This is a genomic window from Pradoshia sp. Z6_59, assembly GCF_058267515.1.
In genome coordinates this window covers 1-57,671 of the sequence record NZ_JBZCPP010000004.1, presented here as the reverse complement: position 1 = coordinate 57,671, position 57,671 = coordinate 1, and the positions used below count along the sequence as shown (strand labels likewise).

Here is a 57,671-nt window from a genome sequence, read left to right as displayed (position 1 = left end):
CAGCTGTTACTGCCAGTGAACGTCTCGGTCTTCCCGAGGCTCGCATCCCACTTTCAGTAGCAGTTGTGGAAATGTGCCTATCCTCCAAATCAAATTCTGCTTATAAGGCATTAGATCAAGCCATTTCGGATATTCGAAGCGGCAAAGTCGGGGATATCCCTAAGCATTTACGAGATGGCCATTATTCAGGCGCAAAAGACCTCGGGCATGTTGGTTATAAATACCCGCATGACTACCCAATCGGCACATTTGGTGGATGGGTTAAACAAGATTATCTCCCAGGCAACTTAAAGGGAACAAAATACTATGATCCGATTGAATCCGGCGAGGAGAAACGATTAGCCGCTATATATGAAAGACTGGAACAGTTTAAAAATAAGCAGTAAAAAAAGATTGGCTTTTATTAGCCAATCTTTTTTCATACAGGTGACGATTCGCCGATAACGTTAATCATTCACTCGTTTGATTTTTATTTCCTTCAATGCTTCTCTAACAACCCAGCTCGCTGCAATTAATCCAGCCGTAGAAGGCACAAATGCATTGGATGAAGGCGGGAATTTAGCCTTGCGAATATCTGCATCCTGGTTGCCCACCACTTTTGTCACTTCATCAAAAGGCACAATCGGGCTCTCGTCGGAGAAAATGACTGGAATCCCTTTTCGAATGCCTTCTTTCTTTAATTTAGTACGAATCACTTTAGCTAATGGATCTGTATGTGTTTTGGATATATCCGCAATTTGAAAGCGGGTTGGATCCATCTTATTGGCAGCGCCCATGCTTGAGATGATAGGGATATTCCTTATCAGACATTCTTTCATCAAGTGAATTTTGTAAATAATCGTATCGGAGGCATCGATTACATAATCAGGTTTATAAGCGAAGAAATCCTGATATGTTTCCTCCGTATAGAACATTTTTAAAGCAATTACTTCGCAATCTGGATTGATGTCAAAAATACGCTTTTTCATAGCATCTACTTTTTGCTCTCCAACAGTGGATAATAACGCATGAATTTGTCTATTCACGTTTGTTATATCTATATCGTCCTTATCTACTAATATCAACGTGCCCACCCCGGAACGTGCCAAAGCTTCCACGGCAAAAGAACCTACTCCGCCAATACCGAGAATCGCCACAGTTGTATTTTTTAATATTTCCAAGCCATCTTTCCCGACAGCCAATTCATTACGTGAAAATTGATGCAACATGAATAGCTCCACTCCAATTTCATTTTTGTTATTAAATGTAATTACCTATTTTTATTTTCCTAAACATTTCTGTTTATCTACACGCACTTCACTCTTTGATTGTATATTATCCGAAAACATTTATCTCTGTAAAATACAGTTTCAGCTGATTAAGCAGCAGGCCACGATATTTCTCCCTATCCCTTTATTCACTTGTTTGAAGGATTGGAGTAACCATTAATCACCAATCGCTGAAGTAATGTATTGTTCTTTAATTATGTATCTTTTCTTCAGTAGGCGTCCGTCGTGTCGATTTATGATACCATACTTTCCTACTAGGAATGAAAGGATATATTTCTCATCGATAAAAATAAAAAACTCATTGCAGCAACTGCAACGAGTTTTAATAAGTTCATAAGTATAAACGCCCCAAATTGTGCCGTTTGATGCCTAGTGCTTTGGCCCGCCCTCGGCAGGTGGGTGTCCTGTTCCACTTTGTTGCAAGTCCTTCACGAAAAAGGCATTTGCGCAAGCGGTAAACTCCGGACTCCCGTTAAAAGAAATGTTCGGTCAAAACAAAAAGGATGCATAACGTACACTTCAGGACGTCTATTAATTGATTTAATCATATCAAAAGCAGGTTACTTTTTCAAGCCTGATTCCGTTTTTGAGACCTTTAGACTAAGCTCCTTAAGCTGACTGTCAGATACTTCACTCGGTGCATCTGTCAACAGGCAGCTCGCGCTCGCAGTCTTAGGAAATGCAATCGTATCACGCAGGTTAGAACGGCCGGAAAGCAGCATGACTAAACGATCCAATCCTAGCGCAATTCCGCCATGCGGAGGAGTACCATATTCAAATGCTTCCATCAAGAAACCAAATTGCTCATTAGCCTCTTCTGGTGTGAATCCAAGTACCTCAAACATTTTTTCCTGGATATCACGTTCGAAGATACGCAAGCTTCCTCCGCCCAATTCATAACCATTTAACACAAGGTCATAAGCAATGGCTTTTACTTCACCAGGGTTTTCATCAAGCAAAGGAATTTGTTCTCTAACAGGCATAGTGAATGGGTGATGAGCTGCATAATATCTGCCATCTTCTTCTTTATATTCAAGAAGCGGCCAGTCAGTTACCCATAAGAAATTAAATTTACTTTCATCAATTAGGTTTAATTCTTTTCCTAATTTATTTCGTAAATTACCCAATGCATCCGCGACAACAGATTTCTTATCAGCAACAAAGAGCAGCAAGTCTCCAGCTTCAGCACCAGTAACCTCGATTAAACCTTTTCCGTCTTCATCCTGGAAGAATTTTGCGATTGGTCCTTTTAGACCTTCTTCCTCCATCTTCATCCATGCCAGCCCTTTTGCACCGTAGCGGGCAGCAAATTCACCTAATGCATCAATATCTTTTCTGGAATAATTGGAAGCAGCACCTTTTACATTCAATGCTTTAACCTGTCCGCCGGATTCCACTGCACCTGCGAATACTTTAAAGCCTGAATCTTCAACGATGTTGCTAACGTCAATTAATTCCATCGCAAAACGAGTATCTGGTTTATCAATACCATAACGGCTCATCGCTTCATCATACGTCATTCTCGGTAATGGTAAAGAAAGCTCGATTCCTTTGACTTCCTTCATCACTTTAGCCATCATGCGTTCAGTCAAATCCTGAATATCCTCTTGGCTCATAAAGCTAGTTTCAATATCGATTTGTGTAAACTCAGGCTGACGGTCTGCACGTAAATCCTCATCACGGAAACAGCGTGCCACTTGATAATAGCGTTCAATTCCAGAAACCATTAATAATTGCTTAAAGATTTGCGGTGATTGCGGCAATGCATAGAATTCACCTTCATGCACACGGCTAGGTACTAAGTAATCACGTGCGCCTTCTGGAGTGCTCTTAGTTAAAATAGGTGTTTCGATATCAAGGAAGCCCTCTCCATCCAGGAAGTCACGGATTGCTTTAGTTGCTTTATGTCTCATTTTAAACGTTTCAAACATAACCGGACGGCGAAGATCTAAATATCGGTAAGATAAACGAAGGTCCTCAGATACTTCTTCGTTATCCGTAATCGCAAATGGAGGTGTTTTAGATTCATTGATAATGATTACCTCTTCTGCCTGAATTTCAATACTACCTGTTTTAAGGTTTTTGTTAATCGTTCCCTCTTCACGAGCTACCACTTTTCCCCGTACGCTTAATACATACTCACTTCTGATTTTTTCAGCTAGACCTAAGGCTTCAGGTGATAAATCTGGGTTGAATACAACTTGGACAATCCCTGTACGGTCTCTTAAATCGATAAAAATCAACCCGCCAAGGTCACGTCTTTTTTGGACCCACCCTTTGACAGTGATTTCTTCTCCGATTGCTGTTATCGGTACTTCTCCGCAAAAATATGTTCTTCCGTACACTGTAAATTCCTCCTATTATCTTCCCAGTTTAGTTTTTAATTCTGTTACTAACTCAGCGAGACCCACTTGCTGTTGCTCACCGGTTTGCATATCCTTTAAGGAAATTTTATTTTCTTTCAGCTCATCTTCTCCGAGGACCGCTACAAATTTAGCGTTCACACGGTCAGCCGCCTTAAATTGTCCTTTTGCTTTGCGATCTGAGTAATCTTTTTCAGCTGATACTCCATTTCTGCGTAGCTCATCTACCAGTTTCACAGAATAATCCTTTGCTTCCTCACCAAGTGATACGATAAAACAATCCACACTTTTTTCAATCGGAAGCTCAATATTCTCTACTTCAAGTGCAGAAAGCAATCTTTCAATACTTAACGCAAAGCCAATGCCCGGAGTTTCAGGACCGCCAACCTCCTGTACAAGGCCATTATAACGGCCGCCTCCACAAAGAGTTGTAATTGCCCCAAATCCTTCAGAATCAAGCATGATTTCAAAAGCTGTATGATTGTAATAATCAAGTCCGCGAACCAAGCCTGGATCAACAACATAAGCAATTCCAATCGCATCCAAGTACGCTTTTACCTTGTTGAAATACTGTGTAGACTCTTCATTTAAGTAATCGATAATGGACGGTGCGCCAGACATCAACTCATGATTACGGTCCTCTTTGCAATCCAGTATTCGTAATGGGTTACGCTCTAAACGATTCTTACAGTTCGGACAAAACTCCTCAATCCGGGGCTTAAAGTGCGCAATCAAAGCTTCTCTGTGTTTTGCACGGCTTTCTTTGTCTCCAAGACTGTTGATCACTAGCTTCAGATTCTTTAACCCTAGCTTTTTATATATATTCATGGCTAATGAAATTACTTCTGCATCAATCGCCGGATCGGAGCTCCCTAAAGCTTCCACACCAAACTGTACAAATTGTCTGAAGCGCCCTGCCTGTGGACGCTCATATCGGAACATTGGCCCGATATAAAATAACTTAACAGGCTGAATGGCATTCCCATACATTTTATTTCCCACAAAGGAACGAACTACGGCTGCGGTACCTTCCGGGCGCAGGGTTAAACTGCGGTTTCCCTTATCCGTAAATGTATACATTTCTTTTTGTACAATATCTGTTGTATCTCCCACACCTTTTTCAAATAACTCGGTACTTTCGAAAATTGGTGTGCGTATTTCTTGATACTGATACACTGAGCAAATTTCTTTTGCTATGTTTTCGATATACTGCCATTTTTCTGATTGACCAGGAAGGATATCCTGGGTTCCCCTTGGTATTTGAACGGCCATATCAAAATTCCTCCTTAAAATGCAATCTATAACCATTTCCAATTGGCATGGCTTGGTAATTTTAGGTAAAATAAAAACAACTCCCAGTCCCATGCATATGCAAGGGACGGGAGTTGTTACCCGCGGTGCCACCCTAGTTGGAGCATAAATAGCTCCCACTTTTACAGTTAACGCCTGTTCAACGTTCATCCCCTACTAGAAACTAACGTTTTTTCAGGGCGAAACCTACGGTGTGTTCGTTCATAAGGGCACATGCAGAAGTGTTTCCAGCCTAAGACACTTCTTCTCTGCTCATGTGTGATCTATATTACTCTTCACCATCATTGGAATATAATATGTATTTTTATTTAATTAATATTACGAAGTAACTTCCTAGTTGTCAACCCTTAAGAACGTCCAAGTTTCTTTTTTAGTTGTTTCACGTCTCTGACGGACAGGCCAAATTCCGATGCAAGCTCCACCATGGAATTATTCTGTTCTTTAACCAAAAAATCATGAAAATCCACTCCGAATATTTGTTTACCGGCATTTTGTGTGATTAATCCCTTTTCACTGTATCTCATATCATGAACACCCCTTATTTATTTAAACTACAGATTGTCTTAATCAGTATTCCCGACAGTTTAAAGTATCTTTCATAAAAAAAATTTTTTCTTTAACAAATGCCAGATCTGATTTTTAAAGAAGGAGCGATTCCCACCTTGCCAAAAAAAATTATGGTTTTTCTATGTGTAACCCTTCTAATTGCGCCGATAAAAAATTCTATATCAACCGTACATGCAACAATCGATAAAATTGTGGTTAATGAGCCATCTATTTATGTCCGGGAGGAGGCAAATATAAAGGCACCCATCATTGATGAAATCCAGGCGGGGAGTGTTTATGATGTCCTCGAAATAGATCAAGATTGGATTAAACTAAAGCTCAGTGACAAAAAAACAGGATGGGTAGCCAGTTGGCTCGTTACAGGCTATGAAAAGGCGAATCTCACCTCCGATTCCGGTATTATCACTGCAGATGGTCTGCGTGTTCGAAAAGGCCCAGGCACAAAGTTTAAGGTACTCGGCAATCTTCCCATCGGAACAGTAATCCACATAATAGAGAAACAGAATAGCTGGATTTCATTCACCTATGAGGACCAAATAGGCTGGATACACAGCAACTACATCCATCAACATCAATTACAAAAATCCTCAAAGAGAATCCGTATAACGGCTTCCGTTTTAAATGTACGAGCATCGGATAAACCAAATGCATCAGTCATTGGAACAGTAATAAAAGATGAGGAATATACCGTTCTCAAAGAAATTAGAAACATGCTTAAAATTGAACTTCCATCTAAAAAAGAAGGATGGATCCCGAGTTGGTATACAGAATCAGAGAGTGAACAAAATTCAAGTCCTCAAAGGAATGAGTCATTAATGGGGAAAACTATCATCCTGGATGCCGGTCACGGGGGCACGGACGGCGGAGCATCCGGACCAGCTGGGACTTTAGAAAAAAATCTAACGCTTCAGACCGTTAAACTTGCATATGAAAAGTTACGAACAGCCGGAGCGAACGTAATCATCACTCGTTCCAGCGATCGGTATGTAGCGTTACATGCAAGGGCCAATCTTGCAAATATGAATACAGCCGATGCCTTTATCAGTTTTCATTATGATAGTAATGAGAATGGGGATAAAAGCGGTATTAAAACATATTATTATCATTCCTATCAAAAGCAACTAGCCTTAACTATTCAAAAATATCTAATGCAAAACGAGACATCTCTAAATGACCAGGGAGTAAAACAGGACAACCTGCACGTTTTACGAGAAAATCTTCGGCCGGCTGTTTTATTGGAATTAGGCTATATTAATAATCCTGCTGAGGAAACTCTTATCCAAACAGAATACTATCAGGAGACCATCACAGATGGGCTTGTAAATGGACTGGCTGCCTACTTTTCCGATTTAGGAATTTAGCGTTTGAAAAGCTTTGATAAATGGGAACCGTTGTAAAAATCAGTAACTGTTCATAGGTCTGTACTAAATAACTTAGAGTCTCCCTTTATGCTTTTAATTGATAGCTTAAGGGGAGTATTTTTATACAGAATTCTTTTGACGGAGAATGCAAAATAGTTAGAGGGGTTCGCTGGTTGATCTAGATCACTAATTATTGATACACAAAAAAACACCACCATATGTCCGAAATAACTCAGACATATGGTGGTGCACGGTTCTAAAAGAACGCCACTGCGTTGTTGACTTTTAGCTTTTGCTTTCAAGAATAAGCGTCACAGGTCCGTCGTTAATGAGCTCGACATCCATCATCGCCCCAAATCTGCCTGTTTCCACTTTCAAACCTTTTTCTCTCAGCATATCGTTAAACAAATCATACAATTTTTCAGCTTCATCCGGCTTGGCTGCTGCCATAAAGTTTGGGCGCCTTCCCTTGCGGCAATCACCATATAAAGTAAATTGGGAAATCGATAAAATCTCGCCGCCCACATCAAGCAAGGAATGGTTCATTTTCATATTTTCGTCTTCAAATATGCGCAAATGAACGATTTTATCAGCAAGGTAACGGCAATCCTCTTCTGTATCCTCATGAGTGATTCCAACCAATAACACAAACCCGGAGGTAATGGCGCCGACTGTTTCACCATCCACACGCACTGAAGCTGCCTTTGAACGTTGCAATACCACTTTCATTTTTTTACCCCTAACTCATAATTCTTCTGACAGAATAAATATCTGAAATTTGCTTAATTCGTTCAACTACCTTATGCAAATGACTTACATTATAAATGGATATAGACATGGTAATTGTTGCACTTTTGTTCCTGTCTGTACGACCTGATACAGCCGTAATATTGGTCTTCGTTTCACTTACAGCTTGAAGCACTTCATTTAACAAGCCATTCCGGTCAAATCCATTTATTTCGATATCAACATTGTATTCTTTTCGTACGCTCTGACTGCTTTCCCATTCTACCGGGATAATCCGTTCTTTACTTTCTTCATCCAATACATTGACACAGTCTGCCCGATGGACCGAAACACCGCGTCCTTTTGTAATGTAACCAACTATTTCATCACCAGGAACAGGATTACAGCAGCGTGATAATCTGATTAACATATTGTCAATCCCTTTTACACGAACCCCGGAATCCTTCTTCTTCGTTTTCGGTATCATACGCAACTCAGAGACCGCATCAAGCAAGCTTACTTCCTGATCTTTTTCTCTCTTTTTACGAAGCTTATCCGTTAACCTTGTCGCAATTTGAGCAGCTGTTATTCCGTTGTAGCCCACTGCTGCATACATATCATCTTCATTGGCAAAATTGAATTTTTCAGCGACTTTCCGCAGGTTCTCTGTAGTACAAACTTCTTTCACATCGTATTCCATTGCCTTGACTTCTTTATCAACTAATTCTTTGCCTTTTTCAATATTTTCTTCTCTGCGTTGCTTTTTAAAGAATTGTCGTATTTTATTTCGTGCCTGTGAAGTTTTTGCCAGCTTCAGCCAATCCTGACTTGGGCCATAGGAATGTTTAGATGTTAATATTTCAATAATATCGCCAGTTTTCAGCACATAATCCAGCGTAACCATTTTCCCGTTCACTTTAGCGCCAATCGTTTTATTGCCGATTTCTGAGTGGACGCGGTAAGCAAAATCAATCGGTACGGATCCTTTTGGCAGCTCATACACATCACCTTTTGGTGAAAAAACAAATACCATATCCGCAAATAAATCCAGTTTGAGAGATTCCATAAATTCCTCTGCATTGGTAGAGGCATCCTGGAATTCAACAATCTCTCTGAACCAATCCAGCTTTTTATCCATTCGTTGTGTCGACGTTAAATCCTTGCCTTCTTTATAGGCCCAGTGTGCCGCAATCCCGAATTCAGCTGTTCGGTGCATTTCAGTCGTACGAATCTGCACTTCCAATGGTTCACCCTTTGGACCAATAATGGTCGTATGAAGGGATTGATACATATTTGCTTTCGGCATGGCTATATAATCCTTGAAACGACCAGGCATTGGCTTCCAGCATGTATGAATGATACCAAGAACTGCATAGCAATCTTTAATACTATTTACAATAATACGGACTGCCGTTAAATCATAAATCTCTTCAAACTGTTTATTTTGAAGAGCCATTTTCCGATAGATACTGTAAATATGCTTTGGTCGTCCAAATATATCAGCCTGAATAGAAACTTCCTTCAGCTTTTCCTTCATTCGGTCGGTGACATCTGATAGATACTCTTCTCGCTCTGCCCTCTTCTTTTTCATCAAATTCACAATTCGATAGTATTGCTGAGGATTTAAATAGCGGAGAGCGGTATCTTCAAGTTCCCATTTAATCGTTGAAATACCGAGTCTATGCGCAAGCGGAGCAAATATTTCGAGCGTTTCATTCGCAATCCTGCGCTGTTTTTCAACAGGTAAATGTTTCAGAGTACGCATATTATGCAGCCTATCAGCCAATTTAATCATGATGACACGAATATCCTTAGCCATTGCGATAAACATTTTGCGGTGATTCTCAGCTTGCTGCTCTTCCTTTGATTTATATTTAATTTTTCCAAGCTTTGTTACACCGTCAACCAAAAGGGCTACTTCTTCGTTAAAGGTTTCCTTAATGTCTTCCAGTGTTACGGAAGTATCTTCCACAACGTCATGTAAAAATCCGCCCGCTACTGTAAATGTATCCATCTCTAAGCTCGCCAGGATGGCAGCAACTTGAATTGGATGGATAATATACGGCTCACCGGATTTGCGATATTGCTCCTTGTGAGCTTCTTTGGCGAATTCATACGCTTTTTCTAAGAATGCCACATCTTTTTCATTCATATAGTTTCTTGCTTTATCAAAGACCTGCTCAGCGGTATAAATTTGCTCATTTGCCATGAAATCACCTTTTACTCCGTATTTCCACGTTTTTTGCATATCGTTATCTATGTTAAACCATATAGGTTAATCGTTAAAAAGAGGATTGTTTCTATTATCATCAAAAAAAGTTTTCTTGTAAAGTAACGAACAAGATTTAATCTGTTGTTTCGCTATTATTCGCAATTTGATAATATAAAAAGCGCTCTAATAATTAGAACGCCATTACTATATGCTTAATATTCCATTAATGTGAGTATATCATAGCCGGCAAGTTTTTTTCTGCCCTCAAGGTATGTTAACTCAACTAAAAATGCTAATCCTGCTACAACTCCGCCAAGCTCTTCAACCAATTTAATAGTTGCTTCCATTGTTCCGCCTGTAGCCAATAAATCATCAGTAATTAATACTCTCTGACCTGGTTTGATTGCATCTTTATGAATAGTTAACACATCTTTACCGTATTCCAAACCGTATTCAACTTTAAAGGTTTCTCTAGGCAGCTTGCCTTCTTTACGCACTGGCGCAAAACCAACTTCCATTGCATAAGCTACAGGGCAGCCGATAATGAATCCACGTGCTTCAGGTCCTACAATAATATCAATTTCTTTCTCTTTAGCAAACTTTACAATTTGATCTGTTGCATATTTATATGCCTTTCCGTTATCCATAAGTGGGGTAATATCTTTAAATTTAATCCCTGGCTTAGGCCAATCCTCTACGATCGCTATATATTGTTTTAAATCCATTGCTCAGTTTCCTCCTTGTTTTCCATGTGGGATCGAATCAACTTGCCAAGGTATTCATAAAGCTGATTGAATGAAGCGTAGAGAAGCTCTTGTTCCAACGCCATTCTTGCTTGTCTTTCTTGATAGGTTTTAGATTCTTGCAGATCCCGTTTCATACTGGTCCTTACCAAATCAATGAGTCCGTTATTTATTGTAACAAACTCGAGCTCAAAAAACACCTTTGTCATAAAATCAATATTTTCTTTTGACCAACCTTTATGAATATTCAGCATGGAACGCAGTTCTTTATAAGATATAGGTCCCTTTTTTGCCAACAAGGCATAATACCATTTAAATTGGTCTCTTGTTGGAAACGCTGAGAAATAATCATTTTGAGTGGTACGAAAATAAACATACACTCTTTTAGGCAATTTACCAATAAAAAGTGCTTCAAATATATCTTTTTGTGAAGGTAAATCTGCTAAAACTACATGGTAACCGTCTAAAGTTTCCTGTTGAGCGGCTTCTAAAGAGGAAATATGGATAATTTGATCATTCTCTTTAGTATATTCCGTCAGCCATACCTTACTCTCTTCCTGAAATAAGATAATTTTGCGTGGAGACGGCACTGTCTGAACATGTATTTTCCCCTTATCGCTGCGACAATCAAATAACTGCCACCCTGGTACAGATAGATCCTGTAAAAACAATTGCGGCTTTTTTATATTATTCCATTCATTTATCGCCAATTCTCCAATAACAGATACCTTGGCCTGTGGAGATAAATGATCAAGGAACTCTCCTAATCCAAACCCAATGGTGTCTAACCCAGCATCATTTTGTTCAAGCTGAAGTTTAAGGTGAGTTTTATCTGCTCCAATTTTCCTGGAAGTTGTTATTGAGGCATCCTCAATCAAAATCCGCGGTTTTGGGTTTTTCATCCCGTACGGTGCAAGCTGGGACATTTGCTGAATAAGCGTTAATGAAATTTCATCAATCGCAACTAAGCTATCTATCTCAGTAACAGGCTGGAAATCTTCTTCTGTTAGAATTTCATTAGCCTGATTGATCAATCGTTGTCTCAATTCCTCAACATCTTCTATTTTCAGTGTCATACCAGCAGCCATAGGATGGCCCCCAAAATGAGGAAGCAATTCTCTGTTTAAAGATAAGTTTTGAAATAGATCAAATCCCGGGATACTGCGTGCAGATCCCTTTGCTGTTCCTTTCTCACGATCAATACTTAATACGATTGTCGGACGATAATATTTTTCTACAAGCTTACTGGCTACAATCCCTACTACTCCAGTATTCCAACCTTCACGGGCAATAATTAGGACCGGATTAGTTTCAGGTGGATACTTATTCTCCACTTCTTCAATCGCTTCCTGGGTCATTTCTTTTACGATTGATTGCCGCTCTTTATTCAACAAATCTATTTCGTCGGCTATCGAATCAGCTTCTTCCTGACTTTCAGTAAGTAAAAGCTCTACAGCCGGATCTGCTGATTCCAATCTTCCTACAGCATTTATTCTCGGTGCCAATCCAAATCCAATGGAATCCTCATTTAATGAATCGCGCTGAATACCTGCTTTTTGACAAAGGGCAAGGATTCCTGGTCTTGTTGATTTCTTTAATGCCTGAATCCCTTTAATCGCAATTAATCTATTTTCATCATGAAGAGGAACTAAGTCAGCCACTGTTCCAATTGCAGCAATGCCTATCAACTCATCAGGCAATTCACCAAGTAAAGCATGGGCCAATTTCATTGCCACACCGGCACCGGCCAACTCTGAAAACGGATAGGTTTCACCCGGCTTTTTGGGATGAAGGATAGCTAATGCCTGCGGTAACTCAGGACCCGGTTCATGATGGTCCGTCACAATATAATCCATTCCCAATTCTTTCGCCACTTGAGCCTCATGGATGGCCGAAATGCCACAGTCTACTGTGATAAGCAACGTAGTTCCCTGTTCTTTTATGAATTGAAAAGCCTCTTCATTTGGGCCATAGCCTTCTGTAAAGCGATTTGGAATATACCATGACACATGTTCTGCTCCCATTATTTTAAGCGTGAGCATCAAAATGGTTGTACTGCTGACACCATCGGCATCATAGTCTCCGAATATTGTAATCTTTTCGTTGTTTTTTACTGCTTTCACAATCCGCCTCACAGCTTCTTCCATACCTGACAGTAAAAAAGGATCATGGAAATCATGCTGGGCTGCATACAAAAAAGACCGCGCTTCTTCTACGGTCTTTATTCCTCTGTTGACCAATAATGTAGCCACAATACGCGGCTGTTCAAGTTCTTGCATGAATAGATTTATAATCGTTTCGTCAGCTTTTTTTACAAGCCAACGTGTTTTTGATTGTAACATATTGTCACCCCTGACCTATCTATTATAAAAAATATCTATCAAAGGTTCAATGAGTGATTCTAAATATTTATGATTTAGGGTGAATGTTACGTTCACTACCATCCAATTCATTATGAACTATCCGTTCATTTTTTATTTCTTTTATCTGCTTAGTCAGAGAGACAATCCGAACTGCCATTACAGAACCAACAATGATTCCACCCATGGCAACCGAACCTAATATAACCAAAATTAATGGCCAATGAGCCGTTCCAAAGACATAATTAACATCCACTTTATCTACATTAACAACAGCAAAAATAGCAACGATAAGAGCAAATACTATCCCAAGAATCACGTACCATTGAAGTTTTTTCATATTCTTACTCCTTTATAAAGTATTATGAAATATCCTATTAAATCTTTGTATATAGTTTTAATCCCCTTATCATACAAAGGGAAAACGTACTCGATGAATGTTTGTTAGTCTATTGTTTACCTTTACCATATCTTGCATACACAACAAAAAAGCACACAAAATGATCAGTTATAACATAAAGTCTTTTTGTAAATCTGGTGTAGCTCTCATAAAAACAGCCCGTTTCTCAAGAAAGAGAAACGGGCTATTTTGTATGAAACGTCATTAAACTTGCGGTTGATCGTTGTTTACGCGTTTTTCTTTATATGTTTTGATAACACCTTTCTTCTTCAGCTCTTTGCCTTTTAGGATTCCATAAATAGGGGCTGCAAGCAGAATAGAAGAATACATACCTGTTACCAAACCGATTAATAGAGCAAGGTTAAAATTAAAGATTGATTCGCTTCCAAGGAACATCATCGCCAACACAGTAACTAACACGGTTAGAACTGTATTGATAGACCTGACCATTGTTTGGCGAACACTGATATTAATAATCTCATTAATTTCTTCCTGAGTCTTAATGCGTTTTTTCATTTGCATATTCTCACGAATACGGTCAAACGTAACGATTGTATCATTAATCGAATACCCAATAATGGTTAATATAGCTGCTATAAACGTTAAGTCCACTTCGATTTTAAAAATACTGAAGATGGTTATAATCATAAACGCATCATGCAAGAGTGCCAGTATAGAAGGAAGAGCCATTCTCCATTCAAAGCGGAGAGTCGCATAAATGACAATACCAACTGAAGCAATTGCTACCGCAATCAGTGCATTTTTGGCTAACTCCTTACCAATTGTCGGGGATACCGTACTTATATTCGGATTATGCCCATACTTGGATTCAAAGTAATTGCTTAGCTCTGCAATTTCATCTTTTGAAAAGACATCTTTCGTCCGTACGACAGCCGATGTGTTACCCTCACCAGCCATAACGATATCTTGCGAATCAATTTTGTTTTCACTCAAATCTTTTTGAATTTCATCTACTGATAGTTCTTTATCAGCATTAATTTGAATTCTGGATCCGCTGGAAAAATCAATACCTGTATTTAAACCATTTATAAATAAGGATCCTACTCCAATTATGGTTAATATAATAGAGAAGATAAAGAATTTCTTAGCAGGCTTAATGAAATCCCATTTATCAAACTTCGTAGGTAAATATTTATCCTTTTTAAATTCATTTAAATCATGAATGTCACTTTTCTTAACAGCGAACCAGCCTGGGCGATTGTTAAGGAAGTTACTGTTCACCCATAAGGACATAATCAATCTTGTACCATACACAGCCGTTATAAAGCTGACTAATATACTGACAATTAAACTGGTCGCAAATCCTTTGACTGAGCTTATCCCAAAAAAGAACAGAACAGCCGCTGCAAGCAAGGTTGTAATATTAGCATCCATGATTGTGGCTAAAGAGTGTTTATTCCCTTCTTTATAGGCTGCCTTAATGGAACGACCCTTGCGAATTTCGTCCCGGATCCGTTCATTTGTAATAATGTTCGCATCGACTGCCATCCCTACCCCCAGTATGAGGGCAGCTATACCTGGCAATGTAAGAACTGCATTCATCCAATCAAATACGAGAATGACTAAATAAATATAGGCAGACAATGATACAACCGCAATCACGCCTGGGAAACGATAATAAGCAACCATAAAAATAAAGATTGCCAAAATCCCAACAATTCCGGCTAAAAGAGTATTATTTAATGCTTCTTCACCGAATTTAGCACCAACAGATGTTGAATAGATTTCATCAAGTTTAACCGGCAGCGCACCTGCATTTAAAATTTCAGCGAGGTCTTTAGCCTCTTCTACAGTGAAATCACCTGAGATAACGGCTGTATCTGAATTAATCACTTGATTTACGTTTGGTGCTGAAATAAATTTAGGATCCTCTTTTGTTATCTCTTCTTTATAAGAATCTTTTCCTTCTTCAAAATCCAGCCAAATCGCTAATTGATTCTCTGGAGCCATAGCTAATATATCACGTGTTACCTGTCCAAATTTTTCCGCATCTTTTAATTGGACCTGTACAATGGGTTGATTGGTTTGACTATCAAAGGATTGGCTCGCCCCTCCTTCTTTTAAGTCCCCGCCATCCATTCTCACTTTATCGTTTACATCACGAAAAGTTAAATTAGCTTGCGTTGAAAGAAGTTCCCTTGCCTTCTCCTGGTCATCTACACCTGCAAGCTGTACCCGAATTCTATTTCCGCTTTCAACTTGAATACTCGGCTCACTGACACCGAGAACATTGATTCTTCGGTCCAGCGCGCTGGCAGTAGCCGCCATTGCTTTTTCATCGATCTTTTGTCCATCTTTTGCTGGCTCCACTTTATAAAGAACTTCAAACCCGCCCTGTAAATCAAGGCCCAGCTTAATGTTTTGCATGATATTAGACGTTGTACCAACAAAGGTAACTCCTAATACGATTACAATAAGGAAGAAAGCCAGGATTCTACTTCTCTTAACCATTATGTAAATAGCCCCCTAATCATAATATCCCGATTGAAGCAGCATGGAAGGACGCTACTTTAATAAAACGTGATTATCCGAAATACTTCGGTTCCTATGTTTTATTCCAGTTGTTTCAATCTTTTAAAATTTAATTTTACCGTTCTTATTATGAAAGATAGAATACAAAGTGTCAATTTGATTTCTTATGAATTGGAAATTAATGCATGGTTATATACCGCTTATATTTCTATAAAATCACGAAAATAAATCTTTAAATTCTTCAAGCCCTGAAGCCATATTTTTCTTCATAGCCTCACCTTCTTTTAATGCCTCTATTGTCACATAATTCATATAATGTGCCACTTTAACACTCATGATATCTTGAAAAATTTCATATGCCCTTATTTCAGGATTAGGTTTCTTCCATTTTTTATTCGTTAAATACATCCAAATATCGTTTCCCTCAACCTCCGGATAACCTAACAATTGAAATTCTTCTTGTTTACTTTTTAAAGCTGGTAACATTTCTGAACGAAATTTCTCATACGGATGCTGTCTGTCCAATTTAATCGTCCTCCAACCCTCATTTTTCATAGATATTCACTTTTTCTGTGAAGCTTGTCATGGTTAGTCCATTTGCATGCATATAGATAATTGTATATGATTGCTGCTTGTTTGAGAAGGAGGGGAATTGAATGTCCAAGTTTATAAGGGGAACTGTTATCTTATTGATTGCAGGATTCATTACGAAAATCTTAGGATTTATTAATCGAATTGTGATTGCCCGCTTTATCGGTGAAGAGGGCGTCGGTCTATATATGATGGCATTGCCATCATTATATCTAGTGATTGCAATCGTTCAGCTTGGAATGCCCATTGCAATCTCAAAATTTGTGGCAGAGGCATCAGCAAAAGGGGATCATCAAAAAACAAAGAAAATACTGGTTGTTTCTTTATGTGTAACCGGAGGTCTTTCTCTTATTTTCACCCCATTATTATTTATGCTTGCTCCATATTTATCAACTCATGTATTTACAGACTCCCGAACTTTACTGCCTTTATTGGCGATTGCACCGATTGTACCAATTACGGCTGTTTCAGCTGTCTTGCGCGGATACTTTCAAGGGAAACAAAATATGAAGCCATATGCCATCTCAAATATTATCGAACAAATCGTACGTATTTCAATGATAGCAGCATTGACGAAGGCCTTTTTGCCCTATGGAATTGAATATGCAGCTGCCGGTGCCATGGTAGCCTCAGTCATTGGAGAAATTGCCTCCTTGCTATATTTAATGTTGATGTTTAAATTTAAAAAGAGTTTCAAAATGAGAAAACAATTTTTCAGCTATGTTTCATCTGGTAAAGATACATTAAAGGAGCTTTTATCCATTGCCATTCCTACTACAGGAAGCAGGATGATTGGATCTATTACTTGGTTTTTTGAACCGATTGTTGTGGCAAGGAGTCTTTTGGCAGCGGGGGTTGCGACAGGCGTTGCTACTGCACAATATGGTGAACTGGCTGGGTATGCCGTACCATTACTTATGCTCCCTTCCTTTATCACCCATTCACTGGGTACATCATTAGTCCCTGCTGTCAGTGAAGCCTATTATAAAGGAAATATTAAACAGGTGATCCACCGGCTGCAGCAGTCGCTCCGATTTGCTTTTTTAAGTGGAACCCTAGCCGTGGTCACTCTATATGTACTCGCTGAACCAGTCATGCAGGTCATGTATCATAATGACCATGCCAGCATATATGTACGATTTATGGCACCCTTTTTTCTGCTCTTCTTTTTTCAAGGTCCTCTTCAGGCTACGTTGCAGGCTCTTAATATGGCCAGAGCGGCTATGTTTAACAGTCTAATTGGATCAATAACAAAAATTATCTTAATCCTCACTCTCGTAACACAGCCGAATATCGGGATTATGGGAGCTGCTATTGCCATCTGTGTATCTACTGTGCTTGTTACTCTTTTACATTTTGCTACTGTCATGAAGAAAATCCACTTAACTATTTACTTGCATGAATACATCATGGCTCTTGTCGTCATGTCCATCTCCGGATTAATCGGACACATGCTCTATGAACAATGGTTAGTCGGAATCCCTGTGATTCAGCGTTTAATTCTATCAATAGCAGTTATCGTATGCGTCTTTGCAATTGGTTGTTTATTAACAGGCTTAATACGAAAGAAGGAAATCAGAAGAGTCCCTATTATCGGTACTCTTTTATCAAAACTAGCATTATTTCCATAACAGCAAAGACTAATCCGCATCATTAATAAATAATTCACCATCTTCCATACCGCAGAAGAGGATTTTTTTGACATTTTTGTATCCTTTTCTATCTAACTCCTGAATAAGCCAGCTTTCTGATTTTCCTAACTCTTTTAAATTCTCCTTTTGTATCATTCCATCTTGAATGAGAGGGAAGAGTGGAGCTGGCTGATTATGATTATTTTTTTTGTATGATTCCTTCTGGTAAACCGATAATTTCCCTGAAGGCTCAAAAATGGCATATTCAATATCACTCATTTTCTCTACTTGCTGGTCACGTAACTGCATTAGCAAATCATCAAAATTATAACGCAGCTTTCTCATGGCGTTTTTATCAATTTTCCCTTTGTGAATAATAATAGAAGGTTTTCCATCTATCAATTTCCGAAAAAACGGCCATTTAAGAGAAATAAAAGCAAGTGAAACTTGAATAATTAATAATGATACAAGTGGTATAATGGAATCCAATAAACTCCCACTTTTGTTTTCAATAGCTATAACAGCTATATCCGCCATCATCATAAAAACAATTAAATCAAGCAGGCTTAGCTCCCCTATTTCTCTCTTCCCCATGATTCGGAAGACCAGCAAAATAATAAGATATAAAACGGCCGTGCGCCCCATAATTTCCAAATACTCAAGCACCTTTATCCCCCTCTATTCGAATACATACCTTAGTGTGTATTCGAATAGCAAAAAATAATCATTTATTTAACTGGTTGTACAAAAATTGCATTCTAAATAAAAAGAATCGGAATAAATTATTTATAGAGATCCAATAGAAGATAAGGAGGTTGACCATAATCGAAACAAAAAACATAGGTTCTGCCATTTTGTACGGAGTTGTAACCATCTTTATTATGGCTGCTTTGTTCAGCTTATTATTCTCTTTATTACTTAGATTCACAAGTATTTCTGAATCTTCTTTAACGTATATCATCATGGCTCTCTCTTTTTTAACATTGTTTATTGGGGGATTTATATCCGGTGGAAAAGGAAAAAAACAAGGATGGCTACTCGGGGGCAGTACAGGCCTAATCTATACTTTAATTGTTTTCCTCTATCAATATCTGGGGCTTGAGACCGTATTTACATCTACGCAACTAATCTATAATGGCTGTTTTATTATCACGGCTATGATGGGTGGAGTACTGGGGGTAAATATGAACGGCGGATCACGAAACTAAAAAACCTAGCCATTCGGCTAGGTTTTTTCATATTAATCTTCTTTCGTTGTTACTGGACTTTCTTTTTTCTCAACTACTTGAGAAACAGATCTTCTATCAAATGTTAGACGAGAACCGTCTGGACTTTTGATAATGACAGTACCTTCATTAATAGAATCAACAGTTCCGTGAAGACCACCAATCGTCACGACTTTATCTCCTCTTTGTAAGGCAGCTTGCATTTGTTCAGTTGCTTTTTGTCTCTTTTGCTGAGGGCGGATTAAAATAAAGTAGAAAAACACCAACAGTAAAATTGGCAACAAGAATTGGGATAATACCATATTATTTTCACTCCTTTCATTACATTAGTAAGAATGGTTAGAAGTTTTTTGCATTTGGTTTATTGAACCCATAATTCTCAAAAAATTCTTCCCTAAAGTCTCCAAGCCGATCTTCCCTGATAGCTTGTCGAACTTGCTCCATTAAGTTTAGCAGAAAATATAGATTATGATAAGAGGTTAAGCGAATTCCGAATGTTTCGTCACATCTGATAAGGTGGCGAATATACGCTCTTGAATATGTTTTACAAACATGACAGTCACAATTCGGATCCAATGGGCCAAAATCCATAGAATATTTGGCGTTCTTAACTACTAGTCTTCCTTCAGAAGTCATTAGTGTACCGTTCCGGGCAATTCTCGTTGGCAATACGCAGTCAAACATATCAACTCCACGGATTGCTCCATCAATTAGGGAGTCCGGAGAACCAACACCCATTAAATAACGTGGTTTATTGGACGGCAATAACGGTGTAGTGAATTCAAGAGCACGATTCATGACATCCTTCGGCTCCCCTACACTTAATCCGCCAATAGCATATCCCGGAAAATCCAAAGATACTAAATCGCTGGCACTTTGACGGCGAAGATCTTCATATTCTCCACCTTGTACGATTCCAAATAGCCCTTGATCATTCGGTCTTTCATGCGCCTTCAGACAGCGCTCTGCCCATCTGGATGTTCTCTCAACGGATTTCTTCATATATTCATGTGTTGCAGGATATGGAGGACATTCATCAAATGCCATCATAATGTCAGAACCTAAAATGTTTTGGATTTCCATAGCCTTTTCAGGAGATAAAAATAATTTATCACCGTTTAAATGGTTACGGAAATGCACGCCCTCTTCTTCTATTTTTCTGAATTGACTCAAACTGAATACCTGGAAACCGCCGGAATCAGTTAAAATGGCACGATCCCAGTTCATAAATTTGTGTAACCCACCGGCAGCCTTAATGACCTCTGTACCTGGACGCAGCCACAGATGATACGTATTGCCTAATATAATATTGGCACCCATTTGCTTCAATTCTTCTGGTGACATCGTTTTAACTGTAGCCAAGGTTCCTACAGGCATAAACGCGGGTGTTTCAAAACTACCATGAGGTGTATGAACCCGTCCCAGTCGGGCTCCTGTCTGTTTACATGTTTTAATTAATTCATAACGGATTGCTGTCAATCGTGATACTCCTCTCAAAAATCTTACTTAATAAACATTGCATCGCCAAAGCTGAAAAATCTGTATTTTTCACGAACGGCTGTATTGTATGCATTTAATACATGCTCGCGCCCAGCAAGAGCGCTGATTAACATAATCAACGTGGACTTCGGAAGGTGGAAATTCGTAATCATTCCATCAATGGCTTTAAATTCAAATCCAGGATAGATAAAAATATTAGTCCAACCGCTTGCCTCAGCAAAGCTGCCATTGTAATCACGGGCAATCGTTTCAAGGGTACGTGTGGATGTAGTTCCCACCGAGAATATATTGCCTCCCTCTTCTCTAACCCGATTTAATAGCTGAGCTGTTTCAGCATTCATTTGGTAAAACTCTGAATGCATATCATGCCCTTCGATTGTATCGGATGAGACCGGCCTGAATGTTCCAAGCCCAACATGAAGCGTAATAAAAGCTAAATGTACGCCCATTTCTTTAATCTCTGCAAGCAGCTCTTCCGTAAAGTGCAATCCGGCTGTAGGTGCTGCTGCTGATCCTTCTTCCCGCGCATATACGGTTTGATAGCGGTCTTTGTCCGATAACCGCTCTTTAATATATGGAGGCAGAGGCATTTCACCAAGGTCCTCTAATACTTCATAAAAAATGCCGTCATATTTAAATTCAAATTCCCTGCCGCCATGCTCCATCTCTTTTACACAAACAGCTGTAAGCTGGCCGTCACCAAACACAACCTCTGTTCCAACGCGAATACGTTTCGCTGGTTTGGCAAGCGTTTCCCATACGTCCCCTTTAATTTGCTTCAAAAGAAGAAGTTCTATATGAGCACCTGTATCCTTCTTCTCTCCATGCAATCTGGCCGGCAGTACCTTTGTATCGTTTAGGACGAGGCAATCTCCAGGTTTCAAGAATTCTTTAATATGTTTAAATTGCGTATGATTCACATCACCCGTCTCTTTATCGAGGACCATCAATCTGCTTTCTTCACGTTTTTCAAGCGGAGTTTGGGCAATTAATTCCTCAGGCAAATGAAAATCAAATAAATCTACTTTCATGGTGACACTTCCATTTCTTTAACTAGTAATCATGCAGCACACTCAAATGGCGGAATTTACATATCTTTTAATGACGGCAAACCAATTCGGCCAACGGATTTATTCACACGACATTAACATTCATTTAAAACGGCTGATGATATAAAAAAACACTGATAATAAAATACTGACAATAATAGACGTCATAATAGGAAAATAAAAAGTAGTATTTCCTTTTTTAAATAAAATATCACCAGGAAGCCGTCCAATTTTAATGAATTGCATTAAAAAACCAACCACAAAAATGGCCACACCTATCATCATAATCGTTTTTGGTAAATGATTCATGAATTTGGCACTTCCAAATTGAAATGGCGATACACATGTTCAGTCACAATCCGACCGCGAGGTGTTCGCTGCATAAATCCAATCTGCATTAAATAGGGTTCATACACATCCTCAATTGTGCCGGATTCTTCGCCAATTGTAGCTGCAATCGTATCCAGCCCTACAGGTCCGCCTTTAAACTTTTCTATGATTCCAAGCAATAACTTTCTATCAATCTGGTCAAGTCCAACCTTATCCACCTGCATTAATTCCAAGGCATAATCGGCTAAACCGAACTGAATATCTCCATCGCCACGTACCTGTGCAAAGTCACGCACTCTTCTAAGCAATCTGTTTGCAATCCTTGGCGTGCCCCTGGACCTGCGGGCAATTTCGCTCGCCGCTGATTCCTCAATCACTGTGTCCAGCACCTGGGCTGTACGGGTCACGATTTCGCGCAGCTGTGACTCAGTATAATACTCCAACCTGGATATGACACCGAAACGGTCACGTAATGGCGCTGATAAAGCACCCGCTCTCGTTGTGGCTCCCACAAGGGTGAAAGGGGGCAAATCCAATCGAACAGAGCGCGCTCCAGGTCCTTTACCGATTACGATATCTAGGCAAAAATCCTCCATCGCAGGATACAGTACCTCTTCAACAGATTTTGGAAGTCGATGGATTTCATCAATAAATAAAACCTCACCAGGCTGAAGAGAACTTAAGATAGCAGCTAAATCGCCGGGGCGTTCAATAGCAGGTCCAGATGTAGTACGAATTTCCACTCCCATTTCATTCGCAATGATTGTGGCCAATGTCGTTTTACCAAGTCCCGGTGGGCCATACAGCAACACATGATCAAGCGCCTCTTCTCTCATTTTGGCTGCTTCAATAAATACACGCAAATTCTCTTTTACTTTATCCTGCCCAATATATTGTTCAAGTGAATGGGGTCTCAGACTATATTCAAACGTCTCATCCTGATTTTGTGCATGCAGGTCCATGATTCGCTCTTCCAAGTTGTCCACCTCCTATTTCAACATAAGCTGTAATGCACCTTTTATATATTCTTCCGTTGTTTTTTCCTCTTTTTCAAGCTTCGGCACTAATTTCTTAACTTCCTTCTCGGAGTAACCTAGTGCCTGTAATGCAAGCAATGCTTCTTCCAACGCAATATTCTTAGTGGAGTAGCTCAATTCTTTTCCATCTGCCGTTTGGAATAAATCAGGGAATGCATCTGGAGAAACATCTTCAAGCTTCCCTTTTAGGTCAAGAATCATTTGTCTTGCCGTTTTCTTTCCAATGCCCGGGAATTTAACAAGAAACTTCTCATCCTCAGATTCAATAGCTTCCACAACCTGATCGACTCTTCCACTCGCGAGTACAGCAAGCGCACCTTTTGGACCGATACCTGTGACATTTAATAATTTTATAAACAGTTTCTTTTCTTCTCTTGAACTAAAACCGTACAATGCCTGTAGGTCTTCACGTACATAGTGATGTACGTAAATTTTCTTTTCCTCATTCGTTCCGGAAAATACAAATGGATTTGGCGCATGAATTAAATAACCAATCCCGTTATTCTCGACTACTATATATTCAGGACAGACATAGTCTATCCGACCTTTTATAAAATCGTACAACGTTTACCTCTCCTCTAATTCGACTGTAAACCATTGTACCATACTACATTTAACCATTATACACTACCAGCACAAATGTTTGATTTTTTGATTTTTAAGAAAACAGCCAAAAGAGCTGTCGCAGGTAAACGATCAGCTCTTTATAAATTATTGAAGCGTTTTAGAAGCCGGTGTTGAATAAGATTTATAAACTTCCAAGAACTTAAGATATCTTTCTTTGTTTACGATCCTAACACCATTCTGCAATTCCGATTTTTCAGTGGATTCCAGCTTCTTTAAATCAATTTGATAGAAAGATTGAATGATTTGATCCCTGGCAGGCTTGCCGTTAAAAATAGTAATCGTTCCATCAGATTTAATTCCAAAATACCCATTTCCCTTTAATAAAGGAGAAATATCATCAACATATGTTTGGAATACAAGCTGCTGATCGTTTTGGTCCACCAATAGCCACTTATCATATTTTCTCCAAAAATCATCCATGGAAATAATCGTTTCCTCGATTTTTTCTTCACTCATCTCTCCATCCAAATAAACTCGCTGAAGAATGACTGTTCGCTGGATTGGAGCAATTCCAAGGACCGGACTATCCTGACCAGCATCGTTTCTAACCGCAACACCTACGTGATCATTCATACCTGGAATGACTATTAAACAAAGCAAACAAGCCACCAGGAAAAAGTACCGTCCATTCATCTAACCCACCTCACTAAGATGTAAATCACAACTCCCCACCAGTATTCCCAAAAAATAAAAAGTAATACTAAAGTGCTGAAGTGGCTTGTTCAGAAGCGAGGAGCATAAGACAGAGGCACAAAGGGGCCGTCCTTCCCCCGAAGTGGCTATGCTTATGTCCCGAGCTTCTAGCCACTGAAGCCGGATTACATATAGTGCTGAGGCGACTGTTCAGGAGCGAAAAGCATAAGACGAATACTCAGTGGGAGTGTTCTTCCCTCCCGCAGAGTATTTGCTTATGTCTCGAGCTCCTAGGAGCCGAAGCCGGATTTACTAAAAAGCTGAAGGGCCTTGATTAAGGAACGAAGACTAAATACGCCACGTCCTGGGGCAACGTCTTCATGACCTACATCCTGTAGGCCTCCGACAAGCATAAGCAAGATGCAAAAAAGGACGCACATATATGATGTCCATCCTTTTCAATCATTTCATTATACAGTTGCTATTATATGGTTTCATAATCTTAAATCTATATGCGTCCAATCCTTTTTTTTAACTCTGTAAACAACTGAATCCTCTTTGGTAAGTCTTCCTTCGTAATATTCAATAGAGAATCAAGGCGATGACTTGAATTCCATAATTGATCACGGCAGATTCTATTCCATTCTCTATAAATATCAGTTGGAAAACTAAGTCCAATCAAAAAGAACGGATTATCGCGATATTTTTTAAACTGAGGAAAAGAAAGAATCTCTTTCAATGAGCAATTATTAAAAATTAGCAATCTGTTGGCATACTGTAAATAATCAATCATAGGCGGTGCCTCTGCCATCAAATCAAAATCAATAAGGAGGAGCTCACCATCATCTTTTCTAAAAAAGTTGTGATGCGCCAGGTCGCCATGAATGATGACCGGATCTTCATCCACATCCTCAAGCTCATATGGACCCAGCTTATTTAATGCCCATTCTCCCATTCTTAAATATTCGGTCAGCATCGAGTCGGGAATAACCCTATTGAGCATATTTATATTAGATGTAAATTCTCCTAATCGTTCTCTCCATTTTGATACTTGTGAAAAAGTGTATTTTTTCACTGTCAAATCATTGATTATCGTAGCAGAAGCCTCGTGCATCTTATTTAACAATGTCAAACCTTCTAATCGCTCCGAATAATTCTCATACGTAAAACTTCTTGGATGCTTTGATAAATATTCTATAAAACCAATTGATTTACCTTTACATCCAAACGGCTTAATTTCATTAGAAAACACATAAGATCCATTGAACCCTACTTTTCGCAGCTTTTGTAAAAACTCGAGTTGCATGAGTAATCTTGTTTGATTTACAAATTGTTTAGCTATAAATATACCCTTATTTGTACTAACCTTTATCAACTTTGGTTTGATAGCTTTCATCTCATAAACTACAATATTTTGTTGACTTAAATAAGCAAGGAGGCAGTCTTTTAGACTGCCTCCCTCCTGCTCCCTCATCATGATTGACCTTCTTGCTCACTGCTTTCTTCCTGTGTCCTTGGCATATCAAATGCTGCCGGCTCGATATGCGGTATCACATGCTGGCCATTGGGATTGTAGGAAGGAGATCCTGCTTCAAACTGCTGACCCCCATACCTTTGATGAAATTGGGAATCCTGAAAAAATGGTTGTTGAGCAGCCTGCTGATACATAGGGTGAGTCATGCCTTGATGGTCATACTGACCCATTTGTTGACCCATTCCTTGGTGGTCATACTGGCCTGTTTGCTGACCCATTCCTTGGTGATCATATTGACCCATTTGTTGATCCATTCCTTGTTGGTCATACTGACCCATCTGTTGACCCATTCCTTGTTGGTCCATTTGCTGACCCATTCCTTGGTGGTCATACTGACCCATTTGTTGACCCATTCCCTGGTGGTCATACTGACCCATTGAATGACTCATTCCTTGGTGGTCATATTGATTCATTGGCTGATAAAATGTCCCCTGTGCTCCTGTATCAGAACAGCCGCAGCCTTTCGGTATATACCCATCAAACGGAATATATTGCTGTTGCTGCTTATGATGATGATAATCCATCATATGGCTTGACGATTCCATCCCATAATAGGAAGATTCATGTCCGTGATGCCCAAATCCAGGTTGCTGAAAGTATCCCTGTGTTCCTTGCATAGGGTATTGACCATATGGTGACATGGTTCCCCCTTGCTGTTGAGGGTAGTATTCTCCCTGGCTACCCATAAAATGGGGTGAATCGTGATACCCATGGTGAATGGTAGAGCTGTCTCCCATATCGTCTTCATAACCCCAGTAAGGCTGTTGAATATACGGTTGGTGATAAGACGGTCCAGTCATATATGACTGATTAAAATAAGGCGTTGGATAGGCCATGCATGGATGCATCATAACTGGCGGACAGCATGGATCATAATATGGAATCATAGGCGGACAATATTCCGGCATATATTGCGGCATTGGCTGCGGTTTCGGCATTGGCTTGTGCTGCGGTTTCGGCATTGGTTTTTCCATTTTCTTCGGCTTTTCTTTTATGACTGGCTTCTCTTTAACTTTAGGTACCTCCTTAATAATAGGCATAGGAGGAGGTGTTTGCATTTCCATTTTGGCCATATTCATTAAATAATAGTTGTTGATATCGATTTCTGGTACAACAGGTTTCACACTGGCCTGGGGGGCAACATACGGCATTTTAGGCTTTTCTTTAACAGGCTTTTCTTTTTTAATATCCATCGGTTGAATTGGCATCTCCTTCACTGCTGGTGGTGGTGACACAATCGGCATTTCTTTCGGTTTACTCGGAACTGTCTCTGCTTTTATACTTTCCTTCACATTTGAACTCCCACCTGAAATAGGAGCTTCCTTTACTGTTCCAAAATTAATCTTTGTATTGCCTCCTTTTTTTACAGATGGAGACGTATTATCGGGTATTTTAATTTTCATGCCAGGCATCAGCATATCCGGATTGCTGAGCTGTGAATTCATTTTCTTTAATGTTTCAAAATTCACTCCATATTTCTTAGCAATCTTCCATAATGTGTCGCCCTTTTGGACGATGTGTATTTTCACGCATAATCCCTCCCTACGCATATGTCCATATATACTATGATTGATTGGGCAGATTGCTATTGATTCAAGAAAATTTATGCGGAATTATTCTTGTTTATGAAGAAAATCCCTCTATGTTACAATAAAGACAACCAATATTTTAAAATAACACCTAAGCAAGGAGGGCATAAGTGATGATTCAGAAAAAATATACAACAGAAGAACGGCGTAAATACATCCTATCCATTTTAAAAGAACGTCATGAACCGATTACGGGAAGTGAGCTCTCTGTTATTTGCTCAGTCAGCCGCCAAATCATAGTTGGAGATATTACCTTGCTTAAAGCACGGAATGAACCGATCATTGCCACGCCAAGCGGATACATTTATATACATCAAATCGATCCAAAACTGGAACGGAAAACAAGGATTATAGCGAGTTTTCATACGCCTGAACAAGCAGAAGAGGAATTACTGCTTTTAGTGGACTGCGGTGTTACGGTAAAGGATGTAAAAGTGGAACATCCCATGTACGGTGACTTAACAGCATCCATTATGGTCAGCACCAGACAAGATGTCCGGCAGTTTATCGCCAATCTAAAAAATACAAATGCCTCTCTCTTGTCCCAGTTAACAAATGGTTTACATCTTCATACAATCGAAGCTGCAAGTGAAGCAGAGCTCGAGCAAGCTGTACAGGCATTAAGAAATGCAGGTTTTTTGAAAGAATAATTAGATATGCTGCGCAGTTTTTAATTATGTACAACTTAAAAAAACAGGAACAAATAAATAGGACCCCTGCTGAATATAGCAGGGGTCCTTCATTTATATCCGAGTGATGATTAATAACTATAATAACTGCCCATAACCGTAACTTTACAACCCAAGGCTTCCATTTCGGCAATGGCACCCGGCAACAGAATATCATCCATCTTTTGTTCAATATCGATAATGAAGAAATAGTTGCCAAGTCCTGTTTTTAATGGTCTGGACTCGATTTTGGAAAGGTTAAGCTTCCTCCACGAAAAAGCTGATAACACTTGATGGAGAGCTCCGGCATGGTCAGCTGGAAGCAATACCATAACCGTTGTTTTTTCTCCTTTTTGTTGAATAGGGATCATTTTTTCCGATAACGGCTTATGACCCAGAACAACAAATCGTGTATGGTTATGAGAATAATCGTGTATATCCCATTTAACAATCGAAAGTCCATATTCTTCAGCGGCCATTTCATTTGCAATCGCTGCTGTCATCTCATCCGGATGCTCCTGAATATAGTGCGCGGCTGCAGCAGTGGAGGTTATACTTTCACATCGTACGCCTTTCATATCTCCATGCAGAAATTTGTGACATTGGGCTATCGCATGGCTGTGCGAAATAATCCGATCAATCCTGGTTAACTCATTGACATGAGAAGGGTGAACCATTAAATGCTGGCGAATCGGAGAGGAAAACTCCGCTACTATCGGAATCTGGACTTCATGAATCAAATAATCCAGTGTGATATTGACTGATCCCTCCAAAGCATTTTCTAATGGTACAACCGCATAATCGACCAGCTTAGCTTCCACAGCATCAATACACTCAGGAATCGTCATAAAAGCCTGCCTTTGTCCATAGGGAAATAATTTTGATGCTGCCAAATCACAAAATGTAGCTTTTGGTCCTAAATAGGCAATACGTATGTCCAAAGTGTTCTCCCCCTGCTTTAAGCTTCTCTGTTTCTCTATCTATGTATGAATATTTATTTTTCAAGCTCCTGAGCCTAAAATTTCAACCTTATCCACGAATTCAAGCCTTTTTAAACGGTTTATAAATTCATTCATTTCCATATGCATCTCACCTGTGTTTAACGATAAGGTTACATTTGCACGTCCCTGAATCGGAATGGTTTGATGGATGGTCAGCACGTTGCATCCCGAGGATGCAACGATACCGAGTAATTCAGAAAGCGTGCCTGATCTGTCTTCCAAATGGAAAAATAGCGTAATAATTTTTTCTTTTACAACTGAATGAAAAGGAAAAACCGTATCTCTGTACTTATAAAAAGCACTTCTGCTTAAATCGACGCTTTTAACAGCCTCCCAAACAGAAACAGCCTTTCCTCTTTCAATCATCTCTTTAGCCTGCAACGTTTTTTGCATCGCCTCAGGCAATACATCTTCCCTGACTAAATAAAATTTCTTATCAGCTTTATTATGCAAGCAAGTTCACCCTCTTTGGAACCATCCTTAAACTTTATGCTTAATCTACAAATTCAAATTCATATTCCATTAAACGAACAATATCTCCGTCAACTGCGCCGCGTTTTCTAAGAGCTTCATCCACACCCATTGCTCTAAGCTGGCGGGCAAAGCGTTTAATGGATTCATCACGGCTGAAGTCTGTCATCTTGAATATTTTTTCAAGCTTATCGCCAGTAACAACAAAGGTACCGTCCGATTCTCTTGTAATAACGAATTCTGCTTTCTCTGCCTCATGTTTATAGAGAACACGGTGGACGCCGCCTGTCTCTTCTTCATGCTCAAGCGGGAATTCCGGAGTTTCCTCAATTTTATCAGCCACAGCAAACAGTAATTCACGTAAGCCTTCATGAGTAACCGATGAAATCGGGAAGACTGGTACATCGTCTTCTAACTTTTCTTTAAAAGCCTTTAAATTCTCTTCAGAATCAGGCATATCCATTTTACTTGCTGCGATAATTTGCGGCCTTTCTGTTAGGCGTAAATTATACTCTTCAAGCTCCTTATTAATAGTTACATAATCTTCATAAGGATCACGGCCTTCCTGACCGGACATATCAATGACATGGACGATTACACGCGTACGCTCAATATGGCGCAGGAATTGATGTCCAAGCCCAACACCTTCATGAGCCCCTTCAATCAGTCCAGGTAAATCAGCCATGACGAAGCTGCGTCCATCACCGGTTTCAACAACACCCAGATTAGGGACAATCGTAGTGAAATGGTACTCAGCAATCTTCGGCTTAGCAGCTGAAACAGACGATAGCAATGTGGATTTACCTACACTCGGAAATCCAACCAGACCCACATCTGCCAGTAATTTCAATTCCATAATGATATCACGTTCAATCCCTGGTTCACCCTTTTCAGATAGTTCAGGAGCCGGGTTTGCAGGTGTAGCAAAACGAGTATTACCACGTCCGCCTCGTCCGCCCTTTGCAATAATGGCACGCTGGCCGTGTTCGGTTAAATCTGCAATAATTTCACCAGTATTGGCATCGGAAACAACTGTGCCCGGAGGAACTTTGACAATCATGTCAGCTGAATTCTTACCATGCTGATTTTTAGACATTCCATGTTCCCCTCGGGGTGCTTTAAAATGCCTTTTATATCGGAAATCCATTAGTGTGCGAAGTCCTTCTTCTACTTCAAATACAACATTCGCTCCATGGCCTCCGTCTCCACCGGCCGGACCGCCCTTAGGAACATACTTTTCTCTTCGGAAAGCGACCATTCCATTGCCGCCATCTCCACCTTTAACGTAAATCTTGACTTGATCCACAAACATGGGTGGTAACACCTACTTTCTGCTTTTGCAACTCTTTGATTGTTATCTTACCGTTATTTCAAAATAAAAAGAATTAATATCCTCTGTAATACCGGATATTTTTAAAGGCTCTTTTACCTGAAATATTTTTATTAATTCTTCTTTATTGTTTACTGGTCCCTGAAAATCAAAACCAATCTTTAATGAATCCTCATCTGTTTTGCTGAGGAGGATGGTTAAATGCAGGATATCTAACGCTTCTATTTGCCTATTCACTTCATTGAAAAACTTCTTCATCCAATTGGTTATCAATTCATCCAATTCAGGATAGCCTTTTATATCATCCATAATTTCATATGTAATATGGAATTTGTAACGAAGCCACTTGCCTGTCAATAAAAGTTCGGAAAGCATCGGCATATTCATATTCGAGATTTTCGCTTCCTGCTGTGCTTCAATAATGATTTCATCTACAAGACCGGATACTCTATCCATTTTACCTAATGCCATATTTCCTTTAATCAGCTGTATTTTGTTTAACCAATCATGACGTGCATGCCTCAGTAATTCTACAGTCGTCCATTTTGTTTCCATCTTAATACATTCTCCTGTCGGATTGGAATAATGAGGTCCTGGAAAAATCGCAAATCATCTATTACAGTATAACAAATTTAGCGAAGTTTCAGGAGAGGAATATATTCGCCAGCAGTAAATAACTTGGGGTACATACGGAAGTATAATGGTTTTAACCAAAAAACTCATATCTAAAAAAGAAAACTCCAACCAACAAGGTTAGAGCTTCTTTTGACTGTTACGTATTATGCTTCTTGTGCTACTGGGTAAACGCTGACTTGTTTCTTGTCACGGCCCAAGCGCTCAAATTTAACAACTCCGTCAATTTTAGCGAAAAGAGTGTCGTCTCCACCACGGCCAACGTTCAAACCTGGATAGATTTTTGTACCACGTTGACGGTAAAGGATAGAACCACCACTTACGAATTGTCCATCAGCACGTTTAGCGCCAAGACGTTTAGAAATGGAGTCACGACCGTTCTTTGTAGAACCTACTCCCTTTTTGGAAGCGAAGAACTGAAGATCCAATCTTAACATGTATTCCACCTCCTGTTAGCTAAGAATAATTTTCATGTATCTACCATAGTCACGTTCAATCGTTTGTAAGGAAACAAGCATGCCTTCGAGTAACAATTGTACCTTGTCATCGCTATCCGTTTCCGGAAAATGGACTTCAAGAAAACCGCCATCTTTACCTGCCTGTTTAATGATGGGTTCAACAGAAGTTAAACTCATCACAGCATTTACAGAGCCAAAAGCTACTGCAGATACCCCTGCACAAACGATATCCTGACCTTTTCGTGCAAAATCGGCGTGTCCTGATATAGTGAACGAAGAAATTCGCTCATCAGCTCGCACTACCTTTACTTTAATCATACGCGTCGCCTTAGAAGCTAATCTTTTCGATTGTTACTTTTGTGTAAGGCTGACGGTGACCTTGCTTTTTACGGTTGTTCTTTTTCGCTTTGTATTTGAAAACGATGATTTTCTTTTGTTTGCCGTGTTTTTCAACTTTACCTGTTACAGTAGCGCCTTCAACAACAGGGCTTCCAACTTTCACATCTTCTCCACCTACAAAAAGAACTTTATCGAAAGTAACGATGCCACCTTCTTCAACGTTCACTTTCTCAACGTAGATAGATTGACCTTCTTCTACTTTCACTTGCTTTCCACCAGTTTCGATAATTGCGTACATACCTGCACCTCCTTAATTGTCTAAGACTCGCCGACGGCAGGCGCCAAAATGGACTTATTACCTGACGTGTGCGGTTGTAGCATGGGTGCTACAAACTTAACATAAAAATACTATCATAATCAGACAAACATTGTCAATCATGATTTACTAACATACGGATAATAGGCTTGTTTTTTATTCCTTCCTCTGTACGCTTCATACGCTCTTCAAGATCCTTCTTGTTTCCGAGGGCTCGAATTTCAAAACGATTGGCTCCTGTCATTTTACCTTCCGTCACAAATATATTTTTATCGCCTGACAGGATATGTATTTTCACCATATGTATATTGTCCTTGATATACATGTAAAAGGATGAATCCACCACAACCCATACAGAATCATCCAAACAGTATTTTAATGCCGCTAATTGACGTTCCAATTCATATATCGCACTCTGACGGCTTTTTATTAATCCTGTTCCGCTGCATTCCAAGCAGTCTTCCTGAAGAATTTCATATAGATCCGGGCCTTCTTTTTTGCGTGTTAGTTGCATGAGCCCTAGTTCGGTAAACCCAATGACCACAGAACGCAGCGGATCATCTTTTAAGGCTGTTTCCATCGCTGCCTGTACTTGATGACGATGCTCAGAAGATTTCATATTAATAAAGTCAATTACAATAATCCCGGATAAATTGCGCAGGATCATCTGTCGTCCCACTTCTGTTGCGGCAAGGATATTTGTATCCAAAATCGTTTTATTTATGTCGTGCTTTCCGGTAAACTTACCCGTATTTACATCTATCACATGCATGGCTTCTGTTTTTTCAAAAAGTAAATACGATCCGTTCGAAAGCCAGATTACCTTCTTGACTGCTTTCTCCAATTCTTCAGTAACTCCGAGAGAATCATACAGATCCACCTTATCCTTTTGAAGCTTTGCTTCCCATGATTCAGGTATTACAGAACGGAGTAATTGCATTCCTTCTGCAGAATTAGTCCATAGCTCCCCAGTTGTCCCAGCTGTCCAGCTTTCTATCAGATTCAGAATGCGATTTTGATCACTTATAAGTGCTGGTGCTTTACTTTTTGACGCTTTTCTTTGTAGTTGCTCATAACGTTCACGCAGCTCACTAAGCTTCGAGATAAAGGCTTCTTCATCCGCATCCAAGAAGGATGTACGAACAATTACACCTTCATCTTTTTGCAGATGCTTGGCTGTTATATGTTTCCACTTCTGAACAGTCTTCCTATCTGCCTTTTTAGAAGTACGGACAAAATGTTCACCCTTTATATAAACGATTTCCGGCGAAGAAACTTCAATTAACGCACTTATTTTAGCGCCTTTCGTTCCTTCTGGATCCCGCAGAATGCGTACAAGCAGTTTTTCACCTTGCTTTACATATGTTTTTGCCTGACGGTCTAAATGATAGTTCGGCGTTTCTTCAAATGGCAAATAAGCATTTTTATCAAACCCAATATCAACAAAAGCCGCATTCATACCCGGTACAATTTCACGAACAATTCCATAATAAACATTGCCGGCAAATGGGCCCTGCCCTTCTCTTTCAATATGTAACCTCATCAACTTATCATCTTGCAATAAACCGAGACGTCGTTCCATTCCTTGAAAATCAAGCACTATTTTTTTCATAAAAAAATCCTCTCGTTGACTCATTAATCTTACTTTAACGAGTCAGGAGAGGAGCGTCAATAAGGATACAAAAGTTCTCCGATAGGCCGATACGCCAATTTTGATGTAAAACAGGCGTGTAAAACCTCAGCTTCATCCAGCTTCCCTAATTCTTCATCCTTATTTTTGACGATTATAATATGCTTATTGTCCCTGCGGAAATCCTCAAGTATTTTATAAATCTTCATATCCTTTTCTGCTTCCAGTCGTGATATCGCTCTAATATCCTTATTATGTCCATAATGTCTTTCCATCAAAAAGCGTAAAAATACAAATTGGCGGTGTTTCCACTCCTTCCATAAGGAAAAGATCAGAAAGCCAACAACCATCCACCAATTCATATTAAGCGGATTAACAGCGACCAATCCGATGAAAGCAAGGAATAGACTGACCCCGGAAATAATAATGATTAGGCGGTGTGCATGCAGGAAGGGCATCCGCTTGCTCAATAAAACAAACAGTGCTTTTCCTCCATCCAGAGGCCAAATAGGAGCTAGATTTATAAATAAAACAATAAAATTATATAGAATTAAACTGGTATAGATATAATCTGATATAAAGCCAATTGTGTAGAAAAAATAAGTTAGCGCCAAAATCCAAACATGCTGCAAAGGGCCGGATGCCAATACAATCAATTCCTCATGCCATGGCCGGTTTCCATGCTCATCTGTCTCCAGCTCCCCGCCAAAAGGCAAAAGTGTAACGGATTTTATCCTCCAGCCAAATAACTGCGCAGCAATAGCATGACCCAGCTCATGACATAATACGATTGCAAACATTAAGAGCAATTCAGTAAACCTGGCTGTTAACACACCAAGAGCAAGCAACAACCAGGTTAATGGATGAATGCGTATTTTCGTAAGCACAGGCCATATTTTATTCAAATGAGATCACCTCATTAGGATCGATAAACTTTCCATTGGCTTTCAATGCAAAGTAAAACTCCCCCTTGTCCGGCTCATCCGACGGCGATACTTTTCCTACCTTCGTTCCTTTCTTAATTTGTTCATACAAATTAACGTTTATCTCCTGTAGGTGAGCGTACCATGATTCACTCTTATCCGGATGCTGGACAATAACCGTTTTTCCGTGAGTCTCCTTCTCACCTGCGTAGATAACGACCCCCTCTTTAATTGTGTCAACCGATGTACTATTGGATGTTTTAATTAAGACTCCCTGTCCATCCTTCACAAAGCTTTTCATAATGGTGCCTGTTGCCGGCGTGGCAAAACGATTATCAGCAGCATTATTATTTTTAGGTTCATCCACCGATTCCTCAGGCAAAAAAGCAAACGGCTTTCCGACTGTATTTTCAAACCAGTTAGATACTGACGCAAATTGGAATTCCTTCTGATAGACTTGGTCGAGGGTAGTTTTCGCTGTCTGGGTCCATGGAGCAGAAGTTCGATAAATAATGGCCATGCACAAAACCAAACAAACAGAAGCAAGGATACGAAATAAGATCCAATCTTTGTTTATAATAGGCGGCTTTTTATGCTCACTCACCCCTTCTTCATATACGAAAACATTTTCAGAACCCCATTCTTTTTCATCTTCCATTTCCGGCCATGCCGGCCTTTCATTCCTCTTACTGGCATTCATCATTCTTTCCCGATTTTTTCTTCTCTCAGCAATGCGCTTCCGAACATCTGAGCTACTTTGGCTGCCCATCCTTTCACCTCTCTATACAGCTCTTTTCTAAAAGATATGTATAGTCGGTCCAAGCTATGCCATGCAAACATACAAAAAGGACCTCTAACCAGTTAGATTAGAGGTCCTTACTTACTATTACTTAACACCAAATAATTTTTTTATCCGCTTAAACATTCCTGTCTTTTCATCTTCAAGTGGTTTGAGCGGGATGGATTCACCCAAAATACGTCTAGCCACGTCACGATAGGCAACAGATGCTCGATTATTCGGATCAAACACAATCGGTTCTCCCTGGTTTGAACCCTTAATCACATCATCATCGTCAACTACAATCCCAATCAAATCAATGGATAGATGGGTAGTAATTTCATCAATATCCAGCATATCGCCCATTTTTAGCATATGATTTCGAATACGGTTGATAACTAGTTTTGGAGATTCGACATTTGGTTCCTTCTCCAATAACCCGATAATCCGATCCGCATCTCTGACTGCAGATGTTTCAGGTGTCGTCACAACAATTGCTTTATCAGCGCCAGCCACTGCATTTTTGTACCCTTGTTCGATACCGGCTGGACAATCAATAATGATATAATCAAAATCTTGTTTCAAAGTATCAATTAACTGCTTGACCTGTTTTGGATTTACGGAGGTTTTATCCGCTGTCTGTGCTGCAGGCATTAAATAAAGACGATCATCAAAACGCTTATCTTTCACAAGCGCCTGATGGATTTTGCATCTTCCTTCAATCACATCTACCAAATCGTAGATAATACGATTTTCAAGGCCCATTACTACATCCAGATTTCTCAAACCTATATCAGTATCGACCAAACAGACTCTTTTCCCCATTAACGCTAAGGCAGTTCCGACATTGGCAGTAGTAGTCGTTTTCCCTACTCCACCTTTACCGGATGTTATTACTATGGCCTCTCCCATGGCTATACGCCCTCCTCAAATAAGGATAAATTAGGTCTCACTTTACATAAAACTTGTAATCTATCAAAAATCATCTCACCAGATTGATCTAAATAAGCACATTCCATTTTGTGGTCATCCTGCTCATCATAATCAAAAGAGTTATATAAAACATCTCCAATAACGATTTGGGATGGCTTAAACACAGATGCAGACACGACACATTCTTTATTGCCGTGTATACCTGCCAGCGCCTTCCCCCGCAGTGTACCCATAATAAAGATATTACCGCCGGCTTTAACGGTCGCACCGGGATTTACATCTCCTATTAAGAGCATGTCACCCTTCACTTCCAAAACTTGACCCGAACGGACAATCCTCACGATTTTTGTCACAGCCACTTCTTCAGCCAATCTTTTGGCTTCTTCATGCAAAATAACATTAGATTCAACATTATTTACAACCATGTATCCCTTTTTTTCTACTAAATCGACCAAAGCTTTCGCTTGTTCGTCCGTTAAATAACGATTACCGGTATGTATGGTGACATGAATACTTGATGTTGTTTCAATCGTTGAATTATGAATAGACAATTTTTCATCCAAATCTCTTAAAGCTTCAGAAATAGATGAATGATCATCAATCACAATCGTTAAACCTTGTTTACTTCCTTTGATCATAACATGCTGAATATTCTTCTTTCCCATGACGTCGTGCTCACCTCAATGCAATTTAATTCGACATGAGCGCTGACAATTCCTTTTTTTATAGAATCAATACCGTTTAATTATCTTCTTCAACAGTCCATTTTTTAATCCACTTAGCAAATACATAAGCGAACAGGAGTAGGAAGATTAGATTCAGAATTAAGGTAGGCAGCAATCTCATACGTGCAAATTCAATGAACGTCAATGAAGTATAACCAATTAAGGTATTCACCTCATAGACGATAATTTCTAAAATAGATATAGCAAGCAAACATACAGATGAGACAATCCCAAGATTAATTTGCAGTACTTTCATCAGTTGAGTTGATAAGTACACCATTAACGGCAAAGTGAATAAATAAACACCCAATACTTCTGTATAGACGACATCATAGAAGATTCCCATAACAAAAGCATATATGATTGCCATGTTCCTCTTTCCGTACACACCTAAAAACACTAGAAAGATAATAATAAACCGTGGCACCAGGATGAAGGGCGTTGTATATAATTTCGCCGAAAAAATTTCAACAAAAATTCCTTCAGATATAAAAACAAGGACAGCTAAAAGGAAGATTTTAAACCTTATCACAGGTCATCCCCCTCAGTGCTATCTGTATCTACAGTAGTCATTGTACGTTTGACAATCATTACATTATTCAAATCATAGAAATTCGCTGCTGGCTTAACCAAAGCTGTTTGAGTTAATCCATATTGATCGATAACGACCTCTTTAACCGTACCTATGACTAACCCTTCTGGGAACACACCGCCAAGCCCGGATGTTGTCACATTCTCACCTTTTTTAATTTTAGCATCATAATGGAGACCTGTTAATAGCAAGGCTTGCTTATCTTCGTCATATCCCTGAATAAATCCATATGATTTTTCTTTACTTTGGACCATTGCTGAAATACGGTTTTGCGGATCAAGAGCCGTCATTAATTGTACTGTGGAAGTAAATTGTGACACACTTTTGACCTTTCCAATCAATCCTTCAGCAGTAATTACAGCCATATTTTTCTCAATTCCATTTACACTGCCCTTTGAGACCGTCAATGTTTCATGCCATCTTTCCGGACCTCTGCCAATGACAGTTGCATGGGAAACTGTATGATCACTTAAATCTTCTTTTTTCTTAAGTATATTGCTTAATTCTTCATTTTCTTTTTTCAAATCATATATCTCTGTTTCCAACTTCACATATTCTTCCAGGCGTGATTTAAGATTCTTATTTTCTTCATATGTATTCCTTAAATCTGAAAGATTCTCAAAAAAGCCCGCTACAGCAGAAGCGGGCTTATGGAAGATTGTTTGAACAAAGCCGGCCGAGTCCTTCATAAACTGTTCAGGCCAGCTCAATTCATCCCTTTCCCGAAGTGAGAACCCAATCAAAGCCACCAGAAAGATGATGCTAATCAGCAAGATAATCAATTTTTTGTTTAAGAAAAATTGTGGCATATCCTTGCTCCTCTATCATTATTATCCTCTTTCAGGATTTTTGTGTTCTATTTTATTATCTTGAGTCTTTAACTTTTGATTTGAACAAATGAATATGATCAAGTGCTTTACCAGTACCAATAGCTACACAATCCAATGGATTTTCCGCAATTAGAACAGGCATTTTTGTTTCTTCACTAATCACCTTATCCAGGTTGCGTAATAAAGCGCCGCCACCTGTTAGAACGATTCCGCGATCCATGATATCAGCAGCAAGCTCAGGCGGAGTTTTTTCAAGCGTATTTTTAACTGCGTCAACAATCGCATACACTGTGTCATGAAGAGCTTTTGCAATTTCATCAGCAGTGATTTCAATTGTTTTTGGTAAACCAGTTAATAAGTCACGGCCGCGAATCTCCATGTTTTCAATATCTTCTGGATCTCCTGCTGAACCGATTTCAAGCTTAATAGCTTCAGAAGTTCGATCACCAATCATCAGATTGTAGTTTTTACGGATATAGTTAATAATCGCTTCATCCATTTCGTCTCCTGCGATACGGATAGACTGGCTAGTCACAATACCGCCTAAAGAAATAATCGCGACTTCTGTTGTACCGCCACCGATATCTACAACCATGCTGCCTGTTGGTTCCCAAACAGGTAAGTTTGCTCCAATTGCAGCTGCAAATGGCTCTTCAATTGTATAGGCATCACGTGCACCAGCTTGTCTAGTTGCGTCAACAACCGCTCTCTCTTCAACAGCTGTTATTCCAGATGGAACACATACCATTACATATGGCTTACGTGCAAATAAACCTTGGTTTTTTAACGCTTGCTTCATATAATATTTCATCATAGTTGCAGTCGTATCATAATCAGCAATAACTCCGTCTTTCATAGGGCGCAAAGCCACAACATTACCAGGTGTACGGCCGATCATATTTTTCGCATCATTACCGACAGCAACAATGGATTTTGTATCTGTTTGAAATGCAACAACGGAAGGCTCACGTACTACAATGCCTTTTCCTTTAACATAAACAAGTGTATTGGCGGTTCCTAAATCAATTCCTAAATCTCTATTTCCAAGCATCTTTTAATATCTCCCTTTCTGAAACATATTCCATATTAGGTACGAGTTTTTTTATTTTCTTTTTCATATCATAAAGTTAAGTTCTTCAGTATTGTAATGAAAAATAAATTCTTTAAAAAGCATACGTAATATTATAGCTCATCCTCATGTGAATTCCTAGTATTATAAATATCCTTTTTCTTTAAGACTTACATATTTTTTCTCTCCGATAACCAAATGGTCCAAAAGTTCTATTCCCATAATTTTCCCACATTCGGCTAGACGTTTGGTTACTTCAATATCTTCTCGACTTGGAGTGGGGTCTCCTGAAGGATGGTTATGCAAGCATATTATAGATGCTGCTGATCTGCGGAGAGCTTCTTTGAAGACTTCACGGGGATGGACAATTGAGGCGTTTAAACTGCCGATAAAGATCGTTTGTTTATGGAGTATTTGGTTTTTCGTATTTAAATAAATACATACAAAATGTTCCTGTGATAAAAAACGCATATCATTCATACAATAATTGGCACAGTCCTCTGGCGAACGAATCACGTACCTTTCTTCATTCGTCAAATTGCTGATTCTTCTTCCTAATTCCATAGCTGCAGCAAGCTGCACAGCTTTTGCTTCCCCAATACCTTTAATACTAGTCATTTCTTCAATACTTGCCTCTTTCAAAAGACGCAGCCCGCCAAACTTAGCTAAAAGTTGGTTAGCCAGATTCATCACTGAATCTTCCTTTGTTCCGGTTCTTAAAAGAAGCGCCAGTAACTCTTGGTTTGACAGACTTTCCGGTCCAAATTGGATAAATCGTTCTCTTGGGCGATCATCCTTTGGATAGTCTCTTATCATGATTTGCGTTGTATCCATCCATATTCTCCATTCCATTGACGGAGTGAGGCTATTCTTAAGGATGTACTAATTTTTCAAGTTCCCTCTTAAGTCTGGAAACCGGGAGCCCTACAACTGAGAAGTAGTCACCTTCGATTCTCTTCACCAGCAAGGAACCAAATCCCTGTATCCCGTAGGATCCCGCTTTGTCAAACGGTTCTCCGGTCAATACATATTGTTCTATTTCTTCTTTTTTTAATGGCCAGAATTCTACATCTGTTTTTTCATAAAACAAGATAGAATCTTGCCCTCTTAATAAGGCGACTCCCGTATAAACCTGGTGTACATTACCCGATAAACGATTCAGCATGGAAATTGCTTCATCTTTATTTTTCGGCTTGCCCAGGATGTCACCATCCATTACTACAATCGTATCTGCGCCTATCACAACGGAATCACGGTTAGTTTCAGCGATAACAGTTGATTTTATGCGTGCTAATTCCATCACTATTTCGTGAGGTTCCATTCCATCCTGATAGGTTTCATCTGCATAACTTACTTTCACCTGAAATGGTATGTTCAGCATTTCAAGCAATTCTTTTCTCCTTGGGGAAGAAGAAGCCAAGATTAAATCCAATCCTTTTCGCCACCTGCCATAAGAATTTATATAGATAGGGAGATACATATTCATCCTAACAGAATACGACACCATTCTCAATTCTTAAAGCAAAATAAAAAAGAGTACCCCGAATTGTGAAGCACCCCTTTAAACACAAATTGTATTTTTTATTTCCCGGAAAATACATTATAATCTATTCCATTCATCAAAAAATTGAAGTATACATTTTTGAAGCTGCATTAAGGATGTTTCTTCTGGTCTAGATTGATAGGTAGACCAAGTTTTATTCATACTTTCACTTAAATTATGGAGATTTTGTAATTCTTTCGGAATATTCTCCATTTTAATAGACTTTATATCTGGCTTTTCTTTCGTTTCACTCTGTAACAGGCCCGCGGAAGCCAATTGTATGTATTGACCGGTGTTGTGAAGCATATTATGGATGACCTCTATTTCTTTTTGTGTATAAGCTTTTTTTGTTTGACCCTGAAAACGAATTTCCTTCCAATACGTATCGACACCTTCTCCTCTATATAAAAGTGCCAATTTCTTTGTATCCTGTAATGTAGCCGCTGCACCTATATAAATAAAGTATTTCCCTTCCTGTTCAAGAATAATAGCTGGAATCCCGTCCCCTTCAATAAGCGCGGCACGTTGTTCTGCTGCCTGTTTACTCGAGTAGACACCACCCTGAACGACAAAAGCATTCATATCCTTGACCATTTGCTTCTCGTCCTGGGGCGCTTGTTTATTGGAACCAAGCAAAGGAACAGATTCCTGTACTTTAACAGTTTCCTCTCCACCGCCAAACAGGACAATTTTTAAAATCACAACTCCAAATAATGTTCCAATTATAAGTGCTACTAATACAGGAATTCCTGCTGCGAGAAATGGTAATTTATTCATTTTCACATGGTCAAGAAAAGCTCTTTTTTGTGCCGGCTTTGTTTTCGTCTCATTTTTTTCAACAGTTTTTTCTTCAGGTACTATCCAAAGAGACGGTTCTTGTTCATCCTCAATCGTGCTGGCGATTTCCTGGATTGTATCCAGAGTATCTGGATCTTCACTCGGAATCCATTTGTATTCCTTTTTTTCGCCATTTATGTTTACGATGATTGTTCGTTCCCGGGTTGGCTTATCCATTCCTTTGCCTCCGCGTTTTTTGTTCATCTTATCATTCCATAAAAAAAAAAGAACAAGACTCTTGTCGTCTTGTCCAAAAAGGTTTCGCCAAATTTCTAGAATTCTCTATCCTCAACATTCTCTTCACGTATTTGATCAAGAGACAGCGGCAAATAACCTTCACCTTGCTTTTCACCGCATAATTTACGTTTCATTCCAATTAAACAGATGGATACTGCCTTCCCATCCTTAAATTGTACATAGGAATCTGTATGATCTAATCCCCATTTATCTCCTGTATCCGGATCAATGATGACATCCAAAAAACCTGAGGTAACAAGTTCGTTATATGTTACAGGATTTACTATCGGTTCCTTATTGAATTCTTTATTTTTATAATAAATCGTACTGGCATTGCGCATGATATAGGCATTAGAGACGAAGGCCTGTTTTCTCGCCTTTTGGATGACATCACCAATTACGAGGACAGCCATTGAAGCTATAATACCCAATATGACAATAACCGCCAGTAACTCAATTAAGGTAGCTCCGTTTTCATTAGACTTCCTATTTAATTTCCTTATCATTTCACTCACAACCTGAATACTTCTATTAAACTACTCACTTTCTTTTTTTGAATCCTCATATACATCCGGTGCAATGCTTAATGGATTATCTTTATTAGCTGGAGGAGGCGCCTCTATATCCGGCAATTGTTTTTGCAAATCTAAAAGGTCCGGCGAATAAAAAGCAGAAACACTTAATGTATAAACAAGCGGCTCCGTGTTTTGCTCAACGGAAGTAATCTCTTCTGTCCCAACAAACTCAAGGCCGTCTACCTTTATAATCCTCCTGGAGGACTCGATTGTCTCAATAAATTTTTCAATTTCATCATACCCATCAGCCTCAACTGTCACCTTTACCGCCAATTTTTTCACACCCTGCGGCAGCGGTAATGGGGGTTCAAGCTGCTCCTCTTCTGATTCGGTTTCAACCTCTGTTCCGGATGCTGTTTCGGTATTTGACGAGTCAGCCGTACCTGTTCCATCTGCAGAATCAGTTGGTTGAGCGGGCTCCGCCCCCTCTGCTTCAGCCAGTTCTTCATCACGAACTTCCAGTTTCAAAATCAGACTATCAGAGATAACCTCTGCTTTTTCAAAATCCAGGATTAACTGATCTCCCAATGGTTTTACCGGTAACTTTTTCTGCAATTCCATCGTAGACTGATACGTTGATCCAGTTGACTGATTCAGCTGTGAAGAAATAGAATCCAATACAGTTTGCTGTGTAGCTACTTCAGATTTCTTTGTTTCAATCGTTGATTTCATCGGATTAAGAAGCAAGAAATACAATCCGGCAAATAGTAATAGAATGGCTACGCAAATACCACTTAATATGTAGATTTGAACTTTACTTAATCGCCAACTCATTTCGATTTCACCTCTTCTTCAGAGGGCAGCTCACCATCAGCCTTCAATTTTTTTACTGCCGGCATATTGAGAGTTAACTCAAATGTCCCAATATATCGGGGATCGTATTTTAGTTCCACAGAATCACTTTCTTCACTATCTTCGCTCTCTTCAGTCTCTTCCTCAACAGGTGCTGCCTCCAATGAAGAAACCATTGCATTCGTTATGACCTCAGTTAATGATAAATCCTTTAGATAATAGGCTGCTTCTTCTGCTTTATCAAATCGCACTTCGAGTTTAATTGCGCCATTTTCAGCATAAGAAAAGGTTTCAATAAATCCTCGCTCCGGCAAAAATCCATTTAAATGTTTTAAGAGAGGTACTGTTTTAACAGGGTATTGGTTTGCCCATGTAACTTTTTCTGTTAATTGAGCAACAGAATTGCTATTCTCCTGAGAGACAACCTTCTGCTGTTCCACTTCAATCATTTGAGCAGTCATTTCATATTCTTGTTCTAATGCATTCAACTGACTTTGATTGCTCTGATATTGCCAAAAGTAAAGGATTCCGCAGAGAATACCGAGAAACACTGCAGATAAGATAATCAGGAGTACCCCACGGTTTTTGCGCTCTTTTTTTGGCAGCAAGTTAATTTCTACAAGCATCATCTCACTCCTTTAAGAGCCAATCCCCCGGCTAAAAAAAAGGGCTCCGGCAATTCAGGTTCCTTATTGGTTTGTATATATCCCTTTGGAATACTCACCACAGTTTGATCATATCTATTTTTTATGTCAGTGATCACTTCAGTTAGATAAGGATGATCACCGGTTATGATTATTTTAGTGACCTGATGCTGCTCCTGGCTTAAGGAATATTGATAAAAGCTTAGCACCCGATCAATCTCTGTATACGTATCCTCTAACAATTGCATATAATCTTCATTGTCACCGGTATATTCCATGACTTGCTTATCTTCATTTATACGTGATAGTTCCCATTCACCACTTTGCCCTGTAATCGGGATATTTTTCATAAAGATTGGCTTATCATTTACAAAAATACTTGTATTGACGGTATGCAGATTAAATTCAATCAGTAAGAGATGGTCTTTTGAATCTCTTTTTCCCGCATGAAAAAACAGCCTGTACAGCGACAAAGGCGATATATCTGCTTCTATAGGGTAAAGCTGAGATTTCTCAAGCAAAGTGGCGTACTCCGATACCACCGCTTCTTCAGCAGCGAATAACAGAATTTCCTTTTTTTCCTCCGTCTCTTCCAACAGAACCACATCAAATATCGGTTCCTCAAACGGAAGATGTATGGTCGTTCCCATTTCCAAATACAAGTAGCCCTTGATTTCATCCTCTTTAATATCCTTTGGAATGGCAACCTTACGAATGACCAAACGGGAGTCCGGTACTAAAAACCGCACCTGACGCTTATGTATTTTCCATTTAGCAACACAATCACTTAAAATATCCTTAAGAAGGTCAAAATCAGTAATAATGCCGTCCTTTATAACACCGGCAGGTAAAAAATGCTCACCGCATTTATGAACAATCGGTGGGTCCAGCTGTTTAAGTTCTACATAACGAATCACATGGTCTTTTAATACCAGGTTCACAACCCGATTGCTGCCTGAAAATAAAGTAAAAGCCATTATAACTTCTCCCTTCCAAATCAATCACAAAAATTGTAAATACCAGTCTAGCAAGGACTCCCCAAAAAAGTAGGCCACCAGGGTACCAATGACGATGAACGGTCCAAATGGAATCGGCTTCCGCCGCTTCACAAGACCGATTAACATCCCAATGACTCCAAAGACAGCTCCAAAAAAGGTGGAGAATATAAAGGCGAGAATAACTCCCTTTACTCCCATCACAAATCCAATTAAACCGAATAATTTAATATCTCCGCCACCCATGCCGCCTTTGCTGATTACAGCGATAAAAAACGGGATTCCAAACCCGACAATAGCACCAGCTATACCGTCCCACCATGGGTCCAAAGGAATAAATACCCGAATAAACAAAAAAACAACTGTAAAAAACAGCAGAATTTTGTTCGGTATAAGCATGTACGTAATATCCGATATAAAAATAATGATCAGCAGGGAAATAAGTGTCCATGCTACAAACAATTCGGCAGTCCAGCCAAGCAGCATCGGGGCTGCCACAAAAAGAATAGCCGTTGTCAGTTCCATCATCGGATAAATAGGTGAAATGCCCGCCTTACACTTACGGCATTTACCCCCTTGAAGCAAGTAAGACAATACAGGGATAAGCTCTATCGGTGTCAATGTATGGCCGCAGGCCGGACAAGCCGACCTTGGAGCCACAATTGATTCCTTCGCTGGAATCCTCAAACCTACCACATTATAAAATGAGCCAAAGATGAGGCCAGTGAGGAAGATTAAGAGATAGAGAGTGATCATTTTTCATTATCTGTAGTTAAAGAGATATGATTTCTACTAAGTCCACTAGCATTTTTACCAATCCCATCACCAATAATATACGACTTTCCATTTTTTCCTACCAATTTAACTACATATTTCGCTCCAGATGCATTAGTCCCTGTAACTGGCGCAGTATAAGTCACTGTTGAAAGATCTAAAGCATAGGTTTCTGGTTTATTACTTGGGTCAGTTAGATTCTCAAGGTAACCGCCTTTTTCTAATTCAGAGAACTCTACTATATCACTTCCATCCCCTGCCGCAGTATTCTCCGCCACATACATTCTCATCGCATTAGCTGCTTGCTTTGCATTTACCACATGTGCGTCTTTCTCACTGTTTTTCATTATAGTTCCAATGGCAGGGATAGCGATGGCAGCAATTATTCCAAGGATCACGACAACAGCTAAAAGTTCAACAAGCGTGAAGCCTTTTTCGTTCTTTACTTGCTTTTTGAATAATTTCATTCAATTTTCTCCTCCTAAAAAAGATTTAGTATAATAGTCCAAATGTTCTATATATCTTACAATATATACTATTTTTTGGTAAAGATAAAGACATTTTTTGAGAATACTGTAATATTTTTACCCACTCATTTCATTAAACATTGTGAACATTGGCACGATTATAGCAAGTACAATGGTTCCTACTAATGAAGCAAGGAACACAATCATCAAAGGCTCAATCAATGCCTTCAATTTATCAGTACTGGCTTCAACCTCTTTTTCGTAAAACTCAGCCACTTTCGTCAGCATGGCTTCTAGAGATCCGGTTGTTTCTCCAATCGAAATCATCTGCGTTATCAAAGGCGGAAAAGCCCAATGTTTTTTCATTGGCACTGTAATCGACTGTCCTCTTTCCAATGAATCTCTTGATTCGAGAACAACCTTTCCAATCACCTCATTCTCAACTACCTGCTCCACTAATGTCATAGATTCCAAGATAGGCACGGAGCTTGAAAATAAGGAACTGAGTGTTCTGGTCATACGAGCCAGCGCGGCCTTTTGCAACATACTGCCGAAGATTGGAACCTTTAATAAAAAATAATCAAAATAATATTTACTTTTCTTATTTCTTCTAATCATTTGGATGGCTCCAATAAATAAAAGAATGAACAGAACAACAAAGTACCACCCTGCTTGCATCATTTCACTGGCCTTAAGTACGAATTGGGTTATGGCAGGCAGTTCACCGCCAAAATCGGCAAACATGCTCACATATGTTGGAACAACCTTTACTAAGAGGAAAATGACTACTGCAACCGCTACTATAGCAATCACGATTGGATAGGCCAAAGCAGAGGAAATCTTTCTCTTCGTATCATGCTGTTTCTCATAATGGATAGCCAAACGTTCAAGCGTATCATCGAGATTACCGCCAATCTCTCCTGCTCGAATCATATTGATAACCATAGGTGGAAATATTCTTTTATGCTTCGCTGCCGCTTTGGAGAGTGGCTGTCCATCTCTTAGATCTGTCTCAATGGTTTGCAGTGTTCGTGCTAAAGCCTTACTATCTGTTTGCTGAGAAAGAATGTTTGTCGAATCTACAACCGTTACCCCAGCCTTAATTAAGGTTGAAAATTGACGCAAATAAATAACAAAATGCTGCAGCTTCACAGGATTTCCAATTGCAATATCCTTTGTTAGCAACGTTTCAGGCATCTGAGACATTTCAATGACACGTATATTATCTTTTTTTAGTTTTTCCATCGCTTCGCGTCTGTTTATAGCATTCACCACACCAGACCGCTTGCCTTTTACGTCACGACCGGTATATTTAAACCTTGCCATCTACTCCACCTTTTCCTTAAGAAATGGAGAAGCTGATTCTCTCGTGATAACCCCAGCTGTCACCAATTCTCGAATATTGCTCTCGAGTGTATGCATTCCTTGAGCCTTCGATGTCTGCATGACATTCATGATTTGATGTATCTTTTCGCTCCTGATTAAATTCGACACGGCTGGATTATTAATCAAAATTTCAGTTGCTGATCTTCGCCCGCTTTTATCGACAGTCGGAAATAACCTTTGCGAAATAATAGAGATCAAGACAGAAGCTAGCTGAATCCGAACCTGCGCCTGCTGGGCTGACGGGAATACATCTATCACCCGGTCAATCGTTGAGGCTGCTGATGAGGTATGGAGCGTACCGAGAACCAAGTGGCCTGTTTCGGCAGCTGTAATAGCTGTATGAATTGTCTCCAAATCTCTCATTTCACCCACTAAAATGACATCAGGATCCTGTCTGAGTGCTGCTCTCAAGCCATTTGCAAAATTATTGGTATCAAAGCCTACCTCTCGCTGGTCGATAATGCACCCATTATGCTTATGCAAATATTCAATTGGGTCCTCTAGTGTGATAATATGCTTTCTCATCGTTTGATTCATATATTGAATCAATGATGCCAGCGTAGTTGATTTGCCGCTCCCTGTTGGACCTGTCACAAGCACAAGCCCCTGCGGCTTATGGGCAATTTGCTTTAAAATCGGTGGCAGCTTTAATTCTTCCATAGTTGGAATTCTCGTAGGTACGATTCTGATTGCCATTGCTACACAGGATCTCTGGAAATACGTATTAATCCGGAAACGAGATAATCCAGGAATACCATAGGAAAAATCCAATTCTCCTTTTTCTTTAAAACGATCCCACATATCCTCCGGGACAATCGCTCGCGCCATACCTTCCGTATCCTCGGGACGCAAAATCTCCTTGCTATACCTTTTTAACTCCCCGTTAATCCGCATAATCGGCGGAACTCCAACCGTTAAGTGAATATCTGATGCTTTGAATTCAAATCCAGCTCTTAGCAAGCTATCAATTTTTTTATCCATCCATGCCACCCCTATTCAAGAACAGCTACACGCAGCACTTCTTCCGTTGACGTAAATCCCTGTTTTACTTTAAGAAGACCATCATCTATTAGAAAAACAGTTTTATGCTTGATTGCCAGTTCCCTTAGCTTTGTAAAGGATTCTCCATTCATAATGACTCTTTTCATCTCATCATTTAAAACAAGAATTTCATGAATAGCTATTCTTCCTTTATATCCAGTCATATTACAAGAAGAGCAGCCCTTTCCTCTCTTTACAACTTCAATTTTCATGCCTCTTTTAGCAAATATCTCAATCTCTCTTTTAGTCGGCTGATGTTCCTCTCCGCAATCTCGGCAAACACGCCGCACAAGACGCTGTGCCACAATACCGCTGACCGATGAAGCAATTAAAAATGGTTCAACCCCCATGTCCATTAACCTTGTTACCGTACTGAGTGAATCATTCGTATGGATCGTGCTTAAGACAAGGTGGCCAGTTAATGAAGCACGAATGGCAATTTCAACTGTTTCCTTGTCCCTAATTTCCCCGACCATAACGATATTGGGATCCTGACGCAAAATCGATCTTAATCCGGTCGCAAATGTCATTCCAACATTCGAATTAACCTGTATTTGATTGACACCTTCAAGTTGATACTCAACTGGATCCTCGATTGTGATAATATTGACCTCTTCACTATTTAAATCATTTAAGGCTGCATACAATGTTGACGACTTCCCTGATCCGGTAGGACCTGTAATTAACACAATTCCTGCAGGCTGTTCAATCAGTGATTTAAACCTTTGCATATTTAACTTATTGAAGCCAAGACGATTTAAATCGTTCAACGAGCTTCCCAAATCCAGAATCCTCATAACAATCTTTTCACCAAAAACCGTCGGCAAGGTGGATACACGTAAATCGACAGGGTGGAAGTCCAAATTAATTTTAATTCTTCCATCCTGAGGGATCCTGTATTCCGTAATATCCATATTAGCCATGATTTTAACTCGCGCTGTCAAAACGCTCTGCATGGATTTTGGCAATGTTCGTTCTGTCCTTAGAACTCCATCCACACGATATCGAACAAGTACTTTTGTCTCGTGCGGATCCAAGTGAACATCACTCGCTCTTTGTGAAACGGCATTGGATAAAATCTGATTAACGAGTTTAACAATCGGGGAGTCCTGATCAGTGATTTTGTCATCCTTACGTACATCAGTCTGATTCATATCCCCAAGCAGCTCTTCTATTCCTTCATCATGATCGTAATATTTTGTAATCGTCCGCAATATATCATCTTTTGTAGCGATTGCTGTGATAATTTGAAAGCCTGTGGCTAAACGCAAATCATCGATTGCATAAAAATCCATTGGGTCAGCCATCGCTACATATAATTTTTCTCCTTCTTTTTTTAAAGGAATGAGCAGGCTCCTCTTTGCGATATCCTTCGGTACAATCGCAAACAAAGTAGGATCAAACGGGTATCTAAACAAACTAACGTGTGGAATCCCTAACTGAAATTCAAGCACTTCTATTAATTGCTGCTCCGTAATATATCCTTTTTGTAAAAGGACATCTCCAAGCTTTTCACCTTTTATCTTTGTTTCTAAAGCATTTTGAAGCTGGTCCTCTGTAATTAAACCCGCTTCCACTAACAAATCACCTAAGCGTTTTCGGGTTTGCGACATCCAACCATCTCTCCAATACCATTAAATTTTCCCCTGATTTATTTACTGATTTTCTCTGGAGCATCCGGTCCTTCTTCAGCATCCTCTTCTATTTGTTTATCCTGATCTTCCAAATTATCTTCCTCTTCAATCAGCTCATCATCATTTTGCTCACCATCTTCAGTCGGATCCTGCTCACCATCTGATTGTTCTTCTTCAGATTCCTCTGGATCCATACCTGGTTCGCCGTCATCCGTTTCTTCTACAGGTGTCTGTACTTCAGGCTCCTTTAATCCACTGATAACCACCCGATGAACTGGATTGTAAAAGTCATCAGACAGGACCTCTGACAAAATTTCTTCTCCATTTTCATCGATCGTTTTTCTGACTATTCTGATGAGCAATCCATCTTTCCCCTCAGCAGACACTTTACTTTCATGCTCTTTCATTAAAGCACTGTACTGTTTGATCGTATTTGGCTCAAATTTTGTTTGCTCTTCTATGACAAGATTGTATTTATAAAGGAAGGAATGACCTTTCAATGTCACTACCAATTTGCTTCCCTCTATGGAAAAACTAAGGGTATAAGCCGTATCGTTCGGATTAGAAAAAACAAGGTCTACCTGCTTTTCCAAATCGATTCGAGCTTCATAGCCCAACTTGGCATACTCAGGTAATTCGCGGCTAATATTTCTCTCCAAAATATTAAAATTTGTAGGCATAATTGCTTCATAGAGAGCTGATGCAAAAATACCTGATGAAATCTTGTCTTTCTTTGTTATATTGGCAGCTTTGATTGCCTCAACAAGCGATACCTGTGTTTTTGCCGGTATTTCAATTTCCGGAAGTGCTTTAATCAGAAGACGGATTTCTCGTTCACGGTCCTCTAAACTAATGCTGGCCTTAGAAATGACCTCATTCTGTTCATCTGATCCATCCATATATTTTTCCAACTGAAAAACCTGAGGACTGCCATCAAGCATGGCAGCTCCCGCCAGTAAATCAGAGGTAAGTTTGTCTTTATCGATGTTCTCTATAGCGAGCTTGCTGGATAAAGCAGGGATAAATTCCTCAATCGCATCCTTTTTAAGGATGACCTGCATGACATTCTGTTTCCCGGATTGTGCCTGTCCAAGTGTCTTTTCTATGTTAAAGACGAATGAACCTGCATTAAAAACGGTACTTGTTTCCTTATAGGTAAACTCAATAATACTATCTTTCTTCCATTTTTCTGACTCTTTCTTGATTAAATCATTCGCCTCTGCTACTGATTTATTCGAGACATTTACAGAACCAATCACGGTATTTTCCGCAAACTTATTCTCAGGGTCGATCATGTTGTTGATTGCTAGTGAGCCATAATGAGAGAATCCAAGCATGTATGCAGTAGAGAATAGTAATAAAATAAATACTTTGCCAATTTGCTGCTTTCTCATAGCCGGGCTCCTCTCTAATTAGCTAATGACATTCATAGACAATTCAACTACCACGGAAGGCCCTTCGCTTTGAGCTGTTTCAATGTCTGTTACCGTAAGGATTGTACCTTTTGCAAATAACAGTTCACCTTGTCCATTCAGAATATCCTTGCTCACTTCTTTCCCTTGCAATAATTCAATTTGCTTGTCTTTAAGCGCTTTTTCACTTTCGGAAAGCTGTTGGTACAACGAAACACAGGCTTCCACTTCTGCTTCAGCTACCACATCTGACACTTCAGTCTGTTCTACAGTCGTTTCTTCAACGTTTAAAACTGGTTCAGATACTTCAATAGACTGTTCAATAGACTCTGCCTCTGCGCTCTCTTCCAAGTCTTCAATATTCTCAATATAGTAGTCAGACGCATTCTCAACGACAACCAGAATGTCTTTTCCAAAAGTTAAAACAGCTTCTGCCTTCAAAATAATGTCCTTACCGCCAACACCGACCTGCATAGCGATAATATTTCCATTCTCTTCATCAATGTAATACTCAGAAACTTCACCAAGAAGCTGCCCTTTTCGAGTCATTACCTTTGTATTAGTGATTTTAATTTTTTTATTAACTAATGTATTTGCGATTGGAATCTCGTTTAAATCAATCACTGCATTGTCATTTTCAACAGTAATGGCATATTCACCAATCCCGATTACTTTTTTGAAAGGGATGGCTTTTACACTTACTTGCCAATCCTCATGTTCAATGGTAAGGAAATCAACAGATCCTTTTTCCGGATTAATAACGATTGATTTTACATTTCCGATTTGATTGCCCTCGGAAATACTGATAATTGGTTGACTGATAATTTCTAAACTGTTTTTCATTACGAATACACATCCCTATCTTTTTTGTTTATACACAATATGTTTGATATAAATATTCCAGTTGTTTAGCGAGGATAGGATACTGTTCAAATCTAATTTGCAGTTCAAGCAAAATTTGTTTAAGTTCCTCCCATTTTTTCTTTTCGATAAAATGATCGAGTAACAAAGTACTGAACCGGTAATATGTTTGATCAGGTAATTCATCTGTCAAATATCCTTTAATCAGTGATTCATACTCATCCTCAGAACATGTCATTTTTGCTAATTTAATTTGATCAAAAAAGGTATCAAACAACTGAGTTTGCAGCACTGAATATTCAGGTGATGGTTTACTCGGCTTTTGTTCCTCCTGTTGTGCAGGTTCATTGTACAGAGTTATCTTTTCTTCGTCAGGAAGTTCTTTCTCTAGCCATTCATTCACTTGAGTTTCTTCAGCCGAGTCAGAAAGATGGTTAACTGCCTGTTGACCGCTAACTGGCCCTTCGGCTGGCTCAGCTATTGGTTCTGGCTTAGTTTCTTCAGTATTTACGATGCGCTCTTTTTCCAAATCAACTAAATTGGATTGTTGGTGCTCATCCGATAGATCTCCTGTTACTGTTTTATGAAAAGAATGATCTTCTTCCAATTCATTCACTTGAGTTTCCTCAGTTTTGTCAGAATGTTGGTTTTCTGCTTGTTGATCTCTAACCGGCCATTCAACTGACTCAACTAATGGTTCTGACTTAATTTCTTCAGTATTTACGATGCGCTCTTTTTCCAAATCAACCATATTGGATTGCAGGTGCTCATCCGATAGATCTCCGGTTACTGTTTTATTAGAAGAATTATCTTCTTCCAATTCATACAGCGGAAAATCCTCTTCTACATATAAATTAACGATTGGATCAACTGACGGTTCTTCTACTAGTAAATCCTTGGCTTCCAGCAAATCCTCATCTTCGTCCTCTAAGAGGATTTCAATATCCTCCATATAATGAACCGATGATTCATCGGGGGATATCAATTCATCCTTGTTAAGGAGGAAAGCGACTTCATCATTCGTTAGAGATCCATAAGGCTCCTCCTTGTTAGATATGAAAAGTCGTTCATCCCCTTCACCTTCCATCATTTGAGCTTTGTCTGGATTAGAATACGGATGCTCTATGTCTCCATCGTCCATGACTTCTGGTTCATTTTTAGAAATTAAAGGAGACTCATTCTGAAGCAGCTCCATTTCTTCATCCCAATTGATCGTTTCCTGAGTTAACGGTACTTCTGTAACCGAGGGTTGCTCATTCTCCTGCTCTATCATTTGGTTTTTTTCAAGCGAAATCATTTCAGGACTATCGGTAAGATTTTCATCCTCTTTACCTGCCTCATTACCCATTTCCGCTTTTGTTTCTTTCGGCTGTTCCTGCTGTAGTTCTTGATTGCGCAATCCTTTTGACTGCTTTTGATTACCCATGAGATGGATCAGATCATCCTTTTCCTCTATTTCACCCTCTGGTTCATCACTTTTATACGCTGTCAGGTCATTGCCCTCCTGGTCAAAAATCAAACCTTCAAATTTTTCTCCCATAAAAAAGGTCATCGCAATAATAATTAGAAGCAACATCCCAGCTGTCTGCCAAAGTGGAAAGTTCATATTTACATAGACCCCAATAGTAGCGACGAGGATAGCACCTACTATAATGATCATTTTCCCTTTAGAAGTGATTCCCAGTGGCAAATACATAATGATTGGAATTAACAAAATCAACGATGCTAAAACCAATATATAACTTTCCAATCCTACCACCCCTTTTTTGACAAATTCTAATAAATTGTGAATTTATTATAAATATAAGAAAAGATACCTATTTATTACAAATATTTACTAGAATCATTGTATAATAAAGTAAGAAATATTAAAAGAAGGTGCGGGCATGAAAAAAAAGAATATTTTATATATCGAACGAGGTTTTACATTGGTAGAGGTTCTTTTATCCGTTACCATTCTTGGAATTATTTTTTTAAGCATATTAGCTTTATTCCACAATACGTACGATTATAGTAAACGAAACGAGTCCAAAACAGTCGGAATCAATGTAGCCAGAAATGTTTTGAATTATATCGAGAACCAGGACTTTATTACTATTAAAAATAATTATTTCCCAGTTTCATCTGCACCTGAGGAAATTCTAATCACGAGGGATTCTTGTAAAAAAAGCCCGTTTCCTGAAGATTCCTGTGAAAATATGTTAGAAACAGTCATTAATAATGTGACATATGAAGCCACTGTTACCTTAAAAAAACACCAGGAAACTGGTTTGCAAAATTATTTAATCCCTGTTGAGGTAAAGATCAACTGGAACGATCGTGAAACAAGTGTGGAGGGAGTATTGAAGAAGTGAAAAAATTCATTTTGCCTGAGCGCGGTGTTACCCTTGTCGAATTACTGGTTACAATTGCACTTGTTTCATTGTTTGGCACGATTATGTACTCTGTATTTTTAACCGGAATAAAACTTTATCAAAAAATTGAGGTGGAGGGACAATTACGAGATGACGCTGACTTTGTAGCAACTGCTATTTTAAATGAGATGTACAGCAATTCTCCAAGATCCGTAAAAACCTTTAAGGATTCAGCGACTGGCAAAGAGGGGATCATCCTCGTCAGAGCCAATGAGAAAAAAGTTGATGGATATCTTGTTGAGGACAATACAAATAGTCCGGAAAAAACGATTAAAATTTACTTTGATAATCATCAGATTGTCATTGAAAGTACCACCGGAGCAGTCCAGGAAATAAAAACAGTTGAGATTGATTCGAAGTTCACAACTATTAGCAATGGTACGTCCAATGAGACTAAATCTAAGATTACCCTCGGTACGGTAGGCGAATGTAATGCCGGTTATACGGAATGCAGTCATGGGACAATTCGACTGACACTTGCTCTCGAGGGTGAGAATACAATAAAAAATTCCCTTATTAATTCTAAACCACTTGTCTTAGAGAGTTCTTTTGGCTTTTAGGAGGATCCAAAATGATAATTAAAAATGAAAAAGGATCTACATTAGTGCTTGTTTTATTAATCTTCCTTGTCCTCACTACCCTTGGTTTAGCCATAGCCAGTGCCACGATTAACAGCGGTAAGCGGACAGAGCTGCGAGAAGAGGATATCACACAAAACCTGGATGCCCTGCGTGATTTAAAAGAAGGTGTGGCAGCCGTTGAGGCTTTTATCGCCAAAGAAGGCAGCTATATGATTAGCCTTCCTTCGAAAGCAGATTACGACAAAGCGATCAAGGATATGATCACGAGAGTAAATTCTACAAATAACAAGCGATATAAGATTGAGGATAAAACAACAGACATAAGCAGTTATACAAAAATACTGCAAATCAACAGTTCGGCCTATTCACAAAAAGTATATATCACAGCCATGCCGAGTTTTCTAAAATACGCACTTGGGTCAAGGGAAAGCCTCACCCTAAATGGCTCCCCATTAATTGAAGGAGATATATATTCAAATAAGACACTCTCTATTAGCAATGATACGAATTACATTTATAATTCAGTTCCTGATAGTGAGGATACTTCATTGCCCGCTATTAAAACATCATCAAAAATTCATCTCGGTGATAAGAATCAGCCGATAGCACTCTGTTCTTCCAGTAAGGCAAATGATTGCTATAATCCCAGAAGTGTACAAGATAATCTGCCTGTCTTTGAAAAAAACAATCCATACTGGCAAAATTTATCTATTCAAAACATAGCCCAGGCTTTTTCATCAGATGAAAAGCCTATATATGAAGATGAACCAACCCAATTTATTGATGTGGACATTCATCAATCCTTTATTGAAAAGCTAAGTGTGGCTGGCTTCTCTCCTCAACCATTACAGGGGGATACGGATGAGGAAAAGAAATCGTTTATTGTGAATCAGATCAAGTCTGGCCAATCAAATTTAGGAATCAAGAGAATTACCAATTTTAATTTGCTCGATAAAGATATAACATCCACGGCATTTTTGTATTCAGGAGATGCCCGAATTGATGTAGATGAAATCGATCTCCAGGATCATCAGTGGCTGATTATAGATGGAAACTTGTTTTTAGAGAGCGAAGGAAACAAAACGATGGATGTGAAGGGCAATATATTGGTAACCGGCAATATCAGTATAGTAGGTAATTTAAGCTTTAACTCCGTCATATATGCGCTTGGGAATACAACGTTAAATAATATTAATATTACATGCTATCAAAATAGCTGTGACCAAGGAAA

Annotated in this window: 58 protein-coding genes, 1 other RNA gene, 1 pseudogene and 2 other annotated features (1 of these 62 running past the window's edge); of the genes and pseudogenes, 8 read left to right on the top strand and 52 right to left on the bottom strand. The window is 39.2% G+C overall.

The annotated features are described in order from the left end of the window. Positions 1-386, top strand: partial view of a replication-associated recombination protein A gene (locus tag AC4D4B_RS05700; protein WP_490996581.1) — the final stretch only. 901 nt of this gene lie to the left of the window's left edge; the window shows 386 of its 1,287 coding nt (coding positions 902-1,287); its start codon lies off the left edge, out of view; it ends in the stop codon at positions 384-386. Positions 387-446: 60 nt separating this feature from the next. Here the strand turns inward: AC4D4B_RS05700 and AC4D4B_RS05695 are convergent, their stop codons facing one another. From AC4D4B_RS05695 to AC4D4B_RS05675, 5 genes are all read right to left on the bottom strand, one after another. Continuing rightward, positions 447-1,208 (bottom strand): tRNA threonylcarbamoyladenosine dehydratase, encoded by a 762-nt coding sequence (locus tag AC4D4B_RS05695; protein WP_066105431.1) that lies wholly within the window; start codon positions 1,206-1,208, stop codon positions 447-449. A gap of 401 nt (positions 1,209-1,609) precedes the next feature. Continuing rightward, positions 1,610-1,797: non-coding RNA, 6S RNA (gene ssrS / locus AC4D4B_RS05690), on the bottom strand. Between the two features lie 31 nt (positions 1,798-1,828). Continuing rightward, positions 1,829-3,613 (bottom strand): aspartate--tRNA ligase, encoded by a 1,785-nt coding sequence (gene aspS, locus AC4D4B_RS05685; RefSeq protein ID WP_490996580.1) that lies wholly within the window; start codon positions 3,611-3,613, stop codon positions 1,829-1,831. A gap of 15 nt (positions 3,614-3,628) precedes the next feature. Beyond that, a complete protein-coding gene (gene hisS / locus AC4D4B_RS05680; protein WP_490999391.1) occupies positions 3,629-4,903 on the bottom strand; it encodes a histidine--tRNA ligase in 1,275 nt (424 codons plus the stop codon). A gap of 99 nt (positions 4,904-5,002) precedes the next feature. Further along, positions 5,003-5,236: a binding site (T-box leader), on the bottom strand. A 53-nt stretch (positions 5,237-5,289) separates the two neighbouring features. Then, on the bottom strand, positions 5,290-5,466 hold the full coding sequence (locus tag AC4D4B_RS05675; RefSeq protein WP_175354278.1) for a hypothetical protein: 177 nt from the start codon (positions 5,464-5,466) through the stop codon (positions 5,290-5,292). A gap of 138 nt (positions 5,467-5,604) precedes the next feature. Between AC4D4B_RS05675 and AC4D4B_RS05670 the strand changes: the two genes are divergently transcribed. Continuing rightward, positions 5,605-6,870 (top strand): N-acetylmuramoyl-L-alanine amidase family protein, encoded by a 1,266-nt coding sequence (locus AC4D4B_RS05670; protein ID WP_490999390.1) that lies wholly within the window; start codon positions 5,605-5,607, stop codon positions 6,868-6,870. Between the two features lie 285 nt (positions 6,871-7,155). On the opposite strand, the gene dtd is transcribed toward AC4D4B_RS05670, so the two are convergent. The 7 genes from dtd to AC4D4B_RS05635 form a co-directional block, all read right to left on the bottom strand. Beyond that, the gene (gene dtd, locus AC4D4B_RS05665) at positions 7,156-7,599 is read right to left on the bottom strand and encodes a D-aminoacyl-tRNA deacylase (RefSeq protein ID WP_490996577.1); all 444 of its coding nucleotides are present in this window, start codon (positions 7,597-7,599) and stop codon (positions 7,156-7,158) included. A 10-nt stretch (positions 7,600-7,609) separates the two neighbouring features. After that, positions 7,610-9,805 (bottom strand): RelA/SpoT family protein, encoded by a 2,196-nt coding sequence (locus AC4D4B_RS05660; protein WP_490996576.1) that lies wholly within the window; start codon positions 9,803-9,805, stop codon positions 7,610-7,612. A 215-nt stretch (positions 9,806-10,020) separates the two neighbouring features. Then, positions 10,021-10,533, bottom strand: coding sequence for an adenine phosphoribosyltransferase (locus AC4D4B_RS05655; protein WP_066105448.1), 513 nt, complete (start codon positions 10,531-10,533; stop codon positions 10,021-10,023). Further along, positions 10,524-12,893, bottom strand: a complete 2,370-nt coding sequence (gene recJ / locus AC4D4B_RS05650) for a single-stranded-DNA-specific exonuclease RecJ (RefSeq protein ID WP_490996575.1) — start codon at positions 12,891-12,893, stop codon at positions 10,524-10,526. The genes AC4D4B_RS05655 and recJ overlap by 10 nt, the downstream gene beginning before the upstream one ends. Before the next feature lie 67 nt (positions 12,894-12,960). Beyond that, positions 12,961-13,251 carry a LapA family protein gene (locus tag AC4D4B_RS05645; RefSeq protein WP_490996574.1) on the bottom strand — a complete coding sequence of 97 codons (291 nt, stop codon included), beginning with the start codon at positions 13,249-13,251 and terminating at the stop codon, positions 12,961-12,963. Between the two features lie 264 nt (positions 13,252-13,515). Then, a complete protein-coding gene (gene secDF, locus AC4D4B_RS05640; protein ID WP_490996573.1) occupies positions 13,516-15,783 on the bottom strand; it encodes a protein translocase subunit SecDF in 2,268 nt (755 codons plus the stop codon). 237 nt (positions 15,784-16,020) lie between these two features. Further along, on the bottom strand, positions 16,021-16,329 hold the full coding sequence (locus tag AC4D4B_RS05635) for a post-transcriptional regulator (protein WP_490996572.1): 309 nt from the start codon (positions 16,327-16,329) through the stop codon (positions 16,021-16,023). A 131-nt stretch (positions 16,330-16,460) separates the two neighbouring features. On the opposite strand from AC4D4B_RS05635, the gene spoVB reads away from it, so the two are divergent. Beyond that, the gene (gene spoVB / locus AC4D4B_RS05630; protein ID WP_490996571.1) at positions 16,461-18,026 is read left to right on the top strand and encodes a stage V sporulation protein B; all 1,566 of its coding nucleotides are present in this window, start codon (positions 16,461-16,463) and stop codon (positions 18,024-18,026) included. Positions 18,027-18,035: 9 nt separating this feature from the next. On the opposite strand, the gene AC4D4B_RS05625 is transcribed toward spoVB, so the two are convergent. After that, positions 18,036-18,671: a DUF421 domain-containing protein gene (locus tag AC4D4B_RS05625; RefSeq protein ID WP_490999495.1), complete on the bottom strand. Its 636-nt coding sequence runs from the start codon at positions 18,669-18,671 to the stop codon at positions 18,036-18,038. A gap of 170 nt (positions 18,672-18,841) precedes the next feature. Between AC4D4B_RS05625 and AC4D4B_RS05620 the strand changes: the two genes are divergently transcribed. After that, a complete protein-coding gene (locus AC4D4B_RS05620; RefSeq protein WP_306821561.1) occupies positions 18,842-19,234 on the top strand; it encodes a TIGR04086 family membrane protein in 393 nt (130 codons plus the stop codon). Between the two features lie 32 nt (positions 19,235-19,266). Here AC4D4B_RS05620 and yajC read toward each other — a convergent pair whose 3' ends face one another. The 9 genes and pseudogenes from yajC to safA all read right to left on the bottom strand — a co-directional run. Further along, positions 19,267-19,554, bottom strand: a complete 288-nt coding sequence (yajC, locus tag AC4D4B_RS05615) for a preprotein translocase subunit YajC (RefSeq protein WP_490996570.1) — start codon at positions 19,552-19,554, stop codon at positions 19,267-19,269. A gap of 37 nt (positions 19,555-19,591) precedes the next feature. After that, positions 19,592-20,731, bottom strand: coding sequence for a tRNA guanosine(34) transglycosylase Tgt (gene tgt / locus AC4D4B_RS05610; RefSeq protein WP_490996569.1), 1,140 nt, complete (start codon positions 20,729-20,731; stop codon positions 19,592-19,594). Positions 20,732-20,754: 23 nt separating this feature from the next. Beyond that, the gene (gene queA / locus AC4D4B_RS05605) at positions 20,755-21,783 is read right to left on the bottom strand and encodes a tRNA preQ1(34) S-adenosylmethionine ribosyltransferase-isomerase QueA (RefSeq protein ID WP_490996568.1); all 1,029 of its coding nucleotides are present in this window, start codon (positions 21,781-21,783) and stop codon (positions 20,755-20,757) included. Positions 21,784-21,903: 120 nt separating this feature from the next. Beyond that, positions 21,904-22,110, bottom strand: coding sequence for a DUF2905 domain-containing protein (locus AC4D4B_RS05600; RefSeq protein WP_490996567.1), 207 nt, complete (start codon positions 22,108-22,110; stop codon positions 21,904-21,906). Next, the gene (gene ruvB, locus AC4D4B_RS05595) at positions 22,107-23,108 is read right to left on the bottom strand and encodes a Holliday junction branch migration DNA helicase RuvB (RefSeq protein ID WP_490996566.1); all 1,002 of its coding nucleotides are present in this window, start codon (positions 23,106-23,108) and stop codon (positions 22,107-22,109) included. Before ruvB ends, AC4D4B_RS05600 begins: the two co-directional genes overlap by 4 nt. A 12-nt stretch (positions 23,109-23,120) precedes the next feature. After that, positions 23,121-23,732: a Holliday junction branch migration protein RuvA gene (gene ruvA / locus AC4D4B_RS05590; RefSeq protein ID WP_066105483.1), complete on the bottom strand. Its 612-nt coding sequence runs from the start codon at positions 23,730-23,732 to the stop codon at positions 23,121-23,123. A gap of 147 nt (positions 23,733-23,879) precedes the next feature. Next, positions 23,880-24,428, bottom strand: coding sequence for a BofC C-terminal domain-containing protein (locus AC4D4B_RS05585; protein ID WP_490996565.1), 549 nt, complete (start codon positions 24,426-24,428; stop codon positions 23,880-23,882). Between the two features lie 508 nt (positions 24,429-24,936). Beyond that, the gene (locus tag AC4D4B_RS05580; protein WP_490999389.1) at positions 24,937-25,905 is read right to left on the bottom strand and encodes a phosphotransferase; all 969 of its coding nucleotides are present in this window, start codon (positions 25,903-25,905) and stop codon (positions 24,937-24,939) included. 1,442 nt (positions 25,906-27,347) lie between these two features. Next, a pseudogene (safA, locus tag AC4D4B_RS05575) lies at positions 27,348-27,491 on the bottom strand (SafA/ExsA family spore coat assembly protein); the annotation flags it as partial. Positions 27,492-27,661: 170 nt separating this feature from the next. Here safA and AC4D4B_RS05570 point away from each other — a divergent pair. Then, positions 27,662-28,201 carry a transcription repressor NadR gene (locus tag AC4D4B_RS05570; RefSeq protein ID WP_490996562.1) on the top strand — a complete coding sequence of 180 codons (540 nt, stop codon included), beginning with the start codon at positions 27,662-27,664 and terminating at the stop codon, positions 28,199-28,201. Positions 28,202-28,311: 110 nt separating this feature from the next. On the opposite strand, the gene pheA is transcribed toward AC4D4B_RS05570, so the two are convergent. The 30 genes from pheA to AC4D4B_RS05420 all read right to left on the bottom strand — a co-directional run bounded on the left by pheA (position 28,312) and on the right by AC4D4B_RS05420 (position 55,195). Continuing rightward, entirely contained in the window at positions 28,312-29,154 is an 843-nt protein-coding gene (gene pheA / locus AC4D4B_RS05565) for a prephenate dehydratase (protein WP_490996672.1), read from the bottom strand. Between the two features lie 66 nt (positions 29,155-29,220). Beyond that, complete coding sequence (locus tag AC4D4B_RS05560) at positions 29,221-29,673, bottom strand: ACT domain-containing protein (protein ID WP_490996561.1); 453 nt, start codon at positions 29,671-29,673, stop codon at positions 29,221-29,223. Between the two features lie 40 nt (positions 29,674-29,713). Then, a complete protein-coding gene (obgE, locus tag AC4D4B_RS05555) occupies positions 29,714-31,003 on the bottom strand; it encodes a GTPase ObgE (RefSeq protein ID WP_490999388.1) in 1,290 nt (429 codons plus the stop codon). A 42-nt stretch (positions 31,004-31,045) separates the two neighbouring features. After that, on the bottom strand, positions 31,046-31,576 hold the full coding sequence (locus tag AC4D4B_RS05550; protein WP_490996559.1) for a Spo0B domain-containing protein: 531 nt from the start codon (positions 31,574-31,576) through the stop codon (positions 31,046-31,048). A 224-nt stretch (positions 31,577-31,800) separates the two neighbouring features. Beyond that, positions 31,801-32,091: a 50S ribosomal protein L27 gene (rpmA, locus tag AC4D4B_RS05545; protein WP_066105513.1), complete on the bottom strand. Its 291-nt coding sequence runs from the start codon at positions 32,089-32,091 to the stop codon at positions 31,801-31,803. Positions 32,092-32,106: 15 nt separating this feature from the next. Next, a complete protein-coding gene (locus AC4D4B_RS05540) occupies positions 32,107-32,430 on the bottom strand; it encodes a ribosomal-processing cysteine protease Prp (RefSeq protein WP_490996558.1) in 324 nt (107 codons plus the stop codon). Positions 32,431-32,440: 10 nt separating this feature from the next. After that, positions 32,441-32,749, bottom strand: a complete 309-nt coding sequence (gene rplU / locus AC4D4B_RS05535) for a 50S ribosomal protein L21 (protein WP_066105519.1) — start codon at positions 32,747-32,749, stop codon at positions 32,441-32,443. A 13-nt stretch (positions 32,750-32,762) separates the two neighbouring features. Then, positions 32,763-32,835: a sequence feature (ribosomal protein L21 leader region), on the bottom strand. Between the two features lie 47 nt (positions 32,836-32,882). Next, positions 32,883-34,379 (bottom strand): ribonuclease E/G, encoded by a 1,497-nt coding sequence (locus AC4D4B_RS05530; RefSeq protein ID WP_490999387.1) that lies wholly within the window; start codon positions 34,377-34,379, stop codon positions 32,883-32,885. A 56-nt stretch (positions 34,380-34,435) separates the two neighbouring features. Then, positions 34,436-35,302 (bottom strand): M50 family metallopeptidase, encoded by an 867-nt coding sequence (locus AC4D4B_RS05525; RefSeq protein WP_490999386.1) that lies wholly within the window; start codon positions 35,300-35,302, stop codon positions 34,436-34,438. After that, positions 35,295-36,089 (bottom strand): peptidoglycan DD-metalloendopeptidase family protein, encoded by a 795-nt coding sequence (locus tag AC4D4B_RS05520; protein WP_490999385.1) that lies wholly within the window; start codon positions 36,087-36,089, stop codon positions 35,295-35,297. The genes AC4D4B_RS05525 and AC4D4B_RS05520 overlap by 8 nt, the downstream gene beginning before the upstream one ends. Positions 36,090-36,206: 117 nt before the next feature. Next, the gene (gene minD / locus AC4D4B_RS05515; RefSeq protein ID WP_066105532.1) at positions 36,207-37,010 is read right to left on the bottom strand and encodes a septum site-determining protein MinD; all 804 of its coding nucleotides are present in this window, start codon (positions 37,008-37,010) and stop codon (positions 36,207-36,209) included. A gap of 2 nt (positions 37,011-37,012) precedes the next feature. Next, the gene (minC, locus tag AC4D4B_RS05510) at positions 37,013-37,696 is read right to left on the bottom strand and encodes a septum site-determining protein MinC (RefSeq protein ID WP_066105536.1); all 684 of its coding nucleotides are present in this window, start codon (positions 37,694-37,696) and stop codon (positions 37,013-37,015) included. Between the two features lie 76 nt (positions 37,697-37,772). Continuing rightward, a complete protein-coding gene (mreD, locus tag AC4D4B_RS05505) occupies positions 37,773-38,288 on the bottom strand; it encodes a rod shape-determining protein MreD (RefSeq protein WP_490996554.1) in 516 nt (171 codons plus the stop codon). Beyond that, complete coding sequence (gene mreC / locus AC4D4B_RS05500; RefSeq protein WP_066105543.1) at positions 38,285-39,157, bottom strand: rod shape-determining protein MreC; 873 nt, start codon at positions 39,155-39,157, stop codon at positions 38,285-38,287. Before mreC ends, mreD begins: the two co-directional genes overlap by 4 nt. A gap of 55 nt (positions 39,158-39,212) precedes the next feature. After that, positions 39,213-40,229 (bottom strand): rod shape-determining protein, encoded by a 1,017-nt coding sequence (locus AC4D4B_RS05495; RefSeq protein ID WP_066105546.1) that lies wholly within the window; start codon positions 40,227-40,229, stop codon positions 39,213-39,215. A 162-nt stretch (positions 40,230-40,391) separates the two neighbouring features. After that, the gene (gene radC, locus AC4D4B_RS05490; RefSeq protein ID WP_139892620.1) at positions 40,392-41,081 is read right to left on the bottom strand and encodes a RadC family protein; all 690 of its coding nucleotides are present in this window, start codon (positions 41,079-41,081) and stop codon (positions 40,392-40,394) included. Positions 41,082-41,118: 37 nt separating this feature from the next. Beyond that, positions 41,119-41,727 carry a Maf family protein gene (locus AC4D4B_RS05485; protein WP_257469172.1) on the bottom strand — a complete coding sequence of 203 codons (609 nt, stop codon included), beginning with the start codon at positions 41,725-41,727 and terminating at the stop codon, positions 41,119-41,121. A 120-nt stretch (positions 41,728-41,847) separates the two neighbouring features. After that, on the bottom strand, positions 41,848-42,804 hold the full coding sequence (locus AC4D4B_RS05480) for a hypothetical protein (RefSeq protein ID WP_490999384.1): 957 nt from the start codon (positions 42,802-42,804) through the stop codon (positions 41,848-41,850). 95 nt (positions 42,805-42,899) lie between these two features. Beyond that, entirely contained in the window at positions 42,900-43,370 is a 471-nt protein-coding gene (locus AC4D4B_RS05475; protein ID WP_490999383.1) for a type II secretion system protein, read from the bottom strand. 30 nt (positions 43,371-43,400) lie between these two features. Further along, positions 43,401-44,213, bottom strand: coding sequence for a hypothetical protein (locus tag AC4D4B_RS05470; protein ID WP_490999382.1), 813 nt, complete (start codon positions 44,211-44,213; stop codon positions 43,401-43,403). After that, on the bottom strand, positions 44,210-44,857 hold the full coding sequence (locus AC4D4B_RS05465) for a PilN domain-containing protein (protein WP_490999381.1): 648 nt from the start codon (positions 44,855-44,857) through the stop codon (positions 44,210-44,212). Before AC4D4B_RS05465 ends, AC4D4B_RS05470 begins: the two co-directional genes overlap by 4 nt. Continuing rightward, positions 44,857-45,852: a type IV pilus biogenesis protein PilM gene (gene pilM, locus AC4D4B_RS05460; protein ID WP_490996549.1), complete on the bottom strand. Its 996-nt coding sequence runs from the start codon at positions 45,850-45,852 to the stop codon at positions 44,857-44,859. The genes AC4D4B_RS05465 and pilM overlap by 1 nt, the downstream gene beginning before the upstream one ends. Before the next feature lie 24 nt (positions 45,853-45,876). Continuing rightward, positions 45,877-46,626, bottom strand: a complete 750-nt coding sequence (locus tag AC4D4B_RS05455) for a prepilin peptidase (protein ID WP_490999380.1) — start codon at positions 46,624-46,626, stop codon at positions 45,877-45,879. Then, positions 46,623-47,111 (bottom strand): type II secretion system protein, encoded by a 489-nt coding sequence (locus AC4D4B_RS05450; protein WP_490999379.1) that lies wholly within the window; start codon positions 47,109-47,111, stop codon positions 46,623-46,625. Before AC4D4B_RS05450 ends, AC4D4B_RS05455 begins: the two co-directional genes overlap by 4 nt. Before the next feature lie 117 nt (positions 47,112-47,228). Continuing rightward, entirely contained in the window at positions 47,229-48,437 is a 1,209-nt protein-coding gene (locus AC4D4B_RS05445) for a type II secretion system F family protein (RefSeq protein ID WP_490996546.1), read from the bottom strand. After that, positions 48,438-49,478: a type IV pilus twitching motility protein PilT gene (locus AC4D4B_RS05440; RefSeq protein ID WP_490996545.1), complete on the bottom strand. Its 1,041-nt coding sequence runs from the start codon at positions 49,476-49,478 to the stop codon at positions 48,438-48,440. Between the two features lie 11 nt (positions 49,479-49,489). Further along, positions 49,490-51,151 carry a GspE/PulE family protein gene (locus AC4D4B_RS05435; RefSeq protein WP_490999378.1) on the bottom strand — a complete coding sequence of 554 codons (1,662 nt, stop codon included), beginning with the start codon at positions 51,149-51,151 and terminating at the stop codon, positions 49,490-49,492. Between the two features lie 38 nt (positions 51,152-51,189). Continuing rightward, positions 51,190-52,566 carry a G5 domain-containing protein gene (locus AC4D4B_RS05430; RefSeq protein WP_490999377.1) on the bottom strand — a complete coding sequence of 459 codons (1,377 nt, stop codon included), beginning with the start codon at positions 52,564-52,566 and terminating at the stop codon, positions 51,190-51,192. 18 nt (positions 52,567-52,584) lie between these two features. After that, complete coding sequence (locus AC4D4B_RS05425) at positions 52,585-53,427, bottom strand: PRC-barrel domain-containing protein (RefSeq protein ID WP_490999376.1); 843 nt, start codon at positions 53,425-53,427, stop codon at positions 52,585-52,587. A gap of 28 nt (positions 53,428-53,455) precedes the next feature. Next, positions 53,456-55,195: a hypothetical protein gene (locus tag AC4D4B_RS05420; protein ID WP_490999375.1), complete on the bottom strand. Its 1,740-nt coding sequence runs from the start codon at positions 55,193-55,195 to the stop codon at positions 53,456-53,458. 136 nt (positions 55,196-55,331) lie between these two features. Between AC4D4B_RS05420 and AC4D4B_RS05415 the strand changes: the two genes are divergently transcribed. The 3 genes from AC4D4B_RS05415 to AC4D4B_RS05405 all read left to right on the top strand — a co-directional run. Further along, a complete protein-coding gene (locus tag AC4D4B_RS05415; RefSeq protein ID WP_490996540.1) occupies positions 55,332-55,799 on the top strand; it encodes a type IV pilus modification PilV family protein in 468 nt (155 codons plus the stop codon). Continuing rightward, positions 55,796-56,419 carry a PulJ/GspJ family protein gene (locus AC4D4B_RS05410; RefSeq protein ID WP_490999374.1) on the top strand — a complete coding sequence of 208 codons (624 nt, stop codon included), beginning with the start codon at positions 55,796-55,798 and terminating at the stop codon, positions 56,417-56,419. The genes AC4D4B_RS05415 and AC4D4B_RS05410 overlap by 4 nt, the downstream gene beginning before the upstream one ends. 11 nt (positions 56,420-56,430) lie before the next feature. Then, positions 56,431-57,671, top strand: a 1,241-nt coding sequence (locus tag AC4D4B_RS05405; RefSeq protein ID WP_490999373.1) for a hypothetical protein, incomplete at its 3' end; no start/stop codon positions are given.

Excerpts from the sequence above, each read along its gene's own strand:
- AC4D4B_RS05695 (WP_066105431.1), bottom strand. The coding sequence starts at position 1,208 with ATGTTGCATCAATTTTCACGTAATGAATTGGCTGTCGGGAAAGATGGC.
- hisS (WP_490999391.1), bottom strand. The coding sequence starts at position 4,903 with ATGGCCGTTCAAATACCAAGGGGAACCCAGGATATCCTTCCTGGTCAA.
- AC4D4B_RS05675 (WP_175354278.1), bottom strand. The coding sequence starts at position 5,466 with ATGAGATACAGTGAAAAGGGATTAATCACACAAAATGCCGGTAAACAA.
- dtd (WP_490996577.1), bottom strand. The coding sequence starts at position 7,599 with ATGAAAGTGGTATTGCAACGTTCAAAGGCAGCTTCAGTGCGTGTGGAT.
- AC4D4B_RS05660 (WP_490996576.1), bottom strand. The coding sequence starts at position 9,805 with ATGGCAAATGAGCAAATTTATACCGCTGAGCAGGTCTTTGATAAAGCA.
- AC4D4B_RS05655 (WP_066105448.1), bottom strand. The coding sequence starts at position 10,533 with ATGGATTTAAAACAATATATAGCGATCGTAGAGGATTGGCCTAAGCCA.
- recJ (WP_490996575.1), bottom strand. The coding sequence starts at position 12,893 with ATGTTACAATCAAAAACACGTTGGCTTGTAAAAAAAGCTGACGAAACG.
- AC4D4B_RS05645 (WP_490996574.1), bottom strand. The coding sequence starts at position 13,251 with ATGAAAAAACTTCAATGGTACGTGATTCTTGGGATAGTATTTGCTCTT.
- secDF (WP_490996573.1), bottom strand. The coding sequence starts at position 15,783 with ATGGTTAAGAGAAGTAGAATCCTGGCTTTCTTCCTTATTGTAATCGTA.
- spoVB (WP_490996571.1), top strand. The coding sequence starts at position 16,461 with ATGTCCAAGTTTATAAGGGGAACTGTTATCTTATTGATTGCAGGATTC.
- AC4D4B_RS05625 (WP_490999495.1), bottom strand. The coding sequence starts at position 18,671 with ATGGGGCGCACGGCCGTTTTATATCTTATTATTTTGCTGGTCTTCCGA.
- yajC (WP_490996570.1), bottom strand. The coding sequence starts at position 19,554 with ATGGTATTATCCCAATTCTTGTTGCCAATTTTACTGTTGGTGTTTTTC.
- queA (WP_490996568.1), bottom strand. The coding sequence starts at position 21,783 with ATGAAAGTAGATTTATTTGATTTTCATTTGCCTGAGGAATTAATTGCC.
- AC4D4B_RS05600 (WP_490996567.1), bottom strand. The coding sequence starts at position 22,110 with ATGAATCATTTACCAAAAACGATTATGATGATAGGTGTGGCCATTTTT.
- AC4D4B_RS05585 (WP_490996565.1), bottom strand. The coding sequence starts at position 24,428 with ATGAATGGACGGTACTTTTTCCTGGTGGCTTGTTTGCTTTGTTTAATA.
- AC4D4B_RS05580 (WP_490999389.1), bottom strand. The coding sequence starts at position 25,905 with ATGATGAGGGAGCAGGAGGGAGGCAGTCTAAAAGACTGCCTCCTTGCT.
- obgE (WP_490999388.1), bottom strand. The coding sequence starts at position 31,003 with ATGTTTGTGGATCAAGTCAAGATTTACGTTAAAGGTGGAGATGGCGGC.
- AC4D4B_RS05550 (WP_490996559.1), bottom strand. The coding sequence starts at position 31,576 with ATGGAAACAAAATGGACGACTGTAGAATTACTGAGGCATGCACGTCAT.
- rpmA (WP_066105513.1), bottom strand. The coding sequence starts at position 32,091 with ATGTTAAGATTGGATCTTCAGTTCTTCGCTTCCAAAAAGGGAGTAGGT.
- AC4D4B_RS05540 (WP_490996558.1), bottom strand. The coding sequence starts at position 32,430 with ATGATTAAAGTAAAGGTAGTGCGAGCTGATGAGCGAATTTCTTCGTTC.
- rplU (WP_066105519.1), bottom strand. The coding sequence starts at position 32,749 with ATGTACGCAATTATCGAAACTGGTGGAAAGCAAGTGAAAGTAGAAGAA.
- AC4D4B_RS05530 (WP_490999387.1), bottom strand. The coding sequence starts at position 34,379 with ATGAAAAAAATAGTGCTTGATTTTCAAGGAATGGAACGACGTCTCGGT.
- AC4D4B_RS05520 (WP_490999385.1), bottom strand. The coding sequence starts at position 36,089 with ATGGGCAGCCAAAGTAGCTCAGATGTTCGGAAGCGCATTGCTGAGAGA.
- minD (WP_066105532.1), bottom strand. The coding sequence starts at position 37,010 with ATGGGAGAGGCCATAGTAATAACATCCGGTAAAGGTGGAGTAGGGAAA.
- minC (WP_066105536.1), bottom strand. The coding sequence starts at position 37,696 with ATGGGAAAGAAGAATATTCAGCATGTTATGATCAAAGGAAGTAAACAA.
- mreC (WP_066105543.1), bottom strand. The coding sequence starts at position 39,157 with ATGCCACAATTTTTCTTAAACAAAAAATTGATTATCTTGCTGATTAGC.
- AC4D4B_RS05495 (WP_066105546.1), bottom strand. The coding sequence starts at position 40,229 with ATGCTTGGAAATAGAGATTTAGGAATTGATTTAGGAACCGCCAATACA.
- radC (WP_139892620.1), bottom strand. The coding sequence starts at position 41,081 with ATGGATACAACGCAAATCATGATAAGAGACTATCCAAAGGATGATCGC.
- AC4D4B_RS05485 (WP_257469172.1), bottom strand. The coding sequence starts at position 41,727 with ATGTATCTCCCTATCTATATAAATTCTTATGGCAGGTGGCGAAAAGGA.
- AC4D4B_RS05480 (WP_490999384.1), bottom strand. The coding sequence starts at position 42,804 with ATGGATAAGCCAACCCGGGAACGAACAATCATCGTAAACATAAATGGC.
- AC4D4B_RS05475 (WP_490999383.1), bottom strand. The coding sequence starts at position 43,370 with ATGATAAGGAAATTAAATAGGAAGTCTAATGAAAACGGAGCTACCTTA.
- AC4D4B_RS05470 (WP_490999382.1), bottom strand. The coding sequence starts at position 44,213 with ATGAGTTGGCGATTAAGTAAAGTTCAAATCTACATATTAAGTGGTATT.
- AC4D4B_RS05465 (WP_490999381.1), bottom strand. The coding sequence starts at position 44,857 with ATGCTTGTAGAAATTAACTTGCTGCCAAAAAAAGAGCGCAAAAACCGT.
- pilM (WP_490996549.1), bottom strand. The coding sequence starts at position 45,852 with ATGGCTTTTACTTTATTTTCAGGCAGCAATCGGGTTGTGAACCTGGTA.
- AC4D4B_RS05455 (WP_490999380.1), bottom strand. The coding sequence starts at position 46,626 with ATGATCACTCTCTATCTCTTAATCTTCCTCACTGGCCTCATCTTTGGC.
- AC4D4B_RS05450 (WP_490999379.1), bottom strand. The coding sequence starts at position 47,111 with ATGAAATTATTCAAAAAGCAAGTAAAGAACGAAAAAGGCTTCACGCTT.
- AC4D4B_RS05445 (WP_490996546.1), bottom strand. The coding sequence starts at position 48,437 with ATGGCAAGGTTTAAATATACCGGTCGTGACGTAAAAGGCAAGCGGTCT.
- AC4D4B_RS05440 (WP_490996545.1), bottom strand. The coding sequence starts at position 49,478 with ATGGATAAAAAAATTGATAGCTTGCTAAGAGCTGGATTTGAATTCAAA.
- AC4D4B_RS05435 (WP_490999378.1), bottom strand. The coding sequence starts at position 51,151 with ATGTCGCAAACCCGAAAACGCTTAGGTGATTTGTTAGTGGAAGCGGGT.
- AC4D4B_RS05430 (WP_490999377.1), bottom strand. The coding sequence starts at position 52,566 with ATGAGAAAGCAGCAAATTGGCAAAGTATTTATTTTATTACTATTCTCT.
- AC4D4B_RS05425 (WP_490999376.1), bottom strand. The coding sequence starts at position 53,427 with ATGAAAAACAGTTTAGAAATTATCAGTCAACCAATTATCAGTATTTCC.
- AC4D4B_RS05415 (WP_490996540.1), top strand. The coding sequence starts at position 55,332 with ATGAAAAAAAAGAATATTTTATATATCGAACGAGGTTTTACATTGGTA.